General features: G+C 71.7%; 39 protein-coding genes and 1 pseudogene. 22 read left to right on the top strand and 18 right to left on the bottom strand.

Annotated features, from left to right (window positions below):
• From ACTWPW_RS46140 to ACTWPW_RS46130, 3 genes are all read right to left on the bottom strand, one after another.
• Positions 1-822, bottom strand: an 822-nt coding sequence (locus tag ACTWPW_RS46140) for a beta-ketoacyl synthase N-terminal-like domain-containing protein (protein ID WP_443172474.1), incomplete at its 3' end; no start/stop codon positions are given.
• Positions 823-826: 4 nt separating this feature from the next.
• Complete coding sequence (locus ACTWPW_RS46135) at positions 827-2,176, bottom strand: beta-ketoacyl-[acyl-carrier-protein] synthase family protein (RefSeq protein WP_443172473.1); 1,350 nt, start codon at positions 2,174-2,176, stop codon at positions 827-829.
• Positions 2,173-2,490, bottom strand: a complete 318-nt coding sequence (locus tag ACTWPW_RS46130; protein WP_375113793.1) for an antibiotic biosynthesis monooxygenase family protein — start codon at positions 2,488-2,490, stop codon at positions 2,173-2,175. The genes ACTWPW_RS46135 and ACTWPW_RS46130 overlap by 4 nt, the downstream gene beginning before the upstream one ends.
• A 135-nt stretch (positions 2,491-2,625) precedes the next feature.
• Between ACTWPW_RS46130 and ACTWPW_RS46125 the strand changes: the two genes are divergently transcribed.
• Both ACTWPW_RS46125 and ACTWPW_RS46120 read left to right on the top strand, forming a co-directional pair.
• Positions 2,626-3,408, top strand: a complete 783-nt coding sequence (locus tag ACTWPW_RS46125; RefSeq protein WP_375113792.1) for an SDR family NAD(P)-dependent oxidoreductase — start codon at positions 2,626-2,628, stop codon at positions 3,406-3,408.
• Between the two features lie 16 nt (positions 3,409-3,424).
• Positions 3,425-4,375, top strand: coding sequence for an aromatase/cyclase (locus tag ACTWPW_RS46120; RefSeq protein ID WP_443172472.1), 951 nt, complete (start codon positions 3,425-3,427; stop codon positions 4,373-4,375).
• A gap of 80 nt (positions 4,376-4,455) precedes the next feature.
• On the opposite strand, the gene ACTWPW_RS46115 is transcribed toward ACTWPW_RS46120, so the two are convergent.
• The 4 genes and pseudogenes from ACTWPW_RS46115 to ACTWPW_RS46100 form a co-directional block, all read right to left on the bottom strand.
• Positions 4,456-5,199, bottom strand: a complete 744-nt coding sequence (locus tag ACTWPW_RS46115) for an SDR family NAD(P)-dependent oxidoreductase (protein ID WP_375113790.1) — start codon at positions 5,197-5,199, stop codon at positions 4,456-4,458.
• A gap of 10 nt (positions 5,200-5,209) precedes the next feature.
• Positions 5,210-6,460, bottom strand: a pseudogene (locus tag ACTWPW_RS46110) (activator-dependent family glycosyltransferase); the annotation flags it as partial.
• 28 nt (positions 6,461-6,488) lie between these two features.
• A complete protein-coding gene (locus tag ACTWPW_RS46105) occupies positions 6,489-7,940 on the bottom strand; it encodes an NDP-hexose 2,3-dehydratase family protein (protein ID WP_443172471.1) in 1,452 nt (483 codons plus the stop codon).
• Entirely contained in the window at positions 7,937-8,344 is a 408-nt protein-coding gene (locus ACTWPW_RS46100) for a nuclear transport factor 2 family protein (protein ID WP_375113787.1), read from the bottom strand. Before ACTWPW_RS46100 ends, ACTWPW_RS46105 begins: the two co-directional genes overlap by 4 nt.
• A 145-nt stretch (positions 8,345-8,489) precedes the next feature.
• Between ACTWPW_RS46100 and ACTWPW_RS46095 the strand changes: the two genes are divergently transcribed.
• The 5 genes from ACTWPW_RS46095 (at position 8,490) to ACTWPW_RS46075 (ending at position 13,839) form a co-directional block, all read left to right on the top strand.
• Positions 8,490-8,741: an acyl carrier protein gene (locus tag ACTWPW_RS46095; protein WP_364129813.1), complete on the top strand. Its 252-nt coding sequence runs from the start codon at positions 8,490-8,492 to the stop codon at positions 8,739-8,741.
• Positions 8,738-9,601 (top strand): SDR family NAD(P)-dependent oxidoreductase, encoded by an 864-nt coding sequence (locus ACTWPW_RS46090; protein WP_443172470.1) that lies wholly within the window; start codon positions 8,738-8,740, stop codon positions 9,599-9,601. The genes ACTWPW_RS46095 and ACTWPW_RS46090 overlap by 4 nt, the downstream gene beginning before the upstream one ends.
• Positions 9,598-10,359 carry a VOC family protein gene (locus ACTWPW_RS46085; protein ID WP_375113785.1) on the top strand — a complete coding sequence of 254 codons (762 nt, stop codon included), beginning with the start codon at positions 9,598-9,600 and terminating at the stop codon, positions 10,357-10,359. The genes ACTWPW_RS46090 and ACTWPW_RS46085 overlap by 4 nt, the downstream gene beginning before the upstream one ends.
• Complete coding sequence (locus tag ACTWPW_RS46080) at positions 10,356-11,543, top strand: cytochrome P450 (RefSeq protein WP_443172469.1); 1,188 nt, start codon at positions 10,356-10,358, stop codon at positions 11,541-11,543. The genes ACTWPW_RS46085 and ACTWPW_RS46080 overlap by 4 nt, the downstream gene beginning before the upstream one ends.
• A 157-nt stretch (positions 11,544-11,700) precedes the next feature.
• Positions 11,701-13,839, top strand: coding sequence for an ATP-binding cassette domain-containing protein (locus ACTWPW_RS46075; protein WP_443172468.1), 2,139 nt, complete (start codon positions 11,701-11,703; stop codon positions 13,837-13,839).
• 111 nt (positions 13,840-13,950) lie between these two features.
• Here the strand turns inward: ACTWPW_RS46075 and ACTWPW_RS46070 are convergent, their stop codons facing one another.
• On the bottom strand, positions 13,951-15,819 hold the full coding sequence (locus tag ACTWPW_RS46070; protein WP_443172467.1) for an adenylyl cyclase: 1,869 nt from the start codon (positions 15,817-15,819) through the stop codon (positions 13,951-13,953).
• Positions 15,820-16,146: 327 nt separating this feature from the next.
• On the opposite strand from ACTWPW_RS46070, the gene ACTWPW_RS46065 reads away from it, so the two are divergent.
• Both ACTWPW_RS46065 and ACTWPW_RS46060 read left to right on the top strand, forming a co-directional pair.
• Positions 16,147-17,010: a MurR/RpiR family transcriptional regulator gene (locus tag ACTWPW_RS46065; protein ID WP_443172466.1), complete on the top strand. Its 864-nt coding sequence runs from the start codon at positions 16,147-16,149 to the stop codon at positions 17,008-17,010.
• A 132-nt stretch (positions 17,011-17,142) separates the two neighbouring features.
• Positions 17,143-19,278 (top strand): AfsR/SARP family transcriptional regulator, encoded by a 2,136-nt coding sequence (locus tag ACTWPW_RS46060; RefSeq protein WP_443172465.1) that lies wholly within the window; start codon positions 17,143-17,145, stop codon positions 19,276-19,278.
• A gap of 63 nt (positions 19,279-19,341) precedes the next feature.
• Here ACTWPW_RS46060 and ACTWPW_RS46055 read toward each other — a convergent pair whose 3' ends face one another.
• The 3 genes from ACTWPW_RS46055 to ACTWPW_RS46045 form a co-directional block, all read right to left on the bottom strand.
• On the bottom strand, positions 19,342-21,909 hold the full coding sequence (locus ACTWPW_RS46055) for an ATP-binding protein (RefSeq protein WP_443172464.1): 2,568 nt from the start codon (positions 21,907-21,909) through the stop codon (positions 19,342-19,344).
• A gap of 166 nt (positions 21,910-22,075) precedes the next feature.
• A complete protein-coding gene (locus ACTWPW_RS46050) occupies positions 22,076-22,288 on the bottom strand; it encodes a hypothetical protein (RefSeq protein ID WP_364138042.1) in 213 nt (70 codons plus the stop codon).
• A gap of 185 nt (positions 22,289-22,473) precedes the next feature.
• Complete coding sequence (locus ACTWPW_RS46045) at positions 22,474-23,883, bottom strand: SPFH domain-containing protein (RefSeq protein WP_375113778.1); 1,410 nt, start codon at positions 23,881-23,883, stop codon at positions 22,474-22,476.
• Positions 23,884-24,047: 164 nt separating this feature from the next.
• On the opposite strand from ACTWPW_RS46045, the gene ACTWPW_RS46040 reads away from it, so the two are divergent.
• The 3 genes from ACTWPW_RS46040 (at position 24,048) to ACTWPW_RS46030 (ending at position 26,401) form a co-directional block, all read left to right on the top strand.
• Positions 24,048-24,788: a class I SAM-dependent DNA methyltransferase gene (locus tag ACTWPW_RS46040; RefSeq protein ID WP_375113777.1), complete on the top strand. Its 741-nt coding sequence runs from the start codon at positions 24,048-24,050 to the stop codon at positions 24,786-24,788.
• Positions 24,789-24,859: 71 nt separating this feature from the next.
• Positions 24,860-25,444: a dihydrofolate reductase family protein gene (locus ACTWPW_RS46035; RefSeq protein ID WP_375113776.1), complete on the top strand. Its 585-nt coding sequence runs from the start codon at positions 24,860-24,862 to the stop codon at positions 25,442-25,444.
• A gap of 51 nt (positions 25,445-25,495) precedes the next feature.
• Complete coding sequence (locus ACTWPW_RS46030; RefSeq protein ID WP_443172463.1) at positions 25,496-26,401, top strand: LysR family transcriptional regulator; 906 nt, start codon at positions 25,496-25,498, stop codon at positions 26,399-26,401.
• A 98-nt stretch (positions 26,402-26,499) separates the two neighbouring features.
• On the opposite strand, the gene ACTWPW_RS46025 is transcribed toward ACTWPW_RS46030, so the two are convergent.
• Complete coding sequence (locus tag ACTWPW_RS46025) at positions 26,500-27,936, bottom strand: FAD-dependent oxidoreductase (RefSeq protein ID WP_443172462.1); 1,437 nt, start codon at positions 27,934-27,936, stop codon at positions 26,500-26,502.
• Positions 27,937-27,956: 20 nt separating this feature from the next.
• Complete coding sequence (locus ACTWPW_RS46020; protein ID WP_375113773.1) at positions 27,957-28,421, bottom strand: SAM-dependent methyltransferase; 465 nt, start codon at positions 28,419-28,421, stop codon at positions 27,957-27,959.
• Positions 28,422-28,554: 133 nt separating this feature from the next.
• On the opposite strand from ACTWPW_RS46020, the gene ACTWPW_RS46015 reads away from it, so the two are divergent.
• Positions 28,555-31,539 carry a helix-turn-helix transcriptional regulator gene (locus ACTWPW_RS46015; protein ID WP_443172461.1) on the top strand — a complete coding sequence of 995 codons (2,985 nt, stop codon included), beginning with the start codon at positions 28,555-28,557 and terminating at the stop codon, positions 31,537-31,539.
• Positions 31,540-31,554: 15 nt separating this feature from the next.
• Here the strand turns inward: ACTWPW_RS46015 and ACTWPW_RS46010 are convergent, their stop codons facing one another.
• Positions 31,555-32,325, bottom strand: a complete 771-nt coding sequence (locus ACTWPW_RS46010; protein WP_443172460.1) for an SDR family NAD(P)-dependent oxidoreductase — start codon at positions 32,323-32,325, stop codon at positions 31,555-31,557.
• Positions 32,326-32,493: 168 nt separating this feature from the next.
• Here ACTWPW_RS46010 and ACTWPW_RS46005 point away from each other — a divergent pair, with 168 nt between their 5' ends.
• The 4 genes from ACTWPW_RS46005 to ACTWPW_RS45990 all read left to right on the top strand — a co-directional run bounded on the left by ACTWPW_RS46005 (position 32,494) and on the right by ACTWPW_RS45990 (position 37,519).
• A complete protein-coding gene (locus ACTWPW_RS46005; protein ID WP_443172459.1) occupies positions 32,494-33,144 on the top strand; it encodes an acyl-homoserine-lactone synthase in 651 nt (216 codons plus the stop codon).
• A 96-nt stretch (positions 33,145-33,240) separates the two neighbouring features.
• A complete protein-coding gene (locus ACTWPW_RS46000) occupies positions 33,241-33,837 on the top strand; it encodes a TetR/AcrR family transcriptional regulator (RefSeq protein WP_375113769.1) in 597 nt (198 codons plus the stop codon).
• Positions 33,837-35,570 (top strand): ABC transporter ATP-binding protein, encoded by a 1,734-nt coding sequence (locus ACTWPW_RS45995; RefSeq protein ID WP_375113868.1) that lies wholly within the window; start codon positions 33,837-33,839, stop codon positions 35,568-35,570. The genes ACTWPW_RS46000 and ACTWPW_RS45995 overlap by 1 nt, the downstream gene beginning before the upstream one ends.
• Positions 35,567-37,519, top strand: a complete 1,953-nt coding sequence (locus tag ACTWPW_RS45990; RefSeq protein WP_443172458.1) for an ABC transporter ATP-binding protein — start codon at positions 35,567-35,569, stop codon at positions 37,517-37,519. The genes ACTWPW_RS45995 and ACTWPW_RS45990 overlap by 4 nt, the downstream gene beginning before the upstream one ends.
• Before the next feature lie 44 nt (positions 37,520-37,563).
• Here the strand turns inward: ACTWPW_RS45990 and ACTWPW_RS45985 are convergent, their stop codons facing one another.
• Positions 37,564-38,211, bottom strand: a complete 648-nt coding sequence (locus ACTWPW_RS45985) for a nitroreductase family protein (protein WP_443172457.1) — start codon at positions 38,209-38,211, stop codon at positions 37,564-37,566.
• Between the two features lie 131 nt (positions 38,212-38,342).
• Between ACTWPW_RS45985 and ACTWPW_RS45980 the strand changes: the two genes are divergently transcribed.
• A complete protein-coding gene (locus tag ACTWPW_RS45980) occupies positions 38,343-38,798 on the top strand; it encodes a MarR family winged helix-turn-helix transcriptional regulator (protein ID WP_364136305.1) in 456 nt (151 codons plus the stop codon).
• Between the two features lie 269 nt (positions 38,799-39,067).
• On the top strand, positions 39,068-39,901 hold the full coding sequence (locus tag ACTWPW_RS45975; RefSeq protein WP_443172456.1) for a universal stress protein: 834 nt from the start codon (positions 39,068-39,070) through the stop codon (positions 39,899-39,901).
• Between the two features lie 172 nt (positions 39,902-40,073).
• Here the strand turns inward: ACTWPW_RS45975 and ACTWPW_RS45970 are convergent, their stop codons facing one another.
• Entirely contained in the window at positions 40,074-40,682 is a 609-nt protein-coding gene (locus tag ACTWPW_RS45970) for a TetR/AcrR family transcriptional regulator (RefSeq protein WP_375113765.1), read from the bottom strand.
• A complete protein-coding gene (locus ACTWPW_RS45965) occupies positions 40,679-42,136 on the bottom strand; it encodes an FAD-dependent oxidoreductase (RefSeq protein WP_443172455.1) in 1,458 nt (485 codons plus the stop codon). The genes ACTWPW_RS45970 and ACTWPW_RS45965 overlap by 4 nt, the downstream gene beginning before the upstream one ends.
• Positions 42,137-42,645: 509 nt before the next feature.
• Here ACTWPW_RS45965 and pyrH point away from each other — a divergent pair.
• Positions 42,646-43,377 (top strand): UMP kinase, encoded by a 732-nt coding sequence (gene pyrH, locus ACTWPW_RS45960; protein WP_375113763.1) that lies wholly within the window; start codon positions 42,646-42,648, stop codon positions 43,375-43,377.
• On the top strand, positions 43,374-43,895 hold the full coding sequence (locus tag ACTWPW_RS45955; RefSeq protein ID WP_443172454.1) for an orotate phosphoribosyltransferase: 522 nt from the start codon (positions 43,374-43,376) through the stop codon (positions 43,893-43,895). The genes pyrH and ACTWPW_RS45955 overlap by 4 nt, the downstream gene beginning before the upstream one ends.
• Before the next feature lie 234 nt (positions 43,896-44,129).
• Here ACTWPW_RS45955 and ACTWPW_RS45950 read toward each other — a convergent pair whose 3' ends face one another.
• Entirely contained in the window at positions 44,130-44,330 is a 201-nt protein-coding gene (locus ACTWPW_RS45950) for a hypothetical protein (protein ID WP_443172453.1), read from the bottom strand.
• Between the two features lie 376 nt (positions 44,331-44,706).
• Here ACTWPW_RS45950 and ACTWPW_RS45945 point away from each other — a divergent pair.
• Positions 44,707-46,466: hypothetical protein (locus ACTWPW_RS45945; RefSeq protein ID WP_443172452.1), on the top strand; the 1,760-nt coding region annotated here is incomplete at its 3' end.

Here is a 46,466-nt window from a genome sequence, read left to right as displayed (position 1 = left end):
CGTCTCGATGGCCCTGACCAGGGTGGACGGGCGTCCCGAGCCCGGCGGGGGGTCGAAGCTGGCGCCGTACCCGGCGATCCGGCCGTACCCGCGCCGGTCCTGCCCGTCCGCCTCTTCCAGGGTGAACATCGCGCCGCCCTCGCCGGGCACGTGGCCCCGCGCGCGGCGATCGAACGGGAGGTAGGCCGTGGCCGGGTCGGAGCCCGTGCTCAACCGGCCGGAGCGCACCTGGGCGGCCAGGCCGTACGGGCAGAGGGAGGAGTCCATGCCGCCGGTCACCATCAGCCGCGCGCCCGCGACGATCTTGCGCCGGGCGTGCGCGACCGCGTCCAGGCCGCCCGCCTGCTCCGTCACGAGCACGCCGACGGGCCCGCGCAGGCCGTGCCTGATCGAGATCTGGCCGGTGTTGACCGCGTAGAACCAGGCGAACGACATGTACGCGCTGACGTGGTCGGGCCCCTCGCTCCACAGGTGCTGCAGCTCGCGCTGGCCGAAGTCGAAGCCGCCCGAGGCGCTGGCGGTGATCACCCCCATGTCCAGCGGCGCGTCCGGTTCGACCCCGGACTCCTCGATCGCCCGTCCGGCGGCGAACAGCGCGTACCGCGTCATGGGGTCGGTCTGCGGCAGCAGCCGGCCGGGCAGGTGCTCCTTGGCCACGAACGCGTCCACCTGCCCGCTCAGCGGCGCGGGCGAGGCGACCGGGCCGGTGGCGGTCGTGGGCCGGATCCCGCTGCGGCCGTTCAGCACGGCCGTCCAGTAGTCGCCGGGGCTGAGCCCGTTGGGGGCGACCACGCCCGCCCCCGTCACCATCACGTCGGTCATCGGCTCACCCCTCGAACTCGCGCAGCACCATGGCGCTCTGGAAACCGCCGAACCCGCTGCCCACGGTCAGCGCCGTGCCGACCGGCTGCTCCCGCGCGGTCACCGGCACGTAGTCCAGGTCCAGCTCGGGGTCGGGCTCGCGCAGGTTCGCGGTGGGCGGGATCGCGTCATGGGCCACGGCCAGCGCGTTGGCCGCCACCTCCAGCGAGCCGATCCCGCCCAGGGAATGGCCGATCATGGACTTGATCGAGCTGATCGGCACCCGGTAGGCGTCCGCGCCGAGCGCCCGCTTGAACGCGGCGGTCTCGTGACGGTCGTTCTGCTTGGTGGCCGTGCCGTGCGCGTTGACGTAGGAGATCTCGGAGGGGTCGCAGCGGGCCTCGTCCAGCGCCGCGGTGATCGCCGCGGCCATCTCCGCGCCGTCGGGCCGCAGGCCGGTCATGTGGTACGCGTTGCTGCGCGAGGCGTACCCGGCGATCTCGGCGTAGACGCGCGCCCCCCGCCGCCTGGCCGACTCGGCCTCCTCCAGCACGAGGATCGCGCCGCCCTCGCCCAGCACGAACCCGTTGCGGGTGCGGTCGAAGGGCCGCGAGGCGGTGGCCGGGTCGTCGTTGTAGCTGGAGGTGGCCTTGATCGCGTCGAAGCAGGCGACGGTGATGGGCGCGATCGGCGCGTCGGTGCCGCCCGCGATCATCACGTCCACCGTGCCCTCGCGGATCAGCTCGGCCGCGTAGCCGACCGCGTCGATGCCCGAGGTGCACCCCGCCGACACGATCGACACCGGCCCCTCCGCGCCGGCCGCCCAGGCCAGCTCGGCCGCCATGGAGCTGGGCACGAAATAGTCGTAGAGGTGGCTGGAGGCCCGGGTGTGGTCGACCTCCCAGGTCGCGCCGCCGCCGCTGATGGCCACGTACTCGGACTCCAGCTTCTGCGTGCAGCCGACGGCGCTGCCGAGCGCCACCCCGGCCCGGTGCGCGGCGGCCTCGTCGATGCGCAGCCCCGCGTCGGCCACCGCCTCGCGGCAGCCGACCACGGCGAACTGGGCCGCCCGGTCCAGCCGGTCGGCGTCCTGCGCGGACAGCCCGGCCAGCTCGGGGTCGAAGTCGCACTCGGCGGCGATCTGGGAACGGAACGGCGACGGGTCGAACGTGCTGATCGTCCGGGTGGCGGTGGCGCCGGACAGCAGGAAGTCCCAGAACGGCTTGACCCCGATGCCTCCCGGGGCGACCACGCCGAGCCCCGTGATCACCACGCGCCTCCCCGCGCCGGCCCCGTTCGCCCCGGCCCCGTTCGCCCCGGCTCCGTTCGTACGGGCTCCGTTCGTACTGGCCCCGTTCCCGCCGGCCCTGGTCATGCCGGCTCCGTGACGGCGGTGCGCGTCTGGCGCGTCTCGTACAGGGCGGGCTCGCTGGTGGCCAGCTCGCGCAGCGCGGCGGCGTGCGGCCCGAAGCCGGGATGCGCCACCGCGGCCCGGAACGCCTGCGCGTCCCGCCAGGCCGCCACGTTCACGTAGCGGCCGTCCTTGTCCGATTCGAGGGGCCGCAGCAGCATGTGCCACAGAAAGCCCGGTTGCTCGGCCATGAACTCCGACGTGGCGGCGAACACTCGCTCGAACTCCTCCGCCGGCGCATGCAGCAGGAACCTGTTCACGAAAGTGACGTGTGGCATTCGTGCTCCTCGGTCGACAGCGTTGTCCGTTCAGCACGACGCTGCGCCACGGCTCTTGGGGCGCGCTCGAACTCAGGTCGTCCACCGCCATTCGAGCGGGCGGTGCGACTCTGACGCCGACCGAAGGGAGAACTCATGTCCGACCAAGGCCCCCACGCGCTGGTCACCGGCGGTACCAGCGGCATCGGTCTGGCCATCGTCCGCGCCCTCGGAGGTGACGGCGCCCGGGTGTTCCTCTGCGCGCGGGACGCCGACGCGGTCGCGCTGACCGTCAAGCAACTGCGCGAGTCCGGGATGGACGTCGACGGGACCGCCTGCGACGTGCGCGACCCCGCCGCGATCGAGGAGCTGGTCCGCGCCGCGCGCGACCGCTACGGCCCGATCGACATCCTGGTCAACAACGCCGGCCGCGGCGGCGGCGGAGCCACCGCCGAGATCGCCGACGAGCTGTGGCTCGACGTCATCGAGACCAACCTCAACGGCGCCTTCCGGGTGACCAGGGCGGCACTCACCACCGGCGGCATGCTGGAGCACGGTCGGGGGCGCATCGTCAACATCGCCTCGACGGGGGGCAAGCAGGGGGTCGTGCTGGCCGCGCCGTACTCGGCGTCCAAGCACGGGGTCGTCGGCCTGACCAAGGCGCTGGGGCTGGAGCTGGCCAAGACGAACATCACGGTCAACGCCGTCTGCCCCGGCTACGTCGAGACGCCGATGGCGCAGGGGGTGCGCCAGCGGTACGCGGCCTTCTGGGGGACCACGGAGGAGGAGGTGCTCGCCCGGTTCGAGAACAAGATCCCGCTCGGCCGCTACTCCACGCCCGAGGAGGTCGCCGGGATGGTGCGCTACCTGGTCTCGGACACGGCCGCGTCGATCACCGCGCAGGCGATCAACGTCTGCGGCGGACTAGGGAACTACTGAGAGACCGGAGAGATCCATGGCGACGTCAGCCATCCACGAGACCGAACATCAGATCACCGTCTCGGCCGAGCCGGCGGCGGTGTACGCGGTGCTCGCCGACGCGGGCACGTGGCCGGCCGTCTTCCCGCCCACCGTGCACGTCGAGCTGCTCTCGCACGACGACCACGAGGAACGCATCCGCATCTGGGCGACCGCCAACGGCAAGCCGAAGGGCTGGACGTCCCGGCGGGAGTTCGACCGCGAAAGGCTGCGCATCCGCTTCCGCCAGGAGAAGTCGTCGCACCCCGTGGCGGCGATGGGCGGGGAATGGATCGTCGAGCCCGGCGGCCGCGGGAGCACGCGGGTACGGCTGACGCACGACTTCCGCGCCGCCGACGACGACAGCGCGTCGGTGAGGTGGATCACCAACGCGGTCAACCGCAACAGCGAGGCCGAGCTGGCCGCCCTGCGCCGCGCCGTGGAGAGCCCCGGTGACCGGCTCATGACCTTCGAGGACTCCGTGACCGTGCGGGGATCGGCGGCCGGCGTCTACGAGTTCCTCCACCGCGCCGACCTGTGGCACGAGCGGCTGACCCACGTGGCCGCGATCACGGTGACCGAGGAGACGCCCAACCTGCAGCTCATGGAGATGGAGACGCGTTCGCGCGACGGGTCGACGCACACCACGACCTCGGTGCGGGTGTGCTTCCCCGATCACCTCATCGTCTACAAGCAGCTGCGCACCCCGCCCCTGCTGTCGCTGCACACCGGCCGGTGGACGGTGCGGCCGGACGGCGACAGGACCGTGGTGACCTCGGCGCACACGGTGGGCATCGCCGCCGACCGGGTCACCGACGTGCTCGGCGCGCAGGGAACCGTGGCGCAGGCCCGCGACCTGGCGCGCAAGGCGCTGAGCGGCAACAGCATGCTGACGCTGAACGCGGCCAAGGACTACGCCGAGAGCCGCGTCGGCGCGGGCCCACGCTGACGATCACGCGCTGACGACCACGTGACCGCCGGCGTGGGGCTCGCCGGCGGTCACGTGGCTGTCGATCATGTGACGGACGGTCATGTGACGGACAGGGCGCCGTCCACGGCGAGGACGGCGCCACTGGCGTACGCGGCCTCGGGGGAGGCGAGCTGGGTGATCCACCAGGCGACCTCCTCCGGCGTGCCGATCCGGCCGGTGGGCACCCGCGAGCGCATGCCGTCCAGGAAGGCGGCGTAGGCGGCCTCGGGCATCCCCGCCCGTACCCCGGCGGCGGTGTCGATCACGCCGGGCGCCACCCCGACCACGCGGATCCCGCGGGGGCCGAGCTCCACGGCCCACGACCTGGTCAGCAGGTCGAGCCCGGCCTTGGTGGCGCCGTACACCGCGTTGTCCGGCCAGGAGCGCAGCCCGAGGGCGCCGGCCGAGCCGATGTTGACCACCACCCCCTGGGCGGCGGTCAGCGGGCCGAGCAGCGCCTGGGTCAGCAGGATCGGCGCGACGAGGTTCGTGGCGACCTGCGCCTCGACCTGCGCCCGGCCGAGGCTGCCGAGCCCGCCGAAGATCCCGATCCCGGCGTTGTTGACCAGCACGTCGACCCGGCCGAAGCGCTCCATGGCCGCCGCGGCGACGCTCTCGGGGGCGCCGTCCGCGGTCAGGTCGGCCTCCAGCGGGTGAACGGTGTCGTACGGGGCGGCGGTCTCCTTGAGCGCGCCGGCGTCGCGGCCGACGATCAGGACGCCGCAGCCCTGCCCGGCGAAGGCGTGCGCGGTGGCGCGGCCGATGCCCGACCCACCACCGGTGACGATCACGGTCCGGTCCATCGATGTCTCCTCATCCTCTTCGCAACGCGGTCAGCCGTTCCAGTACCGGCACGATGTCGTTCGGGCTCGGCGTGCCCACCATCTCCGCCCGCATCCGCGCGGCTCCGGCCGCGTAGGCGGGATCGTCGAGCAGCGTGGTGATCCGCTCGCGCAGATGGTCGGGGGAGAGCTTCTCCTGGTCCTGGATGACCAGGCCGGCCCCGCTGGCGGTCAGCGCCAGCGACTTCTCCTTGGAGTCCCACATCAGGTCGGGCACGACGAGCTGCGGTACGCCGTGCGCCAGCGCGGTCATGAAGGTGCCCGAGCCGCCGTGGTGGATGATCCCGGCGCACGACGGCAGGAGCGCGTTGAGCGGGACGAAGTCGACCGCGCGCACGTTCCGCGGCATCGTGCCCAGCCGCTCCCGCAGCTCCGCGGGGAGCGCGGCGACGACCTCCACGTCCAGCCCGTCCACCGCGGCCATCAGGTCGCCCGCGGCCACGGTCCCGCCGTCCTCGACCTCGCCGAGCGAGACCCCCAGGGTCAGGCAGACCCTCCTGGGGTACGGGGGGTCCTCGCGCAGCCAGCCGGGCAGGGCGGAGCGCCCGTTGTAGGGCACGTACCGCACGTTCACGTAGTGCAGGCCGAGCGGCGCCCGCATGGAGGCCGGGGTCGGGTCGATCGTCCACTGGCCGCACACGAGCTCCTCGTCCCACTCGTCGAGGCGTACGCCCTGGCGGGCCAGCGACCAGACCAGCCACTCGGCCAGCGGGTCGTCCCGCAGCTCGGGGGGCCGCTCGTCGAGCAGCGCGCGGAAGGCCAGCCGGTTGCGGGCCATCTGGTCGGGGCCGAACAGCAGCCGCGCGTGCGCCGCGCCGACCGCCTTGGCCGCGACCGGTCCCGCCAGCGTCAGGGGATCCCAGACGACCAGGTCGGGCCGCCAGTCGCGGGCCAGCCGGACGAGGTCGTCGACCATCTGCTCGGAGCAGACGTTCTGGAAGACGAAGGCGGTCATCGCGCTGAACATGCCCAGCCCGCGCTCCCACGGGAAGGGATCGTGCCTGGAGTTGCTCATCGCCAGCCCGCCCAGGTTGCGGTCGCCGGCGAAGCTGGAGGTGGCCTGCTGCGTCTCGGGCTCCAGGTCGAGCTGCGGGCCGACGGCCACGGCGGTCAGGCCGGCGGCCGTGATCGTGTCGATCAGGTCGGGCTGGCTGGCCACGATCACCTCGTGGCCGGCCGTGCTCAGGGCCGAGGCCACGGTGACCTGGGCGTAGAAGTGGGAACGTGGTGAACAGGACGCGCATCAGGACTCACCTTCTGACCTTGGCGGCGACGGACGGCGCGGACAGGCTCTGCAGGCAGGCCACCAGGCTGCGGGCCTGGACGTTCAGGTAGTTGCTGTGCTTCAGCAGGTCGGCCAGCTGGTGCAGGGGCATCCAGCGGTAGTCGGCGTCGTCGTCCACGTCCGCCTCGACGATCACGTACGTGTTGATCGCGTTGAGGAAGCGCCCGCCCTCCTCCGACAGCGCCACCGAGTAGCGCACCCGCTCGGCGGGGGCGTTCAGCACCACGTCCAGATACCGCGGCCGGGCCTGCGGCGGCAGCACGCGCAGGTTCTCCGGGGTGCACTGCACGGTGGGCGCGAGCTCCACCACGTTGACGTAGCCGGGCTCGACCCTGGCGTGCACCAGCGCGTGCAGCACCCCGTCGATGCGGCGGACGACGAAGGCCACGATCCCGTTGCCGCACGGCTCGATCATCGGCTGGCTCCAGCCGCTCACCTCGCGGGACCCGGTGGTCACGTCGACGCCGATCACGTCGAAGAACAGCCCGCTCTCGTGCGAGATCCGGCCCCCGGTCCGGTGCCAGTGCGGCATCCCGGCCAGCGGCACGACCTTGGCGCGCACCTCCGACTGCGCCCGGATGCCGGTGATCCAGCTCAGGATCTCCGGCATCGCGTGCAGGCTGCCCTCCGCGCCGCTGCACGAGCGCGTCAGCGCGAGGTGGAAGTCGTCCTCGGGGGCGTCGCTCAGCGGGTGCCGGTCGAGGCCGGTGAACGGCAGGCACGACAGCACCGTGCGGGCGTCCATGTTGATCAGGTTCGCCACGCCGAGCAGCTGGTGCAGCTGGCCGAAGGTGAGCCAGCGGAAGTTCTCGCCCACCGGCACGTCCTCGTCGACCTCCACGATCATGTTGCGGTTGCACTTCTGGTAGAACCACGCCCCCTGCTCGGACTGCAGCACGTCGGCCAGCACCCGGTGGCGGGCGCAGTCGCGGAAGTAGTCCAGGTAGGGGACGGCCTTGCCCCGGTGCACCCGCTGGAAGTTGCTCCGCGTGGCCTGGACCGTGGGCGACAGCTGCAGCCCGTTGGCGTTGCCCGGCTCGAACTTGGCCTGCATCAGGCAGTGCAGCACCCCGTCGAACTCCTTGACCAGGATGCCGAGGATGCCGATCTCGGGCTGCACGATGATCGGCTGGCTCCAGCGCGGCACGGGCGCGCCCGGAATGGTCACGTCGATGCCCGTGACGCGGAAGAACTTGCCGCTGTGGTGGCCGTAGTCGCCCGTACCCGGGTCGCGGCTCCAGCCCGGCAGCTCGTCGAGCGAGGCGCGTTCCACGTGGTGGGTGGTCTGCGCGGACCGCTCGGTGAACCAGGCCCAGAACTCCGCGGGCCAGTCGTCGGCCAGCATGGACCGGACGATGCGCTCCGTCAGCCGGCCGTCCGGCCGCGACCGGATCGAGTAACCCAGGTTCAGGCTCATGCCGGGTCGATCCCGTCCCGGGTGACCCGCCGGTGCTTGACGCGCCAGCCGTCCGCCGAGCCGACCAGCAGGTCGGTGCAGACGGTGCTGCGCCGCGGCACCACGTCGCCCCCGGCGGTGATCTCCAGCACCAGCGCGTAGCTGCGTGCCCTCAGCCCCTCGGGATGCGGGTCCACGGTCAGCATGCCGATCCAGTGCCTGCGGGTGACGTCGGCGTCGGCGAACTCCTTCGCCGTCTTGCGTGCGGCCTCGGCGATGTTGTCCGCCCCGCGGACCACCATGTCGCCGACCTCGAAGACGCCGTCGGCGGCGAACGTGCCGGCCCACTCGTCGGTGGCCCCGGAGTCCAGCAGCTGCATCTGGCGCGCGTAGAACTGCTGCGCCTCTTCATAGTGCGCATTCATGCGGCCACGATCGCCATTCCGGCTAGAGGGGCGCCTGACTTGTGATGGTCCATTGCCGTTCGAGCGTGATTGCACGGCCGGCGGCGAAGCTGAGCGCGGGCGGACCAAGAGGTCCGGGCATCGCCGACGAAGAAGAGGCAGGAAAATGGCTCAGTTCAGCCTCGAGGACCTGAAGCAGATCATGCGTCAGGTCGCGGGTGACGACGACGACATCGAGCTGACGGACGACTTCGAGACCACGACGTTCGAGGACCTCGGCTTCGACTCGCTGGCCGTCTTCGAGACCATGCACCGGGTCGAGCGCGCCTGCGGGGTCAAGCTGCCGGAGGACGAGCTCGCCGAGATCACCACCCCGAAGGAGTTCCTGGGCTTCGTCAACGAGATGGAACGGACGTGACCGGGCCTGAACCGGCCGTTCGCACGGAGCCCGGGCTCACCGGTCACACGGTGGTCGTCACCGGCGCCACCTCGGGGATCGGGCGGGCGGCCGCGCTGGAGTTCGGCCGGCGCGGTGCGACCGTGGTCGCGGTCGGACGCGATCCTGAGCGGCTGGGGTCGGTGGTGAGCGAGCTGACCGAGATCTCCGCCGCCCCGCCGTACGGCATCCGCGCCGACTTCGCCCGCCTGGACGACGTCCGCGAGCTCGGCGCCCGGCTGCGCGAGCGCTTCGAGCACATCGACGTGCTGGCGAGCAACGCGGGCGGCATGTTCCGGTCGAGGATCACGACCCCCGACGGCTTCGAGACCACCATCCAGACCAACCACCTGGCGGGCTTCCTGCTGGCGCGCTCGCTGCGCGACCGGCTGGCCGGCGGGCGGCTGATCCTGACGTCGTCGGGCGCGTACACCGAGGGCAGGCTCGACCCCGGCGACCTCAACGCCGAGCGGGCCCCGTTCAGCTCGGGCCGCGCCTACGGCACCTCCAAGCAGGCCAACATCCTGTTCGCCGCGGAGGCCGCCAGGAGGTGGCCGGACGTGCTGCCGGTCAGCTTCCATCCCGGCCAGGTCCGCACGCTGGTGGGCCGGGGCACCATCGCCTCCTGGTACTTCCGCTACAACCCGTTCCTGCGCAGCCCCGAGCGGGGCGCCGACACGCTGCTCTGGCTGGCCACCGCGCCGGAGGACCGGATCGAGCGCGGCGCCTACTACTTCGACCGGCGGCCGGCCCCGATCGAGGGGCCGACGGCCGAACCCGACCTGGCCGCGCGGCTGTGGGACGCCAGCGCCGCGGCCATCAGCGAAAGGGAATCATTGTGAGCAGATACGCCCCCGGCTCGCCGTCCTGGTTCGACCTCGGCTCGCCGGACGTGGCCGCCTCCGTGACCTTCTACACGCGGCTGTTCGGCTGGACGGCGACCGAGGTCAGCGAACCGGAGGCCGGCGGCTACACGACCTTCCACCACGACGGCAAGCTGGTCGCCGCGGTGGCCTACCACCAGATCGACACGCCGTACCACCGGCCCTACGGACCGGACGGCCAGCACGGCATGCCGGCCATCTGGACGGTCTACTTCACCACCGACGACGCCGACGCCCTCACCGAGCGGGTGACGCTGGCCGGCGGCGAGATCATCATGACCCCGATGGAGGTCATGGGCCTGGGCCGGATGGCGGTCTACGCCGACCCCGCGCAGGCGGCCTTCGCCGTGTGGCAGCCGCTGAAGATGGACGGGGCCGAGGAGATGGGCGGGCCGGGCTCCGTACGCCGGGTCGAGCTGGTCACCACCGACCCGACCAGGTCCGCCGCCTTCTACCGCGACACGCTCGGCCTGACGGCCGCCTCCGGGGACTGGCAGGTCGACGGCCGGACCGTGGGCGGCACCCGCGAGCTGGGCGTCACGGGCGCGGTGCGCCCGCACTGGGCGGTCACGTTCGGGGTGAGCGAGGTCGAGCAGACGGTACGCCGGGCCGTCGAGCTGGGCGGCAGCGTGGAGAACCCGCCGGCCGACACCCCGCTGGGCCGCCGGGCGGACCTGCTCGACCCGCACGGCGCCGGATTCTCGGTGCTGTCATGAACAGCAGGCTCGCAGTCGAGGTGAACCCCTTCGAATGCCCGATGCAGTCGATGCGGGACAAGCCGCGGGTCCACGACGAGCTGCGCGCGGGCGGCCGGCTGGTGCGGGCCCAGGCGCCGGCGGGCGGCCCGGCCTGGGTGATCACCGACTACTCGCTGGCCAAGGCGGTGCTGGCGGACCCGAGGATGGTCAAGGATCCCGCCCTCGCGCCCGAGTCCTGGCACGGGGTGGACGACGGCCTGGACTGCCCGGTCCCGGAGCTGCGCCCGTACACGATCATCGCGGTCGACGGCGACGACCACCGGCGGCTGCGCCGGATCCACGCGCCCGCGTTCAACCCGCGCCGGCTGTCCGCCGCGGAGGGCCGCATCGCCACCATCGCCCGCAACCTGTTCACCGAGCTGGCCGAGGAGTCCGAGGCCAAGGGCGAGCCCGCCGAGCTGATCAACGGCTTCGCCTACAGCTTCCCGCTGCTGGTCATCTGCAACCTGCTCGGCGTCTCGGTCACCGACCCCGTCACGGCCAGGAAGGCCGTCAGCGCGATGAAGGCCATGGCGCTGGGCACCGCGGACGAGGCCGAGGACGACACGTCCTCGCTGGCGGAGCTGCTGGCCGAGGCCGTGCGGGGGGCGATGGAGGGCACCGCCGACAGCATGACCAGGGTGCTCTACGAGCGCGCCCGGGCGGAGTTCGGCGAGGTGTCGGCCGACCACCTGATCTACATGATCATGGGGCTGATCTTCGCCGGGCACGACACGACCGGGTCGTTCCTCGGGTTCCTGCTGGCCGAGACGCTCGCCGGGCACCTCGCCCCCGACGCCGACCCGGCGGAGTTCGTGGAGACGATGCTCAGGGAGCACCCGCCCGTCCCGTACACGCTGTGGCGCTTCGCCGCGGAGGAGGTGGTGATCGACGGGGTACGGTTGCCCAAGGGCACGCCCGTGCTCGTGGACATCGAGGGCATCAACACCGAGCTGCGGGACAAGCGGCTGACCTTCGGCGACGGCGCCCACTACTGCATCGGGGAGCAGTTGGCGCAGTTGGAGTCGAGAGTCATGATTTCGGTGTTGCGTACGGACTTTCCCGAGGCGCGGCTGGCCGTACCTTTCGAGAAGTTGCGCTGGGGGCGGAAGGGATCGCAAACCGCCCGTCTGACCGAGCTTCCCGCCTGGTTGCGGCCATGAATTGACCGCAATGTCTTCTAGCGTGGATGGTATGCAGCCGAAATTCATCACGATCGCCGGAGCGCGCGAAAATAACCTGAAGAACGTTTCGGTCGAGGTGCCGAAACATCAGATAACGGTTTTCACCGGCGTGTCCGGATCCGGGAAATCGTCACTGGTGTTCGACACCATCGCGGCCGAATCGCAGCGGCAGCTGAACGAGACGTTCACCGCCTTCGTCCGCAACCGGCTGCCCCGATACGGTCAGCCGGACGCGGACGTCATCGAGGGCCTGTCGACGGCCATCATCATCAACCAGAAGCGCATCGGCGGGAACTCCCGCTCCACCGTCGGCACCATCACCGACCTGTACGCGCTGCTCAGACTCCTCTTCTCCCGCGCGGGCGAGCCGCACGTCGGCTACTCCAACGCCTTCTCCTTCAACGACCCGGCCGGCATGTGCCTCGACTGCGAGGGCCTGGGCCGGCGCATGCAGCTCGACCTGGACAAGCTCCTGGACAAGTCGCGCTCGCTCAACGAGGGAGCCATCGACCACCCGGCCTTCGCCGTGGGCGGCTGGTTCTGGAAGCTGTACGCCAACGCCGGCCTGTTCGACAACGACAAGAAGCTCGGCGACTACAGCCGCGAGGAGTGGGACGCGCTGCTCCACGGCGCCGACAGCTCCATCGCCCTCGACTGGCAGGGCGGCCAGATCAACTCCAAGTACGAAGGTCTGCTGGAGAAGTTCGACCGGCTCTACCTGCGCAAGAACCCCGACGAGATGAGCGCCAAGAACCGCAGGGCGCTCGAACGCGTGGTCTCGATCTCGGTCTGCCGCACCTGCGAGGGCCAGCGGCTGAACAAGGAGGTGCTGGCCTGCAGGATCAACGGCCGCAACATCGCCGAGTTCGCCGCCCTGGAGGCGGACGACCTGATCGAGGCCGTCAGGGAGATCACCTCCCCGCACGTGAGCACCGTCGTGCAGAACCTGCTCGAACGGCTCGGCCACCTCGTCGACCTCGGGCTCGACTACCTCACCCTCAACCGCGAGACCTCCACCCTGTCCGGCGGCGAGTCGCAGCGCATCAAGATGATCCGCCACCTCAACAGCTCTCTCGTCGAGGTCGCCTACATCTTCGACGAGCCCACCATCGGCCTGCACCCCCAAGACGTGCGCCGGCTCACCAAGCTGATGCGGCACCTGCGCGACAAGGGCAACACGGTCCTGGTGGTCGAGCACGACCGCGACGTCATCGAGGTCGCCGACCACGTCGTCGACCTCGGCCCGCGCGCGGGCAAACACGGCGGCGAGATCGTGTACGAGGGCGACGTCAAGGGGCTCTACTCCGCCGACACGCTGACCGGCGACTGCATGCGGCGGAAACTGGGGATCAAACCGGAGTTCCGCCGGCCGACCGGCCATCTCCAGGTGACCGACGCCTCGCTGCACAACCTCAAGAACATCACCGTCAAGATCCCGACCGAGGTCCTCACGGTGGTGACCGGGGTCGCCGGGTCCGGCAAGAGCACCCTCATCCACCAGGTCTTCCGCGCCCAGCACCCGTCCGCGGTGATCGTCGACCAGTCCGCGGTCACCACCAACCGGCGCTCCAACCCGGCCACCTACACCGGCATCATGGACGAGATCCGCCGCCAGTTCGCCAAGGAGAACGGCGTCAGCGCCTCGCTGTTCAGCTTCAACTCGGCCGGGGCCTGCCCCAACTGCCAGGGCGAGGGCATCATCTACACCGACCTGGCCTTCATGGACCCGATGATCACCGTGTGCGAGGTGTGCTCGGGCAAGCGGTTCACCGAGAAGGTGCTGGAGCACACCCTGCGCGGCCGCAACATCAGCGACGTGCTGACCATGAGCGCCGCCGAGGCGGCCGACTTCTTCACCGAACCGAAGATCGGCAAGAAGCTGCGGTCGGTGGTGGACGTCGGGCTCGGCTACCTCCAGCTCGGGCAGCCGCTGAACACGCTGTCCGGCGGCGAGTGCCAGCGCATCAAGCTGGCCACGGAGCTCGGCAAGACGGGCACCGTCTACGTCCTGGACGAGCCCACCACCGGGCTGCACATGTCCGACATCAACAGCCTCCTGAACATCGTCAACACGCTGGTGGACCACGGGAACTCGGTGATCGTCATCGAGCACAACCTCGACGTGGTGAAGAACGCCGACTGGATCATCGACCTCGGCCCCCGCGGCGGCCGGTCGGGCGGCGAGATCATGTTCGAAGGCACCCCGCGCGAGCTGCTGGCCGCCCGCGACTCCCTGACCGCCGAGTCCCTGCGCGACTCCCTCCCGGAGAGCTGATCAGCCCCGGCCGACCGGAGAGCTGATCAGCCCCGGCCGAGGAGCGGCGGGCCCAGCCGGCGGACGAGCTCGACGGCGTCCGCCCGGCGGAGCGACTCCCCTTGGTGCCTGCTACGGGGCCGGATGGTCCGTGACGTACACCGGTGCGCCGACCTTGGTCATGTCGGCCGCATCCCCCACGCCGTTGACGACGTGGTCGATGATCCCCGCGCTCAGGTTGACCGTCATGATGTGGTGCAGGCGGACGCCCGGCGTCTGCGGCACCTCGAACCCGTTCTCCGTATGGATCTCCGGATTGTTCTGGTTGAACACGTACACCCCACCCCCGTAGAGGCGGTGCGTCTTCACCCGGTCGCCGACCTTGTACCCGGCCCAGCCCTCCACGTCGCCGTTCATCCAGTCGGCCTGCGCCGGCGGGTCGTAGGGCAGCTCGTTCTGGTAGAGGATCGTGGTGCCGTCGTCGCCGTTCCAGACCGTGTTGTACTGCTGGAAGTGCTCGACGAACAGGCCGGTCGCGGTCACGTGGTCGCCGTTGATGACGGCGCCGTTGCGGCCGGTGTTGGTGTTCCAGCGCTGGGTGTCGGTGAAGCCCTCGACGCCGTGGTCGGCGCGCCACACCCACGCGTGGTCGATGAGCACGTGGTCGCTGTTGACCTCCAGCGCGACGTCGGTCTTGCCGACGTGCGGGCCGCCGACCCGGAAGTAGACGTCGGACAGGGTCGTCGGATTGTCCGCCGAGCTCCGGCGCTCCCCGTGCTTCTTGCCCACCCGCAGCAGCACCGGCGACTTCCTGAGGCCCGCGTCGATGGTCACGCCGGCGATGACGACGCCCGGCACGTCCGCGACGTCGAGCGGGGTCGAGCCGTGCACGGCGGTCAGCGTGGCGTGCCCGAGGCCGAGGACGACCGTGTTCGGGCGCCTGATCTCGATGCTCCGCGCGATGTCGTACACGCCGGGCGTGAGCAGCAGGTGCTTGCCACGCGCGAGCTGGCTGTTGATGACCTGCACCGGGTCCGACGGCCTGGCGACGAAGAAGTCGCCGATCGGCAGCGTACGGCCCGGCGTCATGCCGCCGGCCCACGTGATGCCCCGGGTGCCCTTCTGGGCGGCGGGCACGCGGACGTTGAGCCCGCCCCGCGCGTCGGCGTACAGGTAGGGCTTCTCCCGGCTGACGGGGGTGGTGTCGAGCGTGGTGTACGGCGGGTTCGGGAACGCGGCCTCGTCCGGTGCGCCGACGACGCCCGCGAAGACCTGGTTCCACACGCCGTTCGACCAGCCGGCGACCTCGCTGTTGCGGGTCAGCCACTGCTGCTGCGACCCGTTCGTGACGGACGGCAGCCTGGAGTCGGCGATGAAGCCGCCGCTGGCGTACTGGGGGCCGGCGGTGCAGTAGTCCATCAGCGACAGGTTGCCGCCGCTGATGTCGAGCCGGCGCATGGACACCGCCTGCGAGACGGCCCAGAAGTTCGCCGACGCCCGGCAGCCGTCCTGCCCGGCCGCGTTGACGTTGATCGACAGGTTGGACAGGGTGCGCCAGAAGTTGACCAGCGCGAGGCAGTTGCCGGTGCCGCCGTCCGCCAGGCAGCGGTTGTAGACCTCGACCTTGCCGTTGATGACGACGTCGGTGGGTGAGGCGCCCAGGCCGGCGATCTCGGTGTAGTAGCCGACCTTGATCTGCAGCGGCTGCTCGGCGGTGCCGTACGTGCCGGGCTTGAACAGGTAGGCGTGCCGCGCGGTGCCCATCTCGTCGTCGACCCGGGCGGCGTGCGCCGCGTCGAGGGTCGCCTGGATCTGGCCGACCGGCATGCCGGGATCGAAGACGGTGACGTTCGGACCGAGATCGGGAGCGCCCGCGCCGCCGGAGGGCGGTGTGGCGGCGCCGGCGGCCGGTCCCGCCGATAAGACGGCGGTCGCCAGCACGAGACCGAGCGTGACCGCCCGGCCGAGGCGCGGGCGGCGACCGGGAGGCTGGGTCGTCATACGGTGGTTCCTTTCGCTACGGCCACACCGTGAGAGAGCGCTCTCTCGGTACGCCGCGCTTCTGTCGAGGTCCGAAAAATGGGGTCGGCTGTTTCTACCGCGTTACCCCGCCGGATCACAAGACGTGGGCGTTCGACATGGGCGCGGCGAAATGTTCTCCATGCAGGCGGCGGAAAACGAGCACCACGCTTCACGTCAAGAGCATTTCGTGACGTTCCTATTGTAATTCAGTCTCAAACATGCATCATTACTGCGATTCATGCGGAACGGTGGATAATTTTTGGCTGCGTGAACCTGGTGGCGAATGACGGGGAAGTGGGTCGGCCAGTGGAGGGCATCATTGCCAGGCTGCATGAACTGGCCCCCTCGATGCCCGCTGCCCAGCGGACCGTCGCCGCGCGAGTGCTCGACGACCCCGATGCGGTGGCGCGCATGACCATTGTCGATCTTGCCGCTCGGTGCGGGGTGTCCACCGGCAGCATCACCCGCTTGTGCCGGGTGCTCGGACTGGGCGGATACGCCGAGATGCGGATCGCGCTGGCCTCCGACAGCGGCCGGATCAAGGCCGAGCCGTGGAGCTCGAGGATGGGCGCCGATGTGCGGGAGGGCGACAGCATCCCGCGCATCGCCGAGGTCGTCTCCGGCGCCGTCAGGCAGGCGGTGAGCGACACGCTGGGCGGCCTCGACCTCGACGTCGTCGAGCGGGCCGCGCTGGCGGTGGCGGGAGCTCCTCGGGTGTGGGTGTTCGGCATCGGCGGCAGCGGCACCGTGGCCTCGGAGCTCCAGCAGCGGCTGCACTCGATCGGCAGCCCGGCATGGGTCACCGTCGACACGCATCTCGCGCTCAGCGCGGCGGCACTGCTCGGCCCGCTGGACGTCGTCATCGGGATCTCCCACACCGGCCGTACGCAGGAGACGGTCGATCTGATCGGCAAGGCGTCCGCGAACGGCGCGACCACGATCGCCATCACCAACGACGCCGACTCCCCGCTGGCGAAGCGGGCGGAGCTCGCCCTGATCACCGCCGTCCGCCAGTCGGGGCTGCGTACGGAGGCCCTGTGCACGAGACACGGTCAGCTCGCGGTGATCGACCTGCTCTTCATCGCCACGGCCCAATCCGCCTTCGAACGGGCCGGCGAAACCATGCTGGCCGCGCGGAAAGCCGTGGCGCCGCGCAAGGACGCGACCTGATGGCCTGCTCCGTCGCTCACGCCCGGCCGGATGGCGCGGCGGCTCAGATGCCGGACGCCCTTCTCCGGACCAGCCGGGAGAGCACGGCGGCCCTCACCCCGTAGTGACGAGCAGCGTAGAAAGCAAGGTGCTGTGATCCCTGTACGGTTCTCGGTGCTCGGCCCTCTGTCGGTGGTCCGTCACGGGACGAGGGTGGCGGTCCCCGGCGGCAAGATGCGGACCTTGCTCGCGGCGCTCCTGCTCCGGCCCAACCAGGTCGTCCCGTCCGACCGGCTCGCCGAGCGGCTGTGGGGTCGGGACCTGCCGCGCGATCCGCGCCGGGTCCTGCAGACCAGCGTCGTGCGCCTCCGGCAGTCCTTGGACCTGACCGACTCGATCCGCACCGACGGGGGTGGCTACGTCGCCCGCCTGGAGCCGGACCAACTGGATCTGCTGGAATTCCGGCACCTGATCCGGTCGGCCGCCGGCGCGGCGAACCCGGTGCTGGAGGGGCGTCTCCTCCACGAGGCTCTCGCCTTGTGGCGTGGGCCTGTATGCGCCGACGTCGAATCGGACGTACTCCACCGGACCGACGTCCCCCCTCTCATCGAGCTACGCCTGCGAGCCATCGAGCGTCGCGTGGACATCGACGCCCAGCTGGGGCGGAGCGCCGCGCTCGTGCCGGAGCTGCGGCGCCTGACCGCCGAGCACCCTTTGCGGCAGCGGTTCTGGGCCCAGCTCATGACCGCGCTCCACCGGACCGGGCGGCAGGCCGACGCCCTCGACGCGTACCGCACCGTTTCCCGCCTCCTCAAGGAGGAGCTCGGCATCGAGCCCAACGCCGAGCTGCGCGAGCTCCACCAGGACATACTCACCCGGCAGCACGAGCCGCGGGAGCGCTCGCCGCTGCATGGCCAGGAGGATGACGACGTCACCACGTTCGCAACGAGGCCGGCGGCAGAGCGGAACGACACCCCGGCGACCCCGGAGCCCGCGTTCGGCACGTTGATCCGCACCTGGCGGGAGCAGGCGCTGCTGACGCAGGACCAGCTGGCGGCGCGAGCGGGGCTCAACGTCCGCACCGTCCGCCGGTTGGAGGCGGGCGAGCTGCGCCGGCCGCGCAGCACGTCGTTACGGAAGCTCGCCGAGGCGCTGGGCCAGGACGCCACGGAGCTGTCGATCATCATGCGGTCCACCGGCGAGGCACCGGGCGGCCCTCTTCCGGCGCGAGCGACGCCGCGGCAGCTGCCCACCGATGTGGTGGCGTTCGTCGGCCGGGAGGGGGAGCTGGCCGTGCTGGACCGCATCGGTGACGCGGACACGGTGGCGATCACCGTCATCGACGGCATGGCGGGGGCCGGCAAGACCGCGCTGGCCGTACGCGCCGGGCACCTGCTGGCCTCCCGTTTCCCCGACGGCGACCTGTTCGTCGATCTGCACGGTTTCACTCGCGGGACGGCTCCGGCGGACCCCGCGGACACGCTCGGCCACCTGCTCGGCGTGCTGGGCGTGCCCGGGGAGACGCTTCCGCGGCACGTCGATGACCGGGCCGCCTTGTACCGCAGCGTGCTGGCCGGCCGGAGGATGCTGATCGTGCTGGACAACGCCGCGAACGAGGCCCAGGTACGGCCGCTGCTGCCCGGGGCGGGAAACTGTCTCGTCCTGATCACGAGCCGGCGGCGGCTGGTCAGCCTGGACGACGCGTGGACGGTGTCGGTGGACGTCCTGCCGCCGGCGGACGCGATCGCGCTGTTCACCGAAACCGCCGGGAAGGAGCGGGTCGCGGGCACACCGGCGGAGGTGCTGGCCGAGGTGGTGCGGCGGTGCGGGCTGCTGCCACTGGCGATCCGGCTCGCCGCGGCCCGGCTGAAGGCCCATCCGGCCTGGGGCGCGCGCCATCTGCTGGAGCGGCTGGCGCGCCCCGGGCGCCGGCTGGGCGAACTGCATGCCGGTCAGCGCAGCGTCAGCGCCGCGTTCGACCTGTCGTACCGGGCGCTCACCGTCGCGGAGCGACGCGCGTACCGGCTGCTGGGGCTGCACGCCGGGATGGACATCACCCGCGATGCCGCCGCCGCTCTGCTGGCGACCAGCGTCAGGGACGCCTCGGTGCTGCTGGATCGGCTGCACGGGGTTCACCTGCTGCAGGAGCCCGCTCCCGGCCGCTACCGTTTCCACGACCTGGTCCGCGCCCATGCCGCCGAGGTGGCCGACGGGGCGGAAGCGGAGGCCGATCGGCGCGCGACGGGCGCCGCCGGCGGGCCGGAGGAACAAGACGATCGCGACCAGTGAGCGCCTGCGCACGCTCGGATCCCGAACGCGACGCGGCCAGGCGAGGGGTGGGTGCCTTCCGGCTCATGACGGAGAGTCGGCCAACGCCGTCGGCTGACGGGTCGCCTGCACGAGGCGGGCGAGGTGGCCCCGGATGTGCTCGACGTCGACACCTCGCTCCTCGGTTCGGTCGATGCCGAGTTCGGTGAGGAGGATCAGGGCCTCGGTCCAGTGGCCGTAGGCCTGGTCGTGCCGGCCGAGGGCGGCGTGGGCGTGCGCGAGACCGTCGCGGGCGCGGGCCTGGTCACCCAGATGGTCGAGGTCAGAGGCCAGGTCGAGTGCACGGCGGTGGTCGTCCAGAGCCTGGTCGTGCCGGCCGTGCTCATGGTGCAGGCGCCCCATTCCGTGGATGGCCTCGAACTCCCAGTTGCGGTTGCCGATCTCGCGCGCGAGGTCGACGACTCGCTGGTAGCAGTCCCGGGCCTGCGCGTGCCGGCCCTGCCGCCGGTGCAGTTCGCCGAGGGCGGTGAGGCTGCCGAGCTCCCCGACCGTGTAGTTCACGCGCCGAGCCAGGCTCTGTGCCTGCGTGAAGTAACCGGCGGCCGGCCCCGGCTCGTCCCGCGCGAGATGGAGGTATCCGAGGCCGATCAAGCCTCGCGCTTCGGTGGTGTGGTGACCGATCGTGCGGGCGATGCTCAGCGCCCGTGTCAGGCGGTCGATGCCCTGCTGGTGCTCTCCCCTCACCCGGTGGACATGGCTGGAAGCGATCAACGCGTCCAGCTCACCGGTACGGTGGCCGATCTCGCGGGCGATGCTCAACGCCCGCGTGAAGTAGCCGGTGGCCAGGCCGTACGCGGCCCGTCCGAGATGGACGAGACCGAGATTGTTCAGTGCCCGGAGCTCGCCGGAGGGCTCACCGATGGCGCGGGCGAGGTCCAGGGCGCTGGAGCTGTTCTCAAGGGCTGATTCGTGCTGGTCCTGCACGTTGCGGATCTCGCCGAGCCCGATGAGCGCCTCCATCTCGCCCGCGCGGTCACCGGCGGCGCGGGCGGCGGTCAGAGCCCGCACGTGCAGATTCTCGGCTTCGGCGTAGCGGCCGCGGGTATGCAGGTGCCGAGGCAAGGTAGCGGACAACTGCCGGGCGTGCCGGGGGAAGCCGTGCTCGGCGGCGAACTGCGCAAGGGACAGCAGGTTGGACAACTCCGCGTCCAGCCACCCGGCGGCGTCCGGCACCACTGCCGCGGACGTCGTGCCGCGTGAAAGGCGCGGCCGCAGGTCCGCTTCGTAGGGGTAGAGGCGATCCATCGCCGCCGAGGCGGCGTGGCTGTAGTGGTCCAGCAGCCGGGTCCGCGCGGCGTGCCGGTCGGCCTCGGACTCCTCGGCGGTGATCTGGGCGGCATGGGCCCGGATCAGGTCGTGGAACCGGTACCGGCCAGGAACCGGCTCCTGCTGCAGATGAACGTCCAGCAGCCGGTCCAGCAGCTCCGAGGCCCGCGCGACGGTGGTGTCCAGCAGCGCGGCCGCCGCCTCGGGCGCGATGTCCCCTCCCGGATGCAGCGCCAGGAGGCGGTACGCGCGCTGCTCGTCCGGGCTGAGTTCGCGGTACGACAGGTCCAGGGCGGCGATGACGCCGCGCTCGCCCGCCTGCAGCTCGCCCAGCCGGCGCCGATGCTGCTCGAAGCGCTCGAGCAGGTGCCCTGCGGTCCAGGACGGATGGGCTTTCAGCCGCGCCGCGGCCACGCGGATCGCCAGCGGCAGCATCCCGCACCGCCGTACCAGCTCCTCCAGCACCCCCTGCGGCTCGCCCGCGACCCGCTCTTCTCCCGCGGTCGCGGTGAACAGCGCGACCGCGTCCGCGAGCGGCAGGACGTCCACCGACACCGTGAGGGCGCCGTCCAGGCCGACCAGCCGCCGCCGGCTCGTGACCAGCACCAGACAGCGTCCCGCCCCGGGCAGCAGCGGTCGCACCTGGGCCTCGTCGGTGGCGTTGTCCAGCACGATCACCATCCTGCGACCGGCCAGCAGGCTGCGATACAGCGCCGCGCGGTCGTCGGCATGCTGGGGGATCGACTCTCCGGGAACGCCCAGCGTGCCGAGCACGCGCCCGAGCATGTCGGCAGGATCCGCCGCGGTCATGCCCTGGGTGTAGCCGTGCAGGTCGACGAACAGGCTCCCGTCGGGGAAGCGGGAGGCGAGCTGATGGGCGGCATGGACGGCCAGCGCCGTCTTGCCGACGCCCGCCATGCCGTCGATGGCGGTGATCACCACCGTGGCCGCGTCTCCCATCTCGCCGAGCATGGCGAGCTCCCGCGTCCGGCCGACGAACGTCCCGACATCGGCGGGCAGCTGCCGCGGCGTCATCCGCGCCGGATGAGGACTTTGCGGCCGCGCGCCCGTGGCGTGCGCCAGGACCGACAGCTCCGCGGCGTCCAGGCCGAGCGCCTCTGCCAGCAGCCGTATCGACGCGCTGCGCGGGCGGACCAGCGAGCCGGTCTCCAACCGGCGGATCGTCCGGACGTTGAGGCCCGACCGCTCTGCCAGCTGCCCTTGGGTGAGCAGGGCCCGCTCACGCCAGAAGCGTAACAACGTCCGCAGTTCCGGCTCTCCCGCCGTGGGATTCCCCTCGACGCCCTCGCGTGCTCCTGACGGCATGAAGTGTTCTCCCGCAGTCGCCGGCCTGGATCAGGAGGAAACTATGCCACGGAATTCCAGAGGCCACGGCAGGGCTCCGCAGGCCCCGGAGCCGGCACCCTGAGGCGGACACTGGCCGAGCGCGGCACACCGGCGAACGGCGGCGAGCCCGGCCAGGACCGCGACATCAAGCGTAGAGGAACCAGAACGAGTTCTCGTAGGAGCACCGGAAGGAGGTCCACCAGCCCCACTGGATGCCGAGGTTGCCACCGTTGTAGCAGTCGGCCTGCAGGTAGTAGGCGTACCGGATGCTGTCGGCCTGCGCGGGCGCGGCGGTCATGGACAGGAGCACGCCGGTGGCCAGAGCGGCGGAGACGAGTAAGGCCCGTACCTTGCGCATCCAATTCCTCCCAGGAAGGTATGTGAGCGGTGCTCTCACTGTCGCATCCGCGCTCCCGCGCCGAACAGCACCGCGGCCTACGTCGGGTGCGGAGCGGGCCTGACCAGGGGCGATGGAAGGACGGCGGACGAAGAGGCTGAAACGTTCATTCCGTACGCCGGAGATTCATGTTCGACGGCCGGCGATCAGGAACCCGGCCGGTCGCCGTCGATCGCCGAGCGCAGGACGCCGACCACGGTGGCGAGTTCGGTCAGCAGGCCCGACACGGTGGTGCGGTCGCTGCCGTTGATCGAGACCATCCGCAGCTCCTCCGGTTTGGGCAGCTGCGCCAGGATCTCGGGCAGCAGGCCGATCAGCTTGGCCTGCAGGCTGGCCGGCGTCTGCTCGTTGTCGATGTCGGCCCGCAGCCGCGCGCGCTCCACGTCGAGCAGCGCCCGCTCGTGGTCGGCGAGGGTACGGGAGTGCGCCAGCGCCAGCTCGCCGTCGAGCTCCAGGCGCTTGAGCTCCTGCTCCCGCTCGATCCTGAGCCTGCCGGTCTCGGCCTCCTCGGCGTGCCGTTCGCGCTCCATCCGCAGCGCGTGCCGGGTCGTCTCGGTCTCCAGCTCGGCCACGGCCCGGGAGTCGTCGTGCCGGCGCTGCGTGCGCCGCAGCTGCTCGGCGACCTCGGTGTCGAACTGCCACGCCTCGTTGCGGGACCGCAGCTCGGCGAGCTCCCGCTCGTACTCCAGGCGCTGGGTCTCCTTGAGCCGCTCGGCCGCCATCTCGCGCTGCGCGATCGCCTCCTCGGACCGGAGCTCGGCCAGCCGGGCGATCTGCCCCTGCTCGGCCCGGTACGGCTTCTGCAGGTTCTCCCAGAGCCGGGACGAGCTGACGACCGCCTCCTTGATCTGGACGGTGACGATGCGCAGGCCGAGCCCCTGGTCGCTGTTGTCCTCGCCCTCGGCCACCGCGCGCAGCCGGGCGGTCAGCTCCTCGATGATGGGCTGCTTGTCGCTGAGCACGTCACGGACGCCCATGGTGGCGACCTTGTCCTTGATGGCCGCCTCCGCCTGCTCCCGCAGCTGGAGGTTGACCAGCCGCATCGGGTCCTCCGGATCGCCGAAGTCCAGCTTGCGGTACGCGGTGGGGAAGGCGTCGATGATCCACTGCACGTAACCCTGCACCAGGACGCCCTGCAGCTCCTGGCAGACGCAGTACGCGTTGATCAGGATGGTCTGGGTGGCCCCCGGCACCACGAGGAACGAGTCGGTGGCCGGGTTGAAGCGGAACGACACGCCCAGCCCGATGTGCAGCGGCTCCGCCCGGCCCCGCCGGGTGTGCACCACGAAGGCGTTCGGCGGCACTAGCACGTTCTTCCACCGCCAGAAGCCGGTGATCCGTACGTCCACCGCCCCCGGCGTCGCCTTCTCCGGCACCGCCGGGGCGAGCGCGCGCTCGCGCTTGGCCAGCGGCCCCGCCATGGGCGGCGGCGCACCGGGGCCGGGCGCCGGAGCGGAGGTGGGAGCGCCGCGGCGCGCCCGGAGATCGTCCTCCAGCACCGCCTGCTGCGCGACGACCTGCTCCAGATAGGGGTTGCCCTTGCCAGTGGTGCTCATCGGCCCCTCCGCCCGCACGATTGCCGACGAGTCTCGCCTACACCCCCGAAACGCCGCAACCAGTATGCGCGCCCGGCTGTCCGGACCCGCTCACGACCGCCGGTCGCGTCCGGGCAGGGAAAATCGTTGGACATCGCGCACGCCCCCCGGCGATCGTGGGCGGCATGCGACAGAAGATCTGGGACGCCGATATGGCCCGGCACTACGACACCCCCGGGACCGGCATGTTCGCGCCCGAGGTCCTGACGCCGACCGTGGACCGGCTCGCCGGGCTGGCGGGCGGCGGGCGCGCGCTGGAGTTCGCCGTCGGGACCGGCCGGGTGGCGGTGCCGCTGGCCGAGCGGGGGGTGCCCGTCACCGGTATCGAGCTGTCCCGGCCGATGATCGAACAGCTGCGGACCAAGGTGGACGAGGCGACGATCCCCGTGGTCGTCGGCGACATGGCGACCGCCACGGCGCCGGGGGAGTACGCGCTGGTCTACCTCGTCTACAACACGATCTCCAACCTGCTGACCCAGGCCGAGCAGGTGGCGTGCTTCCGCAACGCCGCCCGCCATCTCGGGCCCGGGGGCCGGTTCGTGATCGAGCTTTGGGTGCCGGAGCTGCGCAAGCTCCCGCCGGGCCAGGAGGCGACGGTGTGGCTGTGCGAGCCCGGCTACATCGGCCTGGACACCTACGACGTGCTGCACCAGCTCGTCGTGTCGCACCACTTCAGGTTCGACGAGAGCGGGCAGGGCCGGCTGTCCCGCGGCCCGCACCGCTACGTCTGGCCGGCCGAGCTCGACCTCATGGCGCAGCTGGCCGGGTTCGAGCTGGAGAGCAGGCACGCCGACTGGTCGGGTGCCGAGTTCACCGCCGAGTCGCGCTCGCACGTGTCCGTCTACCGCATCCCGCCGGTCTCCTGAGGTCGATCCGGCGGCGTCCCGTTCGTGTAGGGGGTGACAGATCCTACTGATCGGGAGAAGTGAGGTACGACATGGGCAAGATCGTCGTGATCGAGCACCTGACGCTCGACGGCGTGATGCAGGCCCCCGGGCACCCCGACGAGGACCCGCGTGACGGGTTCCGGCACGGCGGCTGGGCCACGGCGGCGCAGGACCCGGCCATGCAGGAGGCGATGGGCGCCCGCATGACGAGCGAGTGGTCGCTGCTGGCGGGGCGCACGACGTACGAGCAGTTCGCCTCCTACTGGCCCCGCCAGGCGCCGAACCCGTTCACCGACGCGCTCAATCGGGTGACGAAGTACGTCGCCTCCACGACGCTGGCCGAGCCGCTGCCCTGGCAGAACTCCACCCTCCTCAAGGGTGACGCCGCCGAGGCCGTGGCCGGGCTGAAGGAGGAGGTCGCCGGGAACCTGGTGGTGTTCGGCAGCGGGGTGCTGGTCAGGTCGCTGATGGCGGGCGGCCTCGTGGACGAGCTCCTGCTGCTGATCCATCCGCTCACGCTCGGGTCCGGCCGCCGGCTGTTCCCCGGCTCGGGCAGCGTCCTGACCGCGTACGAGCCGGCCGGCGCCACGATGACGGGCACCGGCGTGCTCGTCGCCACCTACCGGCCCCGCTGAGGTAGCAGGGAGGTCGATGGTCGACCGGCGGCCCATCCATACCATGGATAGGTGAGCAAACTGGATCTCAATCTGGTCGTCGCGCTCCGCGCCCTGCTGGAGGAGCGGAACGTCACCAGGGCCGCCGCCCGGCTCAACCTCAGCCAGCCCGCGATGAGCGCGGCCCTGGGCCGCCTCCGCCGCCACTTCGGCGACCCCCTGCTGACCCGTACGGGCAACGTGTACGAGCTGACCCCGCTCGGCTCGACTCTGCGCGACCGCAGCGCGACCGCGTGCGACCTGCTGGAGCGGGTCTTCGCCACCCAGGCGCGCTTCGACCCCGCCGTGGAGTCCAGGGAGTTCACGCTGCTCTGCTCCGACTACGGGGCGGCCGTCTTCGGCGCCGAGCTGGCGCGCGTGCTGCACGAGGAGGCGCTCGGCGTCCGCCTGCACCTCACGCAGAGCGGGCCGGCGCTGGTGGAGAACGCCGCCACGGTGCTGAGCACGGTGGACGGGCTGCTGCTGCCGCACGGCATCATCGACGGCCTGCCGACGGTCGAGCTCTACAGCGACCGGTGGGTGTGCCTGGTCGACGAGAACCATCCGGGCGAGCTCACGGTGGACGACCTCAACCGGCTGCCGTGGGCGGTCTACCAGCGGCCCTACGACGCGCCGGTCACCCGCCAGCTCAGCATGCTCGGGGTCAGCCCCCGGGTGGAGGTCGCCTCTCCCACGTTCGCGCTGCTGCCGCTGCTGGTGCAGGGCACGCGGCGGGTCGCGCTCATCCAGGAACGGCTGGCCCGCCTGACCGTCGGCACCGCCCGCGTACGCGTCCTGCCCTGCCCGTTCCCCGCCGTCCCGGTCCAGGAGGCGCTGTGGTGGCACCCGGTGCACACCCATGACGCGGCGCACGTGTGGCTGCGCGAGACCGCCACCCGCGTGGGCCGCCGCCTCCAGGAGCAACCCGGGGACGGATGACGGTCAGGGCCTCTTCCGGGTCGGCCGCGCCGGTCAGGCGGCCGGCGCGGACCACGCCGTCCTCGATCCCCGCGCCGCGCCCTGGCCCGGGTGCGGGGTCACGGCGTGGACGGCGTCTCCGACCGGCGCGATCCGGCCGTGCCCGTCAGCCGGGTCAGGGCCTGGCGCAGGCCGGCGGGGTCGGTGCCCGCCCAGCCCACGTAGCCGTCCGGGCGGACGAGCACCATCGGGCCACCGGGCACGGCGGGTGCCGCCACCCGTACCCGGTCCGCCCAGCCGGTGACGTCGGCGTCGCCGAGCAGGACCGGGCGCCGGCCCCGCAGCGCCTCGTACAGGCGGCCGCCCCCGGCGAGCGGCACGTCGGCGGCGCGGGTGCCGACCAGCTCGTGCGCGCCGTCGGGCGCGGGGTAGGCGTAGCCGATGCCGCTGAGCTGCCCGGTGACCTTCGTACGGATCTTCGGGATGGACAGCGCGCCTCGGGCGGCGAGGCCGCGGACCGCGCGGCCGGCGGACGACTCGATCATGGCGGCCCGGATGAGGGCGCCGCTGCTGCGCAGCACCGAGCGGCCGACCGGGTGCCGCTCGGACTGGTAGGTGTCGAGCAGGTCCTCGGGCGCGCCCCGCAGCACGGCGGCGAGCTTCCAGCCCAGATTGGCCGCGTCCTGCAAACCGGTGTTCATGCCCTGGCCGCCGGCGGGGGAGTGGACGTGCGCCGCGTCCCCGGCCAGGAAGGCCCGGCCCACGCGGTAGTCCGGAACCTGCCGCTCGTCGCTGTGGAAGCGCGACAGCCAGCGGGCCTCGTACATGCCGAAGTCGGTGCCCAGCGCCCGGGTGGTGACCTCGCGGACCTCCTCCAGGGTGAGGGGCACGTCGTCGGGCACCACATGGCGACGGTCCCAGGCGAAGACCCGGTGGTAGCCGTCCCCGAAGGGCGCGACGAACGCGAAGGCGTCGCCGACACCGTTGACGCTCAGCAGCTCGTCCGGCTGCTCGGCGAGCTTCACGTCGGCGAGCATGATGGACTGCAGGACCGACTTGCCGGGGAACGGCTGCCCGAGCGCCCGGCGTACCGCGCTGTGGAAGCCGTCGGCGCCGACGAGGTAGGCGGCGCGGCGGGTGCCGTCCGTGGTGGTGACCGTGACCCCGGTGCCGTCCTGGCTCAGGCCCACCACCTCGGTGTCGTGCACGATCTCGGCCCCTGCCCGCAGCGCCCGCTCCAGGAGCAGGTTCTCCACGTTGTACTGGGGTGTGATCAGCAGGTAGGGGAAGCGGCTCGGCAGCTCGCCCAGGTCGACCTCCACCCGCTCGAACAGCCGCACCCTGCTGAGCGCGGCGCCCATGGGGACGAGCGGGTCGGCCAAGCCACGCGCGTCGAGCTGCTCCAGCGTACGGGCGTGGACGCCGAACGCGCGGGAAAGGTTGGAGACCCGTCCGTCGCGGCGCTCCAGCACCGTGACGGCGATCCCGGCCTCCGCCAGGTCGCCCGCGAGCAGGAGCCCGGTGGGTCCCGCTCCGACGACGATCACCTCGGTCATGACGTCTCCTCCATGGGTGCTCAGTAGTAGGCGCGCATCAGTTCGGTGGCCCAGGCCGGTTGCACGGTCTCGCCCTGGGGGCCGAACTCCGCCATGTAGGGCTTGATGTCCAGCACCGGGCTGCCGTCCACGGCGTCGAGACCGCGTACGTGGAGGTCGAGGCCGTCCACGGCGAGCAGGCGGCAGCGGGAGACGCCCAGCCGGTTGGGGCGGTTCTTGGCCCGCTGCGCGAAGATGCCGACCGCCGGCCAGTCCGGGTTCCCCCGGGGCCGGCGGGCGGAGGTGTGCACCGAGGACGGGTCCACGAGATGGAATTGGTACACCACCTCCAGGTGCGAGAAGGTGTCGAGCCCGGCCAGGGCGTCCGGCCCGAAACGGGAGCCGTCGAGGCGGATCAGCGCCTGCTCGGTGTTCCAGTCGTCGTCGAACGCCTCGGTACGCCCGCCGACGACCGTCCCCACGGGCTCCACGACGATGGCCTCCACGGTGATCCTCCAGGTTTGTGGTGTGCTGGGCTGTGGTTCACGACCGTACGGGGTGCGCGCCCCGGGCGGATCAGTCACGGTGACCGGAGCCGCGCGGGGTGGCCGCCCGCCGGTTAGGTAGGGTCGGGGCATCATGATCGGGCGGGATGCGGAGATCGTCCTCCTCAGCGGGATGATCGCCGAGTCGCAGGCCGGGCGGGGCGGCGCCGTCGCGGTGTTCGGCGAGGCCGGGATCGGCAAGTCGGCGCTGCTGGCCGAGGTGGCGCGCGGGGTGCCGGACGATGCGCTCGTGCTGCGGGCCACCGGTGTCGAGGCCGAGTCGGAGCTGCCCTTCGCCGCCCTGCACCTGCTGCTGCGCCCCGCCCGCCACCTGATCGCCGGCCTCCCCACCGCCCAGCGGGCGGCGCTGCTGAGCGCGTTCGGCGAGGGCCCCACAGAGGCCCACCCGGGGGAGCGGCCGGGCGCGCGGGCGCATGGGCGGTCGGAGGAGCCGGTGGAGGCGCCGTCGCACGCGCCGGCGGAGGTGCCGCCAGACGGGCCGGTGGAGGCGCGGGCGGGTGCTCCCGATCGGTTCCTCGTCGGGCTCGCGGTGCTGACGCTGCTCGCCGACCTCGCCGAGGAACGCCCGCTGCTCTGCCTGCTCGACGACGTTCAGTGGCTGGACCGCGCGTCGCTGGACGCGCTCGTGTTCGCCGCGCGCCGGCTGGCGGCCGAGCGGATCACCATGATCTTCGCCGGCCGCGACGGCGCGGAACCGGCCGTGAACGGCCTCCCCGAACTCCGGCTGGCCGCACTGGACAGGCCCGACTGCGAGCGGCTGCTGGCCGGGCACGCGGCGGGCCTCACCGCGGAGGCGCGTGACCGGGTGATCGAGGAGGCCGAGGGCAATCCGCTGGCGCTCCTGCACTTCTCCGGGATCCTGACCCCGGAGCAGCGGGCCGGGCACCTGGCGCCGCTGCCCCTGCAACCGCCGGGGCCGTCCCTGACCGGGCGGCTGGAGCAGTCGCTGCGCGCCGCGGTCCGGCGCCTGCCCGAACGTACCCGGCTGCTGCTCCTGGTCGCCGCCGCCGACGGATCGGGCAGCCTGCGGCTCGTACTGAAGGCGGCGCAGGCTCTCGGGGCCGGGCCCGAAGACCTGGAGCCCGGCGAGCACGCCGCCCTGATCGAGGTCTCCGGCGACCGGTTGCGCTTCCGCCACCCCCTGGTCAAGGCCGCCGCCTATCAGGAGGCGTCGCTCGCCCGGCGTACGGCGGTCCACCGCGCGCTGGCCGGTGCCCTCGGCGGCGACGATCAGGCCGACCGCAGAGCCTGGCATCTGTCGGCCGCCGCGCTCGAACCCGACGAGGAGATTTCGGCGATCCTGGCCGCGGCCGGAGCGCGGGCCGCCGAGCGGGGCAGCAACGCCTCGGCCGCCACCGCGTACGAGCGGGCCGCGCAGCTCACCGTCGACCGGGAGCGGCGCGCCCGCCGGCTGGCCGCCGCGGCGCAGGCGGCGCTCGGCGCCGGGCAACTGCCCCGCGCCGCGGCCGCCGCGGAGCGGGGCCGCCGCCTGACCGCGGACCCGCTGGTGCTGGCCCGGCTGGCCAGCGTACGGGCGGCGGTCGAGGCCGAGCAGGGCGATCCGGCACCGGCCGCGCACCTGCTGATCGCCGCCGCCGAGGGCGTCGCGCTGATCGCGCCCGCCGAGGCGGCCTCCCTGCTCGCCACCGCCGCCGGCGACGCCTGGTTCGCCGGAGACCGAGTCGCGCTCAGCCGCGCCGCCGACCTCCTGGAGTCGCTCGGCACCGCCAAGGAGCCCGTCGGCACCGACAAGAAGCCCCTTGCGACCGACGCGGGACCCCTCGCGACCGACGCGGAGTCGCGCCCGCCCAACGAGGAGTCCCACCCGACCGGCGCGGGGCCCCGAGTGGACGGTGTGGAGGGCCGGTTGGCCGGGGTGGTCGCGGCCGTGCGTGGGATGGAGCGGGTGGCCGCCGGGGATCCGGTCGCGGGCGTGCCGCTCCTGCGGGCCGCTCTCCCGGCGGTGGACGTGACCGATCGGATCGCCGGGACCTACGCCGTGTTCGGCGCTCTCATGACCGGCGACGACGACGCGGCCTGCGAGCGGGCCGAAGCCCGGGTGGACGACTGCCGCCGCCGGGGGCTCGTCGGCGCGTTACCGCACGCCCTGCAACTGCTCACCCAGGCGCAGATCCTGCGCGGCAGGCACGCCGAAGCCGCCGAGTCGGGAGCCGAGGCCTGGCGGATCGCGCACGACACCGGGCAGGCGGGGCGGCTGCGGCACCTGCACGGCATCCTGGCCCGCCTGGCCGCCGTACGGGGCGAGGACGAGGAGTGCCGGCGGCTCGCCGCCCAGGCGGAGGGCACCGCTCAGGAGCGCAACGGCTCCGGCTGGGGCGGCTGCGCGCTGACCCTGCTCGACCTGGTACGAGCCCGCTACGAGGCCGCGGCCGAGCGGATGGCGCGAATTCTGGACGGCCCGCTCGGCCACACCGTGATCGTCACGTTCGCCATCGCCGACCACGTCGAGGCCTGCGCCCGGCTGAACCGGCCGGACCGGGCGGCCGAGGCGTTCGCCCGGTTCGACGCCTGGGCCGGGGCCAGCGGCCAGCCGTGGGCGGCGGCGGTCGCGTACCGCTGCCGGGCCCTGCTCGCCGCACGCGGCGAGAGCGAGGCGCACTACGACGCGGCGCTCGCGCTGCACGCCCGGGGCGGGCGGCCGTTCGAGCAGGCGAGGACCCGGCTCCTCTACGGCGAGTGGCTGCGCCGCGCCCGCCGCCGCGCCGACGCCGGTACGCAGCTGCGCGCCGCGCTGGAGGGCTTCACCGCGCTGGGCGCCGCACCCTGGGCCGAGCGGGCCCGCACCGAGCTGGCCGCGGCGGGCGTGCACGCGGCCGAGCCGAAGCGGGCCGCCGGGAGCGCGGCGCTCGGCACGCTGACCCCTCAGGAGCTCCAGGTCGTCCGGCTGGCCGCGGCGGGGGCCACGAACCGGCAGATCGGCGCCCAGCTCTTCCTCAGCCCCAGGACCGTGGGCTTCCATCTCTACAAGGCGTATCCCAAGCTGGGCGTCTCCTCGCGCGCCGAGCTGGCGGGCATCGACCTCGGCCCGCCCGCGTGAGCCCGCCCTGGACCCTCAGTCGCGCAGCGTGGCGCCGCCGTCGATCGCCCACGTCTGGCCGTTGACCCACTCGGCGTCGTCCGACAGCAGGAACGCCACCGCCGCCGCCAGGTCGGAGGGCTCGCCCAGCCGCGGGCTGCGGGTGATCCGCAACGCCATGGCCTTGAACTCGTCATCCAGCCTGGACAGCGCGGTCTGGCTGAGCACCAGGCCGGGTGCCACGCCGTTGCACCGGATGCCTTCCTTGCCCCAGCGGGTGGCGATGTGCCGGGTGAGGGTGTTGACGCCCGCCTTGGAGGCGGCGTACGCGGCGCGTACCGGCTCGGGCGTGTTCGCCGCTCCGGAGGAGGTGTTCACGATGGCGCCGCCGCCCTGCTCCAGCAGCAGCGGGATGACCGTACGGCAGGTGAGGGCGTAGCCGATCAGGTTCACCTCGAACGTGCGCCGCCAGATGGCGGGGTCCATCGCGGCCACGTCGCCGTCGCGGTCGAGGGTCTCCACCGACACTTCCGCGCCCACGTTGAACAGGCCGTCGACGCCGCCGTAGGCGGCCACCGCCCGGTCGAACAGGGCACGTACGGACGGCTCGTCGGCCAGGTCGAAGGGGACGGCCACGGCGGTGCCGCCGGCCTCGGTGATCAGTTTGACGGTCGCCTCGGCGCCGGCCGAGTTGATGTCGCCCACGACCACCTTGGCGCCCTCTTCGCCCAGCCGCGCGGCGGTGGCCGCGCCGATGCCGGAGGCGCCTCCGCAGACGACGATTCGCTTACCCGTTAAACCGCGCATCGAGCTCTCCTGTCGTGTCGTGGGACGTGGATCTTGGAGCGTGCGTGGAACGGCAGACCTTTCCTCTCTACGGCCTCCGCCGGGCATGGTCAACCGGCCCACGCCATCCGGGAACGCCGCCGCCGCGAACAAGGGAGGGGGAAACGATCGTCGGAGCGGAGGGTGCTCGTGGGCACGGGGGACGGATGCGCGCAACAGATCACGGTCGGCCGGGCGGGGGAACTGCCCGCCTGGCTGCTCGACGGCATGTTCAGGCTGCGCCACGAGGTGTTCTACGAACGCCTCCGCTGGGACGTCGGCAGCATGCACGGCCGCGAACGCGATTCCTACGACGACTGCGATCCGGTGTACGTGATCAGCTACCTGGAGGGCTGCAGGGAGGTCACCGGATGCTGCCGGCTGCTGCCCACCGACGGGCCCTACATGATCCGCGACGTCTTCACCGAGACGCTGCGCGGCGGCCCGGCTCCCCGCGATCCGGCCGTCTGGGAGCTCAGCCGCCTGGCCACCGGCCGCGCCTGGTCGCGTTCCGCGACGGCGGGGTTGGGCCCGCTGGCCCGGACGCTGCTGCGGGAGGCGTTCCGCCGGGTCGACCGGCACGGTCACACCGTCGTCGCGGTGTCCAGCGTGGCCCTGGAACGCAGCGTCAACGCGATGGGCATCCCGACCCACCGCCTCGGCGACGGCCGGGCGACCCGGCTGGGCAGGCTGCTCTGCGCGGCCTACGCCACGTCGACCCGGGATTTTCTGGAGAAAGTGCTCCCCGCTCCGGCAGGGCTGCTGAGCTGCGCGGATGGCCACGTGACAGACCTGGAGTAAGCGCCTTTCACCCGGCCATGGGGATAATCCGGTTGAACGAGTGAGTACTCGCTCATTACGCTGTTCGTCATGAACAGAAGGCGAAGGGTGCCTGCCATGGCGCCGGAAGACCGTCGTGCCGCGCTCATCGCCGCCACGCTCCCCCTGCTGCGCGAACACGGCACCGCGCTGAGCACCCGCCAGATCGCCGAGGCCGCCGGCGTGGCCGAGGGCACGATCTTCGGCGTGTTCCCCGACAAGGCCTCACTGCTGCGGGCGGCGCTGATGAGCGCCTTCGACCCGCAGCCGGTGGTGGACGCGCTGGCCGCCATCGGCGCCCACCTGGAGCTGCGCGCGCGGCTGCGCGAGGCGGTCTCGATGCTGCGCAAGGGGATGGCCGCCAACGCCAACCTCATCGCCGCGCCCAGGGAACTGCTGGCCGACGACGCCGAGTTCGGCGAGCGGATGGTGGAGAGCCGGCGCCGCATACACGCCGCGCTCGCCGCCCTGGTCGAGCCCGACCGCGACCGGCTGCGCCGCTCTCCCGAGGCCACGGCGCAGCTGCTGCTCATGCTGGTCGCGGTGAGCGTGCACCGTGCCTTCGGCCAGGCCGGCGAGTTCGGAGACATGGACGACGAGGAGATCGTCTCCGTGCTGCTCGACGGGCTGCTCGTGCGGCCCGTTCCCGATCCTTCGACAGAAAGCCCCTCGTGATGCTGCTCCGCCTCCTGCGGGTCCAGCTCAGGCCGTACGGGAAAGAGATCACGCTCGTCGTCCTCTTCCAGTTCGTCCAGACGCTGGCCACGCTCTATCTCCCCACCCTCAACGCCGACATCATCGACGACGGTGTCGTCAAAGGCGACACCGGTTACATCCTGCGCATCGGGCTGGTGATGCTCGGGGTGACGCTCGTGCAGATCGTCTGCTCGGTCGTGGCCGTCTACTACGGCGCCCTGATCTCGATGTCCCTGGGCCGGGACCTGCGGGCCGCGATCTTCGACCGGGTGCAGGACTTCTCCGCCCAGGAGGTCAACAGGTTCGGCTCGCCGTCCCTGATCACCCGGACCACCAACGACGTGCAGCAGGTCCAGCTGCTCGTGCTGCTGACGTTCACGATGATGGTGACCGCGCCGATCATGTGCGTCGGCGGCATCGTGCTGGCGCTGCGCCAGGACGCGGCGCTGTCGTCGCTGCTGCTCGTGGTGCTGCCCGTGATGATCGCCATCGTGGGCCTGATCATCTGGCGGATGCGCCCGCTCTTCCGCACCATGCAGGAGCGCATCGACCGGATCAACCAGGTGCTGCGCGAGCAGATCACCGGCATCCGGGTCATCAGGGCCTTCGTCCGTGACAGGCACGAGCGCGAGCGCTTCGGCGTGGCCAACGAGCGGCTGACCGACGTGTCGCTGCGGGTCGGGCGGCTGATGGCGTTGATGTTCCCCTCGGTCATGCTCGTGGTGAACGTGTCCAGCGTCGCCGTGGTGTGGTTCGGCGGCGACCGCATCGCCGACGGGACCATGCAGGTGGGCGCGCTGACCGCGGTGATCTCCTACCTGATGCAGATCCTCATGTCGGTGATGATGGCGATGTTCATGTTCATGATGATCCCGCGGGCCGAGGTCTGCGCCGAGCGCATCGAGGAGGTGCTCGGCACCGAGCCGACCGTCCACCCGCCGGCCACCCCGGTCATCCCGGAACGGCGGATCGGCGAGCTGGAGCTGCGGTCGGTGGGCTTCCGCTACCCGGGCGCCGAGGAACCGGTGCTGAGCGAGGTGACCTTCACGGCGCGGCCGGGCCGGACGACCGCGATCATCGGCAGCACGGGCAGCGGCAAGACCACGCTGCTCAACCTCGTCCCGCGGCTGTTCGACGCGAGCGCCGGCGAGGTGCTGGTCGACGGCGTCGACGTACGCGACCTCGACCCCACCATGCTCGCCCGCACCGTCGGCCTGGTCCCGCAGTCGCCCTACCTCTTCTCCGGCACCGTCGCCTCCAACCTGAGGTACGGCCGGCCGGACGCGACCGACGAGGAGCTGTGGCGCGCCCTGGAGGTGGCCCAGGCCCGCGAGTTCGTCGAGGCGATGCCCGGCGGCCTGGACGAGCCGATCTCCCAGGGCGGCACCAACGTCTCCGGCGGCCAGCGACAGCGCCTGGCCATCGCCAGGACCCTGGTGCACCGGCCGGAGATCTACCTGTTCGACGACTCGTTCTCCGCCCTCGACTACGCCACCGACGCCCGGCTGCGCGCCGCGCTGGCCGAGGAGATCGCCGACGCCACGATGATCATCGTCGCCCAGCGGGTGAACACCATCCGCGACGCCGACCGCATCCTCGTCCTCGAGGACGGCCGCGTGGTCGGCAGCGGCGACCACGCGGAACTCATGACCACCTGCCCGACCTACCGGGAGATCGTCTTGTCCCAGCTCACCGAGCAGGAGGCGGCGTGACGACCGAGGCGCCCGCGCGCCGCCCCCAGCCCGCCTTCGGCCCCGGCAGGATGATGTCCGGGCCCGCCGAGAAGGCCCTCGACTTCGGCGGCACCCTCCGCCGCGTGCTGCGGCTGCTGCGCCCCGAGCGCACGCTGCTGATCGTCGTCCTCGCCCTCGGCACGCTCAGCGTCGCGCTGACCGTGATCGGCCCCAAGATCCTCGGCCACGCCACCGACCTGATCTTCTCCGGCATCATCGGGGCCCAGCTGCCCGCGGGGGCCACCAAGGAGGAGGCCGTGGCGGGGCTGCGCGCCCGGGGCCAGGACACCTTCGCCGACATGGTCTCGTCGATGCACGTCGTGCCCGGGCAGGGCATCGACTTCACCGCGCTGGCCGTGGTGCTCGCCTGGGTGCTGGCGATCTACGTGGTGGCGGCGCTGCTCGGGATCGTGCAGTTCCGGCTGACCACGACCGTCGTGCAGCGGGCCGCGTCCCGGCTGCGCGAGCGGATCGAGGCCAAGCTGGGGCGGCTGCCGCTGAGCTACTTCGACGACCAGCCGCGCGGCGAGATCCTCAGCCGCGCCACCAACGACACCGACAACATCGCCCAGACGTTGCAGCAGACGATGAGCCAGCTCATCTCGTCGGCCCTGACCGTGGTGGGCGTGCTGGCGATGATGTTCTGGATCTCGCCGATCCTGGCGCTCATCGCGCTGGTCACGGTGCCGGTGTCGGTCTACGTCACCGCCGTCGTCGGCAAGCGGTCGCAGCCTCAGTTCATCAAGCAGTGGTCGTCGACCGGCAAGCTCAACGGCCACATCGAGGAGATGTACGGCGGGCACACGCTGGTCAAGGTGTTCGGCCGGCAGAAGGAGGCCGCCGAGACCTTCACCGAGCACAACCAGGCCCTGTTCACCTCCAGCTTCCGCGCCCAGTTCATCTCCGGCCTCATCCAGCCGGCGATGATGTTCATCGGCAACCTCAACTACGTGCTGGTCGCCGTGGTGGGCGGGCTCAGGGTGGCCTCGGGCTCGATCTCGCTGGGCGACGTGCAGGCATTCATCCAGTACTCGCGGCAGTTCAGCCAGCCGCTGACCCAGGTGGCCGGCATGGCGAACCTGGTGCAGTCGGGCATCGCCTCGGCCGAGCGGGTCTTCGAGCTGCTGGAGGCGCCCGAGCAGTCCGCCGAGCCCGCCGAGCCCGCGCGGCCCGCGCAGGTCAGGGGCCGCGTCGCGTTCGAGAACGTGTCCTTCCGCTACAAGGAGGACCGGCCGCTGATCGAGGACCTGTCGCTGACCGTGGAGCCCGGCCAGACGGTGGCCATCGTCGGCCCCACCGGGGCGGGCAAGACGACGCTGGTCAACCTCATCATGCGCTTCTACGAGGTGACCGGCGGCCGCATCACGCTCGACGGCGTCGACATCGCCGAGATGTCCAGGGAGGAGCTGCGCGCCAACATCGGCATGGTGCTGCAGGACACCTGGCTGTTCGGCGGCACGATCGCGGAGAACATCGGCTACGGGGCGGAGGGCGCCACGCGCGAACGCATCGAGGCCGCCGCGCGGGCCGCCCACGTGGACCGCATCGCGCTCACCCTGCCCGACGGCTACGACACGGTGATCGACGAGGAGGGCGCGACGGTCAGCACGGGCGAGAAGCAGCTGATCACGATCGCCCGGGCGTTCCTGTCCGAGCCGGCCATCCTGATCCTGGACGAGGCGACCAGCTCGGTCGACACGCGGACCGAGGTGCTCATCCAGCGAGCCATGAGCTCGCTGCGCCAGGGGCGTACGAGCTTCGTGATCGCCCACCGCCTGTCCACGATCCGCGACGCCAGCCTGATCCTGGTCATGGAGGACGGGCGGATCGTCGAGCAGGGCACGCACGAGTCGCTGCTGGCGGCGGGCGGCGTCTACGCCGGGCTGTACTCGGCCCAGTTCGCCCAGGCCATCGTGGAGGTCGACTAGAGCGCCCGGCACGGGCCCCGCGTGGGTCCGTGCCGGGCGGGCGCTCACCAGCGGTCCCAGTGCAGGACCTCCTCGCGCGGGATGCGGCGGGCGGGCCTGAAGTCGGTGCCGACGGTGTAGGCCAGCGGGATGAACGCGGCCAGCATGACCTCGTCGTACGGAACGCCGAGCACCTGGGCCAGCTCGCGTTCGAGCGGTCCCTGCGCGGTCGTCCAGACGGTGCCCAGCCCGCGGGCACGGGCGGCCAGCATGAAGCTCCACACGGCGGGCAGGATCGATCCCCACGCGCCGGCCTGCACGCTCACCGGGGCGCGGTCGGTGCGCCCTTCCACGCCGGGGATGACGAACGCGGGCACGCGGTGGATGTTCTCCGCCAGATGGCGCAGGCCGTCGAAGACCCGGCCGGTGGAGCCGGGGTGGTAGCCCATCCGCCAGTGGTCACGCTCGGTCAGGGGCTGGCCGGTGGCCAGGGGCAGGGCGCGCAGGAAGAGGTCGGCCACGGCCCGCCGCTGCCCGGTTTCGGTGACCACGAGGAAGTGCCAGCGCTGGCGGTTGCGCCCGGTCGGCGCCTGTACGGCCAGGTCCACGCACTCCTCGATCAGCTCCCTGGGCACCGGCCGGGTGAGGTCGAGGCGTTTGCGCACGGCCCGGGTGGTGCTCAGCAACTCGTCGGGGGTGAGGTTCAGCGTCACGGCGGGTCTCCTCGGTCGATGTCATCATCTGGGAACAAACAATTTGCTGGCAGATGATTTGGACCGTACGGCCACCAATCGTCTGCTGTCAAACAATCTGTGAGTAGATGGACCTGCGGTAGGGTGGGATCATGGCGACCAGCAGGGCGGCCGGGCGGGTGCGGCCGGCGTATTTCCAGCAGCTCGCGGCCGAGCGCCTCGACATCGCGCTGTGCCGGGCCTCGGCCGCCGTGGCGCGCGCCGCCGACGCGCACGCGGGCGAGGAGGGGCTGGGGGTCGGGCAGCACCTCGTGCTCCAGATGCTCGACGCCGTCGGCCCCTGCTCCCAGCAGGCGCTCAGCGAGGAGCTGCGCATCGACCGGAGCGTCATGGTCGGCGTCTGCGACGACCTGGAGCGGGCCGGCCACGTGCGCAGGGAGCGCAACCCCGACGACCGGCGCTCCTACGCCGTCACCATCACCGCCGCCGGCCGCCGCCGGCTCGCCGCCGCCCGGGCGTCGATCCCCGCCTTCCTCGACGACACCTTCTCCGCGCTCACCCCCGACGAGCGCGACCAGCTCGGCGCGCTCCTGGCCAAGCTCCTCTGACGAGCTCGGAGAACGTTCAAGGCCCTATTGGCAACCGCCGCGCGCGGCTGTCTACGTAGTCATAGCCACGGATCCTCATGGCTCCCTGGTCCCGGACGCCGGGCCGTGGACGGGGTCGCCTCGACCGGTGCCACCGCGACGGACGGGCGGCGGCTGCGGGGTGCCTGCGCTTACGGTGAGGACCAACGTCCCACGGATCGGGGACCTCGGTCCCGCGCGCCGGGGCACGCGCCGCGCGAGGCTGGAGGTGAGAGCGGAGGAGGCGCGTGATGACCAGGCACATCGTGGTCGGCGTGGACGGGTCCGCACCCGCGGCCGCGGCCGTGGAGTGGGCGGCGGAGGACGCCCAGCGCAGAGGGTCGGCCGTACGGATCGTGCACATCTGCGAGCAGTGGCGTTACGGCTCCCACGGGGTCGAATACTGCCAAGGGACGCTGGGCGCGGCGGCGGACCGGGTCCGTGCCCTGACGCGCGACGTCGAGGTGAGCACCGACCTGCTCATCGGGAACGTGGTCGACACCCTGATCGCCGAGTCGGCGACCGCGGACAGCGTGGTGCTGGGCAGCCGGGGGCTCGGCGGGTTCGCCGAGATGCTCCTGGGCTCGGTCGGCCTGGGCGTGGCCGGGCACGCCACCGGGCCGGTGGTGATCGTCCGCGGGCCTTCCGTGGTGCGGCACGGACAGGTGATCGTCGGGTACGACGGGTCCGAGCACTCCGAGGCCGCCATGCTGTACGCCGTCGACCAGGCCCGCGCCCGCGGCGTTCCGCTGCACGTGGTCTACGCCTGGCAGATGCCGGCCTTCTCCCCGTACGCGATGGCCTACAGCACCATGCTGTCGGACCTCTTCGAGGAGGAGACCCGCGCGGCGGCCGAGCGCGTGGTGCCGTGGCGCGAGAAGAACCCCGACGTCACCATCACCGACGACCAGGTGACCGGCCACCCGGTGAACGCGCTGATCCAGGCGGGCGGCACGGCCGACCTGGTGGTCGTGGGCTCGCGCGGCCTGGGCGGCTTCGCCTCCGCGGTGCTCGGCTCGGTCAGCCACGCGGTCCTGCACCACCTGACCTGCCCGATCGCCGTGGTACGCCCGCGCGCGAAGTGACCCTGACCACCCGCGAAGCCGCCGTCCAGCCCGGGCCGGCCCGCCGCCCACGGGCCGTGCTCGCGGCGAGAAACCGGGTGACCGTTGGGGTTGGCGTACGCCGGCGTGGTAACTTCGCCGACACCATCCTCGACTGGCCCTGGCCGGAGTGAGCGCGCAGGAGACCTGGTGGTCAGGGCCCCGGCCGGTACAGCCCGACCTGGCGGTAGACGGCCTTGAGGTAGTCGAGCATCTCGGCGGCGTCCGGCGGGTCGGGCTGGAGCACGCGCCAGGTCACCGCCCCGGACATCATGTCGATGAGCACGTCCAGGTCCGCGTCGGCCGCCACGGTGCCGTCCTTCTGGGCGCGCCGCAACATGGCGACCGCCAGCTCGCGGCGCGGCAGTATGTGGTGCTTCCAGTAGACGGCCATCAGCTGCGGGTGGCTGACGGCCGAGCCCATCATCCGGGCGGCCATGGCGCGGAACGCCGGAGTGGCGGCCATCTCCGCCGCCGCGGGGAGGAGGCGTTCGATGATCTCCTGGGGCGTCAGGGCCTCGACGTCGGCGGGCGAGGGGGTCAGGTCGGCGCTGACCGCCTGCTCGACGGCCTGGGCGATCAGATCCTCCTTGGTGCTCCAGCGGCGGTAGACGGTGAGCTTGCCCACCCCTGCCCGCTTGGCGATCTGTTCCATGCTGGTGCCCTCGACCCCGCGTTCGACGAACAGCTCGAGCGCGGCGCGCAGGATCGCGGCGTCGGTCTCGGGGTCGCGGGGGCGTCCGCGCCCTCGGGCAGCGGTCAAGCGAGTGCTCCGTCCAGCCATCGGGTGATCTCGGCGGGGCCGCCCTTGCAGGCCAGATGGGCGTCCGGGCGTACGAGCATATCGGGGAGCGGGCTCGCCGGGCGGAGGTGGACGACCCGCTCGCCCAGCCGCCGGCGGGCCGTCTCGAACAGGTCGTGGCCGCCGAGGACGGCCCAGTGGCCGCGCAGCTCGGCGTGCAGCCGGGTCGGGGTGCCGTCGGGGCGCTCGCAGGCCACGTCCGGGATCCGGTCGCCGGGCCGCGGCCGGCCGCCGCGTCCGCCCAGCGGGCCGCGCCGGTAGCTGACCCACAGCTGGGAGGTGGTGTACGTGGCCCAGCGCTGGAGCCAGGACAGGCCGAACACCGGCACCATGATCCGGTCACGCAGGAACCGGCCGGCCGGGCTCGCGGCGATGTTGAGCTTGGTGACGGCGGTGCTGCCCCGCAGGACCTGGGTGGCCAGGGGGCGGCGCTCGGCCTCGTACGTGTCCAGCAGCCGCTCGCCCGCCCCGCCCCCGACGACCAGGGCCAGCTTCCAGGCGAGGTTCTCGGCGTCGCCGAGCCCGGTGAGCATGCCCTGCCCGCCGAACGGCGCGTGCACGTGCGCGGAGTCCCCGGCCAGCAGGATGCGGCCGCGCCGGTAGGTGTCGGCCAGGCGGCGGTGCACGCTGAACAGCGACCCCCACGTGGCATCCAGCAGCCGGATGCCGGGCAGGCCGGTCCGCTCGGGCAGGATGCGCCGCATGCGCTCGACGATCTGCTCCTCGCCCGGCTTTTCGTCGCGGAACGTCGCGTCGTAGGCCAGCAGCCGCCACTGGTCGCCGGGCATGGGCATCAGGCCGATCATGCCGTCGGGGTGCACCCAGCCGCTCGTCCCGGAGCGGTCGAGCGTCGTGTCGAGGCGGGCGTCGACGAGCAGGAAGCGCTCGCTGACCTTGACCCCGGGAAAGCCGATGCCGGCGAGCTTGCGCACGGTGCTGCCGGTGCCGTCGCAGCCGACCAGCCAGCCCGCCCGCACGGTACGCCCGTCGCCCAGCACGGCCGTGACCCCCGAGCCGTCCTGGTCGGCCGCCACCAGCCCGGCGTTCCACTCCGGCCGCCCGCCCAGCTCGGCCAGCCGGTCGCGCAGGCGCGCCTCGACCCGGGCCTGGGAGATCACCATCGGGGGAGCGGCGGTCCGCAGGCCGGGGTCGCCGAACCGGACGCGCATCATCGGCCGGTCCCCGGCGTACGTGGTGATCGTCATCGCCCGCACCGACTCCTCGGGCAGGCCGCCGAGCGCGTCCAGCCGGTCCAGCACCTCCGAGCCGCGCGCGTGCACGAAGTTGGCCCTCGACGTGGTGGCCGGTCCCTGAGCCTGGTCCACCACCCGTACCGAGACGCCGTGCTGCAGCAACGCGCACGCCAGTGCCAGCCCCACCGGCCCGGCACCGACGATCAGGACCTCGGTGTCCATGGAGACCTCCGATTTGTTTACGGAACGGTACCGTAAACAAATAACACGTAAGCAGATGCCGGGTCCAGCACGGTAGATTTCAGAGCGCGGGCGCAGGGTCGTGGCGCCTCACGGGGCTCTCCGCCCGGCGGGTCGCCGCCCGGCTCTCCCTGGCCGCGGACGCGTCCCTGGCCCCCGACCAGGTTCGCATCCTGCGCCGTCCCGACGTGGGACGGTGAACGTTTGGGCCTCAGCCCCCGACTGAGGCGTGACCATATTATGGCTAGCTGTCCGCTTTGTATAGATATCAGCGGAATTCGTGAGACGAGATGGTGACACCCGTCTCCCGCAGCGCGGCGATGAGCGGTGCGCCCCGGTCGAGCGCGCGGAAATGCCGCACTCCACCACCCTCCAACTCGACGAACGCCCACCCCCGCCGAGACAGAGCAAATCCGGCACCCCGCTCCTCCCCGCCTCGCTGAGTATCCTTGACCGGGTCGCCGAGCGCGCGGCCGCGAAGGGAACGGGGCATGCGTCGCTACTCACGTGTCGTGGTCAAGCTCAGCGGCGAGGCGCTGGCGGGCGAGGCCGGGTGGGGCACGGACCCGGAGAGCCTGACCCAGCTGGCGAACGAGATCCTCTCGGTGCACCAGCTCGACGTCGAGATCGCCGTGGTGATCGGGGGCGGCAACTACTTCCGCGGGAGGATGGCGCAGGGCTGGGGCATCGGCAGGGCGGAAGCCGACAACATCGGCATGCTCGGCACGGTCATGAACGCGCTCATGCTCCGCGGCGTGCTGACCGGCCGCTCGGACACGGACGTACGGGTCATGACCGCGATGCCCATGGAGAGCGTGGCCGAGCCCTTCATCCGGCTCCGCGCCGACCGGCACCTGCGCCGCGGCCTGATCGTGCTCCTCGCCGGCGGCATCGGCCAGCCGTACGTGACCACCGACTACCCGGCCGTCCAACGGGCCCTGGAGCTCGAGGCCGACGCCCTCCTGGTGGCCAAGCGCGGGGTGGACGGCGTGTACGACAGCGACCCCAACGCCAACCCGCACGCGAAGCGCTACACGAACTTGACCTACCGGGAGGCCCTCGCGGCCGGCGTCCGGGTCATGGACCAGAGCGCCTTCGTGCTCGCCGACGAGCAGGGCCTCCTCATGCACGTCTTCGACGTGGCGGCCAGGGGTGTCATGCGGGCGATCTGCGAGGGCGAGGACGTCGGCACCCGCATCACCAGCGACACCACGGCACGATGAGCGAAGCGGATCTCGCTCGCCGGGTCGGCGCCGGTTGCAGGCTGACCGGCCGGTTCGTCCTGCGCTCGGGGCGCGTGGCCACGGAATACTTCGACAAATACCAGTTCGAGGCGGACCCCGTACTCCTGGACGAGCTGGCCTCTTCGATGGCGCCGCTGGTCCCTCCGGAGACCGAGGTGCTGGCCGGCCTGGAGATGGGCGGCATCGCGGTGGTCACGGCGCTGGGCCGGCGCACCGGGCTGCCGTGCGCGTTCGTCCGCAAGACGGCGAAGCCCTACGGCACCGCCCGGCTGGCCGAGGGCGCCGAGGTCAAGGGGCGGCGAGTCCTGGTCGTCGAGGACGTGGTGACCTCGGGCGGCCAGATCGCGATCTCCACAGGTCAGCTGCGCGAGCTGGGAGCCCGGATCGACCACGCCCTGTGCGTCATCGATCGGCAGGAGGGCGGCGCGCAGGCCCTGGCCAAGGAGGGGATCAGCCTCCTCGCGCTCCTGACCCGCTCGGACCTGGACCGATCCTGAGGGCCCGCGATCGCCGATCGCAGTTGTTAGGACATGAAGAAGTCGATGACGTCGTCCCCGTACGGGTCCCGGGCCGTCCCGCCGCGGCCGAAGCCTTGATGGACGCGCCCGTGTTGCAGCTAAACAGGGTGGGCACTGCCACCGCTGTCATCGGGTACCCCTCGCCCCGCCGCCAGATCGCCTGCACAACGACGGGCCTGCGGGTCAGGTCGGTGCAAATCCCCCAGTGAATGGTCATCCCGCCGCACTTGGGGTCGAGCTGCCGCCGAGCATCTGCCTGAAGGGTTTCGACACCTTGAACAGCCGTGCAAAGGTGGTCGTGCTGCGGTAGCCCCACGTCGTGACGGCACGGTCGTTGGCGTCGCGAAGGGTGAGGCCCACCTTGCTGCTGACCGCCGAGCTAATCTTGGCCAAATCGGGCCGCCTTGCGGTCACCGACCCCAGCGTCCGCTTATCCGCAGGTCATCTGGCACAGCGCGTTACCAAAGTGACCTTTGTCACACTGTCAAGAATGTAACGCTCCGTAAGCTGCGGCGACGTCGGCGCAGATCCGGGAAGTCACCCACCGTGCGGAGCGTCGACCGTCGCAAGATCTAGGCCGCCGTTGATCTCTCGGCTATACATGTTTTGATCTCCTTTATCTCGATCTTATGGAGCGGTCTACCGGAGAAGCCGCTTCCCATTTGCCGGCGCGCGGCCCGGCTGTCTGGAGTGGTGACGCATGGAACTTTCGCGTGCCCGATTCCGGGTCGATTCCATTTCCCCGAGAAGCGTTTCCACGCCGACCACATGCGGCCGCTGGCGTGTCCGGATGATGGTCCTGATGGTTTCGGTGCTCATTCCGAGCCTCCTTCAGATGGTGACCATGCCCGTGTTGGCGGACCCGGTCCCCACGCTTCTCGACATTCCCGCATCGTCGCCTGCGGGCAACTCTGGCAGCATTCCCGTCCAGCAGTCGGGAACCGCCCGGAACCTGCCCCACCTCGTAGGAACCGAGGCGACCCAGACCGGTTTGAAGGCGAGTTTCCCCGACGGGGGCGACGGCGGGCGCCCAAAGGACGCCCTGCCTTTGGAGAAGGCGCATGAAGTTTCGGAGGAGCCGGCGGAGGATGGGCTCAAGAATCCGCCTTCGCTGCCCTCCGATGAGCCGGGGGAAACGGAGACCGCGGGATCCGGAGGCGGCCGGGCGATTCAGCCGCCAGCCATCGGACGGGCTGCGGTACGCAAATTCCGATTTGCCGCAGGAAAAGAAAACCGAACCGCGAGCGCGGCCGAACCCACGGTGAGTTCGTGGAATTCCACCGGCACCCGGAGCCAGTCATTCTGGACATATTCCAGCACGACACCGTCGTTCTCCGGGTACGTGGTGGACGCAGACGGCCGGTCCATGGTGCTGGGCGTTGAGATCGAGCACGATCCGTCGGTGCCAGCTCAGGGCAGTGGTGTGATCTGGGCTTGGAACGGGACGACATCCGCGGCGGCCGGGACTGGTGTCTGGGTCCACAGCGGTGCGGTGCCGGCGGGCAAGCTGCAGGATGGCTGGTTGATCCGGTGGCGCGTGCGGGGCGTCGCCACGGGCGGGGTGGCCGGTCCTTGGTCGCCCTGGCAGGCCGGAAAGATCGATACGAGCAAGCCAGCGGTGACCTCGTGGAACTCGACAGGAACCCTGACGCACGGGCAGTGGATCTTTTCCAATGTGACACCGTCGTTCTCTGGTTATGTGACGGATTCGGATGGCCGGGCTGTGGTGTTGGGTGTGGAGGTCGAGCACGATCCGGCGGTGCCGGCTCAGGGCAGCGGTGTGATCTGGGCCGGGAGCGGGACGACATCGGCGGCGGCCGGGAACGGCGTGTGGTTGGGCAGCGGTGCGATGCCTTCCGGGAGGCTGCGGGACGACTGGTCGATCCGGTGGCGGGTGCGCGGCGTCGCGACCGGCGGGGTGGCGGGGCCATGGTCGGCCTGGCAGGCCGGGAAGATCGTCACCAGCAAGCCGACGGTGTCGTCGTTGAACTCCACGGGGACCCAGGGTGAGTCGTTGTGGACGTATTCGAATCTGATGCCGTCGTTCTCTGGTTACGTAACGGATCCGGACGGCCGCGCTGTGGTGTTGGGTGTGGAGGTCGAGCACGATCCGGCGGTGCCGGCTCAGGGCAGTGGCGTGATCTGGGAGGCGAACGGGACGACGTCGGCGGTGGCGGGGGGCGGTGTCTGGTTGAGCAGTGGTGCGGTGCCGGCGGGGAGGTTGCGAGACGGTTGGTTGATCCGGTGGCGGGTGCGGGGAGCCACGACGGGCGGGGTGACGGGACCCTGGTCGGCCTGGCAGCAGGCACGGGTCGACACGAGCAAACCCACGGTGTCGTCACTGAACTCGACCGGCGGGCTCGGTGACGGCGAATGGGTTTATTCAAATGTGACACCGTCGTTCTCCGGTTATGTGACGGATCCGGATGGCCGGGCTGTGGTGTTGGGTGTGGAGGTCGAGCACGATCCGGCGGCGGCGGGTCAGGGCAGCGGTGTGATCTGGGCCGGGAGCGGGACGACGTCGGCGGTGGCGGGGGGCGGTGTCTGGTT

Source organism: Nonomuraea sp. KM90, from assembly GCF_052246675.1.
GTDB lineage: Bacteria > Actinomycetota > Actinomycetes > Streptosporangiales > Streptosporangiaceae > Nonomuraea.
This window is presented reverse-complemented; position numbering and strand designations above follow the sequence as displayed.

Excerpts from the sequence above, each read along its gene's own strand:
- ACTWPW_RS45965 (WP_443172455.1), bottom strand. The coding sequence starts at position 42,136 with ATGGACACCGAGGTCCTGATCGTCGGTGCCGGGCCGGTGGGGCTGGCA.
- ACTWPW_RS46050 (WP_364138042.1), bottom strand. The coding sequence starts at position 22,288 with ATGCGCAAGGTACGGGCCTTACTCGTCTCCGCCGCTCTGGCCACCGGC.
- ACTWPW_RS46080 (WP_443172469.1), top strand. The coding sequence starts at position 10,356 with ATGAACAGCAGGCTCGCAGTCGAGGTGAACCCCTTCGAATGCCCGATG.
- ACTWPW_RS46130 (WP_375113793.1), bottom strand. The coding sequence starts at position 2,490 with ATGCCACACGTCACTTTCGTGAACAGGTTCCTGCTGCATGCGCCGGCG.
- ACTWPW_RS45975 (WP_443172456.1), top strand. The coding sequence starts at position 39,068 with ATGACCAGGCACATCGTGGTCGGCGTGGACGGGTCCGCACCCGCGGCC.
- ACTWPW_RS46095 (WP_364129813.1), top strand. The coding sequence starts at position 8,490 with ATGGCTCAGTTCAGCCTCGAGGACCTGAAGCAGATCATGCGTCAGGTC.
- ACTWPW_RS46010 (WP_443172460.1), bottom strand. The coding sequence starts at position 32,325 with ATGCGCGGTTTAACGGGTAAGCGAATCGTCGTCTGCGGAGGCGCCTCC.
- pyrH (WP_375113763.1), top strand. The coding sequence starts at position 42,646 with ATGCGTCGCTACTCACGTGTCGTGGTCAAGCTCAGCGGCGAGGCGCTG.
- ACTWPW_RS46070 (WP_443172467.1), bottom strand. The coding sequence starts at position 15,819 with ATGACGACCCAGCCTCCCGGTCGCCGCCCGCGCCTCGGCCGGGCGGTC.
- ACTWPW_RS46025 (WP_443172462.1), bottom strand. The coding sequence starts at position 27,936 with ATGACCGAGGTGATCGTCGTCGGAGCGGGACCCACCGGGCTCCTGCTC.
- ACTWPW_RS45995 (WP_375113868.1), top strand. The coding sequence starts at position 33,837 with ATGCTGCTCCGCCTCCTGCGGGTCCAGCTCAGGCCGTACGGGAAAGAG.
- ACTWPW_RS46015 (WP_443172461.1), top strand. The coding sequence starts at position 28,555 with ATGATCGGGCGGGATGCGGAGATCGTCCTCCTCAGCGGGATGATCGCC.
- ACTWPW_RS46000 (WP_375113769.1), top strand. The coding sequence starts at position 33,241 with ATGGCGCCGGAAGACCGTCGTGCCGCGCTCATCGCCGCCACGCTCCCC.
- ACTWPW_RS46105 (WP_443172471.1), bottom strand. The coding sequence starts at position 7,940 with ATGAGCCTGAACCTGGGTTACTCGATCCGGTCGCGGCCGGACGGCCGG.
- ACTWPW_RS45980 (WP_364136305.1), top strand. The coding sequence starts at position 38,343 with ATGGCGACCAGCAGGGCGGCCGGGCGGGTGCGGCCGGCGTATTTCCAG.
- ACTWPW_RS46045 (WP_375113778.1), bottom strand. The coding sequence starts at position 23,883 with ATGAGCACCACTGGCAAGGGCAACCCCTATCTGGAGCAGGTCGTCGCG.
- ACTWPW_RS46055 (WP_443172464.1), bottom strand. The coding sequence starts at position 21,909 with ATGCCGTCAGGAGCACGCGAGGGCGTCGAGGGGAATCCCACGGCGGGA.
- ACTWPW_RS46040 (WP_375113777.1), top strand. The coding sequence starts at position 24,048 with ATGCGACAGAAGATCTGGGACGCCGATATGGCCCGGCACTACGACACC.
- ACTWPW_RS46120 (WP_443172472.1), top strand. The coding sequence starts at position 3,425 with ATGGCGACGTCAGCCATCCACGAGACCGAACATCAGATCACCGTCTCG.
- ACTWPW_RS46035 (WP_375113776.1), top strand. The coding sequence starts at position 24,860 with ATGGGCAAGATCGTCGTGATCGAGCACCTGACGCTCGACGGCGTGATG.
- ACTWPW_RS46135 (WP_443172473.1), bottom strand. The coding sequence starts at position 2,176 with ATGACCAGGGCCGGCGGGAACGGGGCCAGTACGAACGGAGCCCGTACG.
- ACTWPW_RS45955 (WP_443172454.1), top strand. The coding sequence starts at position 43,374 with ATGAGCGAAGCGGATCTCGCTCGCCGGGTCGGCGCCGGTTGCAGGCTG.
- ACTWPW_RS46115 (WP_375113790.1), bottom strand. The coding sequence starts at position 5,199 with ATGGACCGGACCGTGATCGTCACCGGTGGTGGGTCGGGCATCGGCCGC.
- ACTWPW_RS46100 (WP_375113787.1), bottom strand. The coding sequence starts at position 8,344 with ATGAATGCGCACTATGAAGAGGCGCAGCAGTTCTACGCGCGCCAGATG.
- ACTWPW_RS46125 (WP_375113792.1), top strand. The coding sequence starts at position 2,626 with ATGTCCGACCAAGGCCCCCACGCGCTGGTCACCGGCGGTACCAGCGGC.